General features: G+C 62.4%; 44 protein-coding genes, 3 tRNA genes and 2 rRNA genes (1 of these 49 running past the window's edge). 11 read left to right on the plus strand and 38 right to left on the minus strand.

The window, feature by feature from the left end:
• Positions 1-8: 8 nt before the first annotated feature.
• The 5 genes from V9F06_10205 to V9F06_10225 form a co-directional block, all read right to left on the minus strand.
• Positions 9-80, minus strand: a tRNA-Met gene (locus tag V9F06_10205).
• A 296-nt stretch (positions 81-376) separates the two neighbouring features.
• Positions 377-3386 (minus strand): 23S ribosomal RNA (locus tag V9F06_10210).
• A 161-nt stretch (positions 3387-3547) separates the two neighbouring features.
• Positions 3548-3620, minus strand: a tRNA-Ala gene (locus V9F06_10215).
• Positions 3621-3669: 49 nt separating this feature from the next.
• Positions 3670-3743, minus strand: a tRNA-Ile gene (locus V9F06_10220).
• 281 nt (positions 3744-4024) lie between these two features.
• A 16S ribosomal RNA gene (locus tag V9F06_10225) occupies positions 4025-5533 on the minus strand.
• Together the 16S and 23S rRNA genes with 3 tRNA genes alongside form the textbook arrangement of a ribosomal RNA operon.
• Before the next feature lie 405 nt (positions 5534-5938).
• Between V9F06_10225 and V9F06_10230 the strand changes: the two genes are divergently transcribed.
• Entirely contained in the window at positions 5939-6691 is a 753-nt protein-coding gene (locus V9F06_10230) for a gamma-glutamyl-gamma-aminobutyrate hydrolase family protein (GenBank protein MEI2617982.1), read from the plus strand.
• Between the two features lie 80 nt (positions 6692-6771).
• Here the strand turns inward: V9F06_10230 and lon are convergent, their stop codons facing one another.
• The 4 genes from lon to V9F06_10250 form a co-directional block, all read right to left on the minus strand.
• Positions 6772-9291 (minus strand): endopeptidase La, encoded by a 2520-nt coding sequence (lon, locus tag V9F06_10235; protein MEI2617983.1) that lies wholly within the window; start codon positions 9289-9291, stop codon positions 6772-6774.
• Between the two features lie 52 nt (positions 9292-9343).
• A complete protein-coding gene (locus tag V9F06_10240) occupies positions 9344-9814 on the minus strand; it encodes an Hsp20/alpha crystallin family protein (protein ID MEI2617984.1) in 471 nt (156 codons plus the stop codon).
• Positions 9815-9972: 158 nt separating this feature from the next.
• A complete protein-coding gene (locus V9F06_10245) occupies positions 9973-10935 on the minus strand; it encodes a decaprenyl-phosphate phosphoribosyltransferase (protein MEI2617985.1) in 963 nt (320 codons plus the stop codon).
• Positions 10878-12569 (minus strand): putative glycoside hydrolase, encoded by a 1692-nt coding sequence (locus V9F06_10250; GenBank protein MEI2617986.1) that lies wholly within the window; start codon positions 12567-12569, stop codon positions 10878-10880. The genes V9F06_10245 and V9F06_10250 overlap by 58 nt, the downstream gene beginning before the upstream one ends.
• A gap of 357 nt (positions 12570-12926) precedes the next feature.
• Here V9F06_10250 and V9F06_10255 point away from each other — a divergent pair, with 357 nt between their 5' ends.
• Complete coding sequence (locus tag V9F06_10255) at positions 12927-13952, plus strand: polyprenyl synthetase family protein (GenBank protein MEI2617987.1); 1026 nt, start codon at positions 12927-12929, stop codon at positions 13950-13952.
• A gap of 5 nt (positions 13953-13957) precedes the next feature.
• Here V9F06_10255 and V9F06_10260 read toward each other — a convergent pair whose 3' ends face one another.
• The 6 genes from V9F06_10260 to lspA form a co-directional block, all read right to left on the minus strand.
• Positions 13958-14551 carry a hypothetical protein gene (locus tag V9F06_10260; GenBank protein ID MEI2617988.1) on the minus strand — a complete coding sequence of 198 codons (594 nt, stop codon included), beginning with the start codon at positions 14549-14551 and terminating at the stop codon, positions 13958-13960.
• A gap of 95 nt (positions 14552-14646) precedes the next feature.
• Positions 14647-15576: a nucleoside hydrolase gene (locus V9F06_10265; protein ID MEI2617989.1), complete on the minus strand. Its 930-nt coding sequence runs from the start codon at positions 15574-15576 to the stop codon at positions 14647-14649.
• Positions 15573-17285 carry a thiamine pyrophosphate-binding protein gene (locus tag V9F06_10270; GenBank protein MEI2617990.1) on the minus strand — a complete coding sequence of 571 codons (1713 nt, stop codon included), beginning with the start codon at positions 17283-17285 and terminating at the stop codon, positions 15573-15575. Before V9F06_10270 ends, V9F06_10265 begins: the two co-directional genes overlap by 4 nt.
• Before the next feature lie 54 nt (positions 17286-17339).
• Positions 17340-18617 (minus strand): DUF4147 domain-containing protein, encoded by a 1278-nt coding sequence (locus V9F06_10275; protein MEI2617991.1) that lies wholly within the window; start codon positions 18615-18617, stop codon positions 17340-17342.
• On the minus strand, positions 18617-19546 hold the full coding sequence (locus V9F06_10280) for an RluA family pseudouridine synthase (protein ID MEI2617992.1): 930 nt from the start codon (positions 19544-19546) through the stop codon (positions 18617-18619). Before V9F06_10280 ends, V9F06_10275 begins: the two co-directional genes overlap by 1 nt.
• The gene (lspA, locus tag V9F06_10285; protein ID MEI2617993.1) at positions 19543-20208 is read right to left on the minus strand and encodes a signal peptidase II; all 666 of its coding nucleotides are present in this window, start codon (positions 20206-20208) and stop codon (positions 19543-19545) included. Before lspA ends, V9F06_10280 begins: the two co-directional genes overlap by 4 nt.
• Between lspA and murG the strand changes: the two genes are divergently transcribed.
• The gene (gene murG, locus V9F06_10290; GenBank protein MEI2617994.1) at positions 20189-21346 is read left to right on the plus strand and encodes an undecaprenyldiphospho-muramoylpentapeptide beta-N-acetylglucosaminyltransferase; all 1158 of its coding nucleotides are present in this window, start codon (positions 20189-20191) and stop codon (positions 21344-21346) included. The genes lspA and murG overlap by 20 nt on opposite strands.
• On the opposite strand, the gene radA is transcribed toward murG, so the two are convergent.
• The 12 genes from radA to V9F06_10350 all read right to left on the minus strand — a co-directional run bounded on the left by radA (position 21343) and on the right by V9F06_10350 (position 36171).
• Positions 21343-22719, minus strand: a complete 1377-nt coding sequence (gene radA, locus V9F06_10295) for a DNA repair protein RadA (protein MEI2617995.1) — start codon at positions 22717-22719, stop codon at positions 21343-21345. The genes murG and radA overlap by 4 nt on opposite strands.
• Before the next feature lie 82 nt (positions 22720-22801).
• Entirely contained in the window at positions 22802-25252 is a 2451-nt protein-coding gene (locus V9F06_10300; GenBank protein ID MEI2617996.1) for an ATP-dependent Clp protease ATP-binding subunit, read from the minus strand.
• 242 nt (positions 25253-25494) lie between these two features.
• Positions 25495-26955 (minus strand): 30S ribosomal protein S1, encoded by a 1461-nt coding sequence (gene rpsA / locus V9F06_10305; protein MEI2617997.1) that lies wholly within the window; start codon positions 26953-26955, stop codon positions 25495-25497.
• A gap of 221 nt (positions 26956-27176) precedes the next feature.
• Positions 27177-27704, minus strand: coding sequence for a metallophosphoesterase family protein (locus V9F06_10310; protein ID MEI2617998.1), 528 nt, complete (start codon positions 27702-27704; stop codon positions 27177-27179).
• Complete coding sequence (locus V9F06_10315) at positions 27691-28593, minus strand: dihydrodipicolinate synthase family protein (GenBank protein ID MEI2617999.1); 903 nt, start codon at positions 28591-28593, stop codon at positions 27691-27693. Before V9F06_10315 ends, V9F06_10310 begins: the two co-directional genes overlap by 14 nt.
• 47 nt (positions 28594-28640) lie before the next feature.
• Entirely contained in the window at positions 28641-30089 is a 1449-nt protein-coding gene (locus tag V9F06_10320; protein ID MEI2618000.1) for an O-antigen ligase family protein, read from the minus strand.
• On the minus strand, positions 30080-31102 hold the full coding sequence (locus tag V9F06_10325; GenBank protein ID MEI2618001.1) for a magnesium transporter CorA family protein: 1023 nt from the start codon (positions 31100-31102) through the stop codon (positions 30080-30082). Before V9F06_10325 ends, V9F06_10320 begins: the two co-directional genes overlap by 10 nt.
• A gap of 124 nt (positions 31103-31226) precedes the next feature.
• Complete coding sequence (locus V9F06_10330; GenBank protein ID MEI2618002.1) at positions 31227-32423, minus strand: M24 family metallopeptidase; 1197 nt, start codon at positions 32421-32423, stop codon at positions 31227-31229.
• A gap of 28 nt (positions 32424-32451) precedes the next feature.
• The gene (locus tag V9F06_10335) at positions 32452-33189 is read right to left on the minus strand and encodes a PIG-L deacetylase family protein (GenBank protein MEI2618003.1); all 738 of its coding nucleotides are present in this window, start codon (positions 33187-33189) and stop codon (positions 32452-32454) included.
• A 236-nt stretch (positions 33190-33425) separates the two neighbouring features.
• Entirely contained in the window at positions 33426-34115 is a 690-nt protein-coding gene (locus tag V9F06_10340) for a cytochrome c oxidase assembly protein (GenBank protein ID MEI2618004.1), read from the minus strand.
• On the minus strand, positions 34112-35614 hold the full coding sequence (locus tag V9F06_10345; protein ID MEI2618005.1) for a cbb3-type cytochrome c oxidase subunit I: 1503 nt from the start codon (positions 35612-35614) through the stop codon (positions 34112-34114). Before V9F06_10345 ends, V9F06_10340 begins: the two co-directional genes overlap by 4 nt.
• Positions 35615-35646: 32 nt before the next feature.
• On the minus strand, positions 35647-36171 hold the full coding sequence (locus V9F06_10350) for a hypothetical protein (GenBank protein ID MEI2618006.1): 525 nt from the start codon (positions 36169-36171) through the stop codon (positions 35647-35649).
• A 633-nt stretch (positions 36172-36804) separates the two neighbouring features.
• Here V9F06_10350 and V9F06_10355 point away from each other — a divergent pair.
• Positions 36805-38010 carry a glycosyltransferase family 4 protein gene (locus V9F06_10355; GenBank protein MEI2618007.1) on the plus strand — a complete coding sequence of 402 codons (1206 nt, stop codon included), beginning with the start codon at positions 36805-36807 and terminating at the stop codon, positions 38008-38010.
• Here V9F06_10355 and hisS read toward each other — a convergent pair.
• From hisS to V9F06_10385, 6 genes are all read right to left on the minus strand, one after another.
• The gene (gene hisS / locus V9F06_10360; GenBank protein ID MEI2618008.1) at positions 38007-39374 is read right to left on the minus strand and encodes a histidine--tRNA ligase; all 1368 of its coding nucleotides are present in this window, start codon (positions 39372-39374) and stop codon (positions 38007-38009) included. The two genes, V9F06_10355 and hisS, sit on opposite strands and share 4 nt — an antisense overlap.
• Positions 39375-39460: 86 nt before the next feature.
• A complete protein-coding gene (locus tag V9F06_10365) occupies positions 39461-39970 on the minus strand; it encodes a MogA/MoaB family molybdenum cofactor biosynthesis protein (GenBank protein ID MEI2618009.1) in 510 nt (169 codons plus the stop codon).
• A 43-nt stretch (positions 39971-40013) separates the two neighbouring features.
• Positions 40014-40382 carry a YraN family protein gene (locus V9F06_10370; GenBank protein MEI2618010.1) on the minus strand — a complete coding sequence of 123 codons (369 nt, stop codon included), beginning with the start codon at positions 40380-40382 and terminating at the stop codon, positions 40014-40016.
• Complete coding sequence (locus tag V9F06_10375) at positions 40366-41049, minus strand: ribonuclease HII (protein MEI2618011.1); 684 nt, start codon at positions 41047-41049, stop codon at positions 40366-40368. Before V9F06_10375 ends, V9F06_10370 begins: the two co-directional genes overlap by 17 nt.
• A gap of 337 nt (positions 41050-41386) precedes the next feature.
• Positions 41387-41779: a 50S ribosomal protein L19 gene (gene rplS, locus V9F06_10380; GenBank protein MEI2618012.1), complete on the minus strand. Its 393-nt coding sequence runs from the start codon at positions 41777-41779 to the stop codon at positions 41387-41389.
• A gap of 147 nt (positions 41780-41926) precedes the next feature.
• Positions 41927-43807: a bifunctional homocysteine S-methyltransferase/methylenetetrahydrofolate reductase gene (locus V9F06_10385; GenBank protein ID MEI2618013.1), complete on the minus strand. Its 1881-nt coding sequence runs from the start codon at positions 43805-43807 to the stop codon at positions 41927-41929.
• A 176-nt stretch (positions 43808-43983) separates the two neighbouring features.
• Here V9F06_10385 and V9F06_10390 point away from each other — a divergent pair, with 176 nt between their 5' ends.
• Entirely contained in the window at positions 43984-44553 is a 570-nt protein-coding gene (locus tag V9F06_10390) for an RNA polymerase sigma factor (GenBank protein ID MEI2618014.1), read from the plus strand.
• Entirely contained in the window at positions 44550-46040 is a 1491-nt protein-coding gene (locus tag V9F06_10395; GenBank protein ID MEI2618015.1) for an Ig-like domain-containing protein, read from the plus strand. Before V9F06_10390 ends, V9F06_10395 begins: the two co-directional genes overlap by 4 nt.
• A 39-nt stretch (positions 46041-46079) precedes the next feature.
• Here the strand turns inward: V9F06_10395 and V9F06_10400 are convergent, their stop codons facing one another.
• Complete coding sequence (locus tag V9F06_10400; GenBank protein MEI2618016.1) at positions 46080-47000, minus strand: CPBP family intramembrane glutamic endopeptidase; 921 nt, start codon at positions 46998-47000, stop codon at positions 46080-46082.
• A 170-nt stretch (positions 47001-47170) separates the two neighbouring features.
• Between V9F06_10400 and V9F06_10405 the strand changes: the two genes are divergently transcribed.
• Positions 47171-48046, plus strand: a complete 876-nt coding sequence (locus V9F06_10405; GenBank protein MEI2618017.1) for a ParB/RepB/Spo0J family partition protein — start codon at positions 47171-47173, stop codon at positions 48044-48046.
• A gap of 11 nt (positions 48047-48057) precedes the next feature.
• Here V9F06_10405 and V9F06_10410 read toward each other — a convergent pair whose 3' ends face one another.
• The 3 genes from V9F06_10410 to ald form a co-directional block, all read right to left on the minus strand.
• Positions 48058-49467 carry a glycine--tRNA ligase gene (locus V9F06_10410; GenBank protein MEI2618018.1) on the minus strand — a complete coding sequence of 470 codons (1410 nt, stop codon included), beginning with the start codon at positions 49465-49467 and terminating at the stop codon, positions 48058-48060.
• Positions 49468-49560: 93 nt separating this feature from the next.
• Positions 49561-50490, minus strand: coding sequence for a tyrosine recombinase (locus V9F06_10415; protein ID MEI2618019.1), 930 nt, complete (start codon positions 50488-50490; stop codon positions 49561-49563).
• Positions 50491-50569: 79 nt separating this feature from the next.
• Positions 50570-51682, minus strand: coding sequence for an alanine dehydrogenase (ald, locus tag V9F06_10420; protein MEI2618020.1), 1113 nt, complete (start codon positions 51680-51682; stop codon positions 50570-50572).
• Between the two features lie 264 nt (positions 51683-51946).
• Here ald and rseP point away from each other — a divergent pair, with 264 nt between their 5' ends.
• Positions 51947-53275 (plus strand): RIP metalloprotease RseP, encoded by a 1329-nt coding sequence (gene rseP / locus V9F06_10425; GenBank protein ID MEI2618021.1) that lies wholly within the window; start codon positions 51947-51949, stop codon positions 53273-53275.
• 84 nt (positions 53276-53359) lie between these two features.
• The gene (ispG, locus tag V9F06_10430) at positions 53360-54481 is read left to right on the plus strand and encodes a flavodoxin-dependent (E)-4-hydroxy-3-methylbut-2-enyl-diphosphate synthase (GenBank protein ID MEI2618022.1); all 1122 of its coding nucleotides are present in this window, start codon (positions 53360-53362) and stop codon (positions 54479-54481) included.
• A gap of 15 nt (positions 54482-54496) precedes the next feature.
• Here the strand turns inward: ispG and V9F06_10435 are convergent, their stop codons facing one another.
• Positions 54497-55846 (minus strand): ATP-binding protein, encoded by a 1350-nt coding sequence (locus tag V9F06_10435; GenBank protein ID MEI2618023.1) that lies wholly within the window; start codon positions 55844-55846, stop codon positions 54497-54499.
• Positions 55847-56067: 221 nt separating this feature from the next.
• On the opposite strand from V9F06_10435, the gene V9F06_10440 reads away from it, so the two are divergent.
• On the plus strand, positions 56068-57012 hold the full coding sequence (locus V9F06_10440) for a carbohydrate kinase family protein (protein MEI2618024.1): 945 nt from the start codon (positions 56068-56070) through the stop codon (positions 57010-57012).
• Positions 57009-57671: the 5' portion of a tRNA epoxyqueuosine(34) reductase QueG gene (gene queG / locus V9F06_10445; protein ID MEI2618025.1), read on the plus strand. 474 nt of this gene lie beyond the right edge of the window; the window shows 663 of its 1137 coding nt (coding positions 1-663); its start codon is at positions 57009-57011; the stop codon falls past the right edge of the window. Before V9F06_10440 ends, queG begins: the two co-directional genes overlap by 4 nt.

The following is a 57671-nucleotide window of genomic DNA, read 5'->3' on the forward strand; positions in this document are numbered from 1 at the left end:
GTAGGTAGTAGCGGGGGCAGGATTCGAACCTGCGACCTTTGGGTTATGAGCCCAACGAGCTGCCGCTGCTCCACCCCGCGGTGGTGGTGGTGGATGCGTGTGTGTGAGGGTGGGTGTTGGTGATGACGAGTCGGGGGTGGGCGCGACGGCCTCGCCTCCCACGCAGTTGCCCGCGCAGTACTCTCCGGCGCTGCCCGGGGGCACGACCCGGTGCGGGATGGGACGGGGTGGGGCCCGGGCGCTCTGGGCCACGCCCACCCCCGGCTCGTCAGTTGGTGGTGGTATAGATGGCGTGGGTTTGCCGTGGTGGTCGGGAGACGCGCGTGGGCGGTGGTGGTGGTGGAGAGTGGGGTGGGGTGTGTGTGTGGGAGGGGGAAGAAGAACCGCCCTCGACCATGAGGACGGCTTGGCTCCAGTCGGTTACCCGCTGTCCACCGGCCGCCTCTTAACCCGGTCGTCTTCCGGGGGTCTTACTCTGTAATGATGAGAAGGCTCATCTTGGGGTGGGCTTCCCACTTAGATGCTGTCAGCGGTTATCCCTGCCAGACGTAGCTACCCAGCGCTGCCGGATGTCCGACAACTGGCACACCAGCGGTCTGTCCAGCCCGGTCCTCTCGTACTAGGGCCAGCCCCCCGCAACCTTCTATGCGCCCACGGCGGATAGAGACCGAACTGTCTCACGACGTTCTGAACCCAGCTCGCGTACCTCTTTCATGGGCGAACAGCCCAACCCTTGGGACCGCCTCCAGCCCCAGGATGAGACGAGCCGACATCGAGGTGCCAAACGCTGCCGTCGATATGGACTCTTGGGCAACATCAGCCTGTTATCCCCGGGGTAGCTTTTATCCGTTACGCCACGGCCCTTCCACGCGGGACCGTGGGATCACTCTGCCCGACTTTCGTCCCTGCTCGGGTGGTCACCCTCGCAGTCAAGCCCCCTTGCTGCCAGTGCACGCTCCGGCCGATTTCCATCCGGCCTGAGGGGACCATTGGGCGCCTCCGTTACTGTTTAGGAGGCGACCGCCCCAGTCAAACTCCCCGCCAGCCACTGTCCCCGCGCCGGATAACGGCCGCAGGTGAGAGCGCCGACCTGGCCAGAGTGGTATTTCACCGCCGCCTCCCCCGGGACTGGCGTCCCGGGTTCATTGGCTCCCACCTATCCTACACAAGCCAGATCTACGCCCGATGGCAAGCTGGAGTAAAGCTCCACGGGGTCTTTTTGTCCTGCCGCGGGTTGTCCGCATCTTCACGGACAGTTCAATTTCACCGGGTCCCTCGTTGAGACAGCGCCCAGATCGTTATGCCTTTCGTGCGGGTCGGAACTTACCCGACAAGGAATTTCGCTACCTTAGGACCGTTATAGTTACGGCCGCCGTTTACCGGGGCTTCGGTTCAGAGCGTGAACCCCTCCCCTTAACCTTCCGGCACTGGGCAGGCATCAGCCCCTATACGTCCGGTTTCCCGTTCGCAGAGACCTGTGTTTTTGGTAAACAGTCGCCTGGGCCGCTTCACTGCAACCCCCTCCCGCTCCGGTTCGCGAGGAACCATCACGGTACCGGGGCCCACCTTCTCCCGAAGTTACGGTGGTAATTTGCCGAGTTCCTTAACGAGGGGTCTCCCGTCCACCTTGGTCTATTCGACCTGCCCACCTGTGTCGGTTTGCGGTACGGGCACAGATCACCTGGCTAGAGGCTTTTCCTGGCAGTTCAGGCCCAACCCACTTGGCCGGGGTGTCCCCCGACCTCGCCATCGCCTCTCGGTCATCGTCGCGGGGGATTTGCCTCCCGCGGCTCCCTACCGGCTTGGACGGATTGCTCCGCTGGGCCTGCCGCCCTGCGTCCCCCCATCGCTCGTAACGGGGATCTGTGGTACGGGAATATTCACCCGTTGTCCATCGCCTACGCCTTGCGGCCTCGGCTTAGGCCCGACTCACCCGCAGCTGATCAGCATGGCTGCGGAACCCTTGGGCATTCGGTGGGGCGGATTCTCACCGCCCTTGCGCTACTCATACCGGCATTCGCACTCGTCGCCGCTCCAGCCGTGCTCCCGCTCGACCTTCTCTGCTGACGACGACGCTCCCCTACCATACGATGCATTGCTGCATCCTATCCGCGGCTTCGGTGCTGGCCTTGAGCCCCGGTACATTGTCGGCGCCAGCGCACTCGACCAGTGAGCTATTACGCACTCTTTCAAGGGTGGCTGCTTCTAAGCCAACCTCCTGGTTGTCTGTGCACGCTGACAGCCTTGTCCACTTAGGCCAGACTTGGGGACCTTAGCCGGCGGTCCGGGCTGTTTCCCTCTCGACGACGAAACTTAGCTCCCGCCGTCTCACTCCCGATGGATCGGCGCCGGCATTCGGAGTTTGGTTGGGGTCAGTAAGCGGGAAGCCCCATCGCCCATCCAGTGCTCTACCTCCGGCGTCGCCTGACATCGAGGCTGGCCCTAAAGCCATTTCGGGGAGAACCAGCTATCTCCAGGTTCGCTTGGCATTTCACCCCTACCCACAGCTCATCCGCGCCTTTTGCAACAGACGTCGGTGCGGGCCTCCACGCGCTCTTACACGCGCTTCACCCTGGCCATGGGTAGATCACCTGGTTTCGGGTCGACCGCCCGCGACGTGATAGCCGAAGCTATCGCTCGCCCTGTTCGGACTCGGTTTCCCTCTGGCGCCGGGTATCACTCCCTCAACCGCGCCACAGACGGTCACTCGCCGGTTCGTTCTACAAAAAGCACGCCATCAGCCTGCCCGTCCCGTAGGCCGGGCAACAGCCTCTGACAGTATGTCGGCACACGGTTTCAGGATCTATTTCACTCCCCGCGCCGGGGTGCTTTTCACCATTCCCTCACGGTACTGTTCGCTATCGGTCGCCTGCGGTATTTAGCCTTGGAGGGTGGTCCCCCCTGCTTCCGGCGGGATATCACGTGTCCCGCCGTACTCCCGGATTCCTGACCGAGTCCGTCGCTTTTCCCCTACGGGACGCTCGCCCTCTTCGGTGGCCCGTTCCAGTGGCCTTCGGGTAAGCGGCGGATTGATAACTCGGTGCGGGTGCTGCCGCCCCCGCTCCAGGCCCGTCCAACCCCAGACGACCATCGCCGGCAGGCTGTGCCAGCCGTCTGGTTTCGGCTTCTCCCGTTTCGTTCGCCACTACTCCGGGAATACTCTCTTTTCCTCGGGGTACTCAGATGTTTCACTTCCCCCGGTGCCCTTCACCCGGCCTATGTGTTCAGCCGGGGATGACGGAGGTCCACCTCCGCCGGGTTGCCCCATTCGGACATCCTCGGATCATTGCGTGCCCGCCGCTCCCCGAGGCGTATCGTCGCGTGGCCACGTCCTTCATCGGCCGCAGGCGCCAAGGCATCCACCGTGTGCCTTCGACGCGGTTCTTCTTCGTCTCCCGCGTCCCACGTTCTCTCCACCACCAGCACGCGCCTCGCGCGTCTCCCGGCCACCCGGTCGACCACGCCGGCCACCTGCCAGCAGTCCTCACACGATCGACAGCCCGGCTTGGCTGTCGTCGCGCGCATCCTCCACTTGGTAAGGTGCCGGTGGAGCTGCGGGGATTCGAACCCCGGACCTCCGCCGTGCAAAGGCGGCGCTCTCCCAACTAAGCTACAGCCCCGTCTCGACGACTCCACTCGCCGCCCGCCTTCCCTGTCCGGGAACAGCGGTGGGCGTTCGTGGACTCGAACCACGGGCCTCACCCTTATCAGGGGTGTGCTCTAACCAGCTGAGCTAAACGCCCCCAGGCCGTGGCTCCGGCTGAAGCCACGCGCTGGCGCCGTGCCAACTGAGCCGTGATGCCCCCGTGCGAACCAGAAACTTGAAAAGCGGATTCAGTGTCTGCGGTCAGTGTGTGGTCGCCCCTCCCCGTCCGACCCCATCCGCCCAGGCCCTCCCCCCGGTTTGTGCCGGGGCTCGTCAGGCGTGGGATGGTGGATGACGGCGGCGGGTGACTCGCGGTGCGACCGTTGACCTGGAAGGGATCCGTCCTCGATGACTCGAGACCCGGATCCGGCTCCCTAGAAAGGAGGTGATCCAGCCGCAGCTTCCGCTACGGCTACCTTGTTACGACTTCGTCCCAGTCACCAACCCCACCCTCGGCGGCTGCCTCCTTGCGGTTGGCCCACCGACTTCAGGTGTTGCCGGCTTCCATGACGTGACGGGCGGTGTGTACAAGGCCCGGGAACATATTCACCGCGGCAATGCTGATCCGCGGTTACTAGCAACTCCGCCTTCATGAGGGCGAGTTGCAGCCCTCAATCTGAACTGAGACCGGGTTTGGGGGATTGGCTCCGCGTTACCGCTTGGCAGCCCACTGTCCCGGCCATTGTAGCGTGTGTGTCGCCCAGGGCGTAAGGGCCATGCTGACTTGACGTCATCCCCACCTTCCTCCGGTTTGGTCCGGCAGTCTCGCTAGACACACCATGGTAACTAGCGACGAGGGTTGCGCTCGTTGCGGGACTTAACCCAACATCTCACGACACGAGCTGACGACAGCCATGCAGCACCTGTCTCACCGCTCCCGAAGGCACTCCTCCCTTTCAGGAGGATTCGGTGGACGTCAAGCCCTGGTAAGGTGTTGCGCGTTGCGTCGAATTAAACCACACGCTCCGCTGCTTGTGCGGGCCCCCGTCAATTCCTTTGAGTTTTAGCCTTGCGGCCGTACTCCCCAGGCGGGGCACTTACTGCGTTAGCGCCGGCACGGCAGGGGTCAACTCCCGCCACACCTAGTGCCCATCGTTTACTGCGTGGACTACCGGGGTATCTAATCCCGTTCGCTCCCCACGCCTTCGCGCCTCAGCGTCAGGTCAGGTCCAGGCGGCCGCCTTCGCCACTGGTGTTCCTCCGGATCTCTACGCATTTCACCACTACACCCGGAATTCCACCGCCCTCTCCCTGCCTCCAGCCAGTCCATCTCGACGAACCCTCCCCCGTTGAGCGGGGGGCTTTCACCGCCGATGCGACCGGCCGCCTGCGCGCCCTTTACGCCCAGTAATTCCGGACAACGCTCGGCCCCTACGTCTTACCGCGGCTGCTGGCACGTAGTTAGCCGGGCCTTCTTCCGGGGGTACCGTCACTTCCTTCGTCCCCCCGAAAAGCGGTTTACACCCCGAAGGGCGTCCTCCCGCACGCGGCGTTGCTCCGTCAGGCTTTCGCCCATTGCGGAAAATTCCTTGCTGCTGCCTCCCGTAGGAGTCGGGGCCGTGTCTCAGTCCCCGTGTGGCTGGTCGTCCTCTCAGACCAGCGACCGATCACCGCCTTGGTAAGCCATTACCCCACCAACTAGCTAATCGGACGCAGCCCCCTCCAGGCGCGACCCCCGAAAGGGCCTTTCCTCACCTCCGTCCCCAGAGATGAGCGTATGCGGTCTTACACCCCGTTTCCGAGGCCTATCCCCCACACCTGGGCAGGTTAGCTACGCGCTCCTCACCCGTCCGCCACGGTCGACGCCCGAAGGCGCTCCCGTTCGACTTGCATGCATTAGGCACGCCGCCAGCGTTTATCCTGAGCCAGGATCAAACTCTCCATCATGACTCGTCCCGGCTACGCATCACTGCGCCCCGGTGACTCGTGTCCTGCTTCGTGATTCTGTGCCTGACTTCAGCACACAGACCCCACTCCACATTAGTCACTCGCCCGCACGTTGGCATCACGGCTCAGTTGGCAAGGTGCTCTGCCCCGAAAGATCGGGGCCACGCAAGACCTCGTCAAGCGCACCGAGCAGTCTATCTCGCACTCACGAGAGTGTCAAGGGGACTTTCGGCACCCGTACGAAACGCGACCAGCGGCCACGGCGCTCGGGCAGCGCCCACACCGGCCTTGCGACACGCAGTATATCGCGAACGACCGCCCACGTCTACTATTCCTCCCAACTCCACGGTACGATGGATCCTCATGGATCATCGCCCGTTTTGACACGAGGAGGAATCGGACAGTATGCCTCAACGAAAGCCAGTGATTGGCATCACACCATCCCCTATGGAGGATTCCCAGCCGCACGGTTCCTTCGATCGATACGCGATCTCGACGACCTACACGGAGGCGGTGGAAGCGGCCGGCGGGGTGCCGCTCGTTATCCCGCCACAGGCCGGCAACATCGATGAGATTCTCTCGATCGTCGACGGGTTGCTCCTGAGTGGTGGTGGCGATATCGACCCGATACTCTACGGCGACGACACCCTGCATGAGGCCACCTACGGCATCCACCCGGGGCGCGATGCGCTCGAGTTGGCACTCGCCCGAGAGGCGGTCGCCCGCGATATTCCCACGCTCTGTATCTGTCGCGGCGTCCAGGTGTTGAACGTTGCGCTCGGCGGCACGCTCATCCAGGACATCCCCGGCCAATATTCGACGGAGATCGAACACCGGCAACAGGAGCAAGGCATCCGTAAGGAGGAACCGGGGCACACGGTGGCGGTTACTCCCGGGTCGGTCCTTGCACGCACGTATGAGGCAGACACGATCGAGGTCAACTCGTTCCACCACCAGGCGTTGAAGGACATCGCCCCCGGCTTATCGATCGACGCGGTTGCCCCCGACGAGATCGTGGAGTCTGTCTCTGCGTCAGCCGGCCGGTGGATCCTCGGCGTTCAGTGGCATCCGGAGATGATGTTCCGCGAACGCCCCGAACACCTCAAGCCATTTGTGGCGCTTGTTCAACAGGCTCGACTGTCACGCGACAACTCCTGATTTCCTCTGTCAAACAACAACACGAGGGGCGGCTCTGTCGCCGCCCCTCGTGCCCCGGAGTTGATAACTGTGGGGTGTTCCTACGCACTCACGTGCGCCACCATACGCTCGTCGTCGGGAATGCCGATCGGCGGCGCCGTGGCAGCCCGCTGCTGCTGGAATGACTGAGGCATCGCGACATCGAGCGCGTCATCGATCGTGTCAACGAGCACAAACCGCAACTCGTCCCGTAGACCGGCCGGCAGGTCGTCGAGGTCACCCTCGTTGCGACGCGGCAGGATGAACGTCGTGACGCCAGCTCGGTGCGCCGCGAGCGCCTTCTCCTTGATTCCACCAACCGGAAGAATCTGACCACGTAGTGAGACTTCGCCGGTCATAGCGACGTTCTCGTTAGTGGGAATACCGGTCAGGAGCGAGACGAGCGCCACCGTCAGCGCAACACCAGCCGATGGTCCATCCTTCGGTGTCGCGCCGGCCGGAACGTGGATATGGATATCCAGATCCTTGAACCGCCCAGAGTCGATGCCAAGGTCTCGTGCTCGCGACCGGACGAACGACATGGCTGCCTGCGCGGACTCCCGCATTACATCCCCAAGTTGGCCAGTAATCGTCATGTTGCCGCGGCCATCCATCGAGGTCGTCTCGATGAACATGATGTCCCCGCCAACCGCCGACACGCCAACACCGATGGCAACTCCGGGCTGCGCCGTGCGCGTCTCGAGCTCTTCGTAGAAAAATCGAGGGCGGCCCAGGTATTCCCGCACAAGCTCGGGAGTTATCGCCGCCGGAACAGACTCGTCTGCGGCCAGGCGCGTCGCGACCTTCCGGTAGACTGTCCCGATCTCACGCTCCAGATTTCGAACTCCGCTCTCACGAGTGTAGCCCTGGATCACACTGAGAACCGCGGCATCGTCCCAGGCCGGCGCTGACTCACCGAGCGCGTTCGCGGTGCGCTGACGCGGCACCAGGAAGCGCTGGCCGATGTTCAGCTTCTCCTCGTCCGTGTACCCGGTGAGGTGAATGATCTCCATCCGATCGCGCAGAGGCCCGGGGATCGGGTCGAGCAGATTCGCAGTCGTGATGAACATCACGTTGCTGAGATCGAATGGGACGTCGAGATAGTGATCTCTGAATGTGTCGTTCTGCTCGGGGTCCAGAACTTCCAGCAAGGCAGACGACGGATCGCCACGCCAGTCAGCGCCGAGCTTGTCCACCTCGTCAAGGACAAAGACGGGATCGTTCGTGCCGGCCCGTCGGATCGCCTGGACAATTCGTCCCGGCATGGCGCCGATATACGTCCGTCGATGTCCTCGAATTTCGGCTTCGTCGCGCACGCCGCCCAGCGACATTCGCGTGAACTTTCGCCCGAGCGCATCGGCAATCGATTGCGCAAGTGAGGTCTTGCCAACACCCGGAGGACCAACGAAGCACAGAATCGGCTCTCTCGCGTCGATTGGCTCGCCGCCAGCGGCGTGATCGCGTCGCAGCTTGCGAACGGCCAGATACTCCAGGATACGGTCTTTGACCTTTTCCATGTCGTAGTGATCGCGATTCAGAATCTCGCGCGTCTTCTGGATATCGATGTCAGTCTCAGTCGAGATATTCCAGGGTAGCGAGACCAGCCAGTCCAGATAGGTCTTGATCACGCCATACTCGGCTGAGGCTGGCTGAAGCTTCGATAGCCGATCCAGCTCGCGATCAGCCTCGCGGCGCGCCTCTTCGGGCATGCCGGCCTTCTCGATCTGCTCGCGCAACTGCTGAACTTCGGCCTCCTGGCCGTCGCCCTCGCCCAGCTCGCGCTGAATCGCCTTGAGCTGTTCGCGAAGGTAGTAATCCCGCTGCGACTTCTGGACCTCTTCCTGAACGTCCCCCTGGATCTTCTTGCCGAGCTCGAGAAGTTCAAGCTCCTTTGCCATGTATCGACTCAGATGTGTCAGCTTGTCGCGAACCGAGTCGTACTCCAGAAGGATCTGGCGCTCGTCCGGATCCATGCGCAGATTGGTCGCGATGAGATACACCAGCTGGAGTGGCTCATCGACATTGAGGGCGGTCGTAACGAGCTCGTCCGGCAGGTTCGACACGAGGCTGACGAGGCGCTGGAACAGCTCAACTGTCGAGCGCATCAGTGCCTGTGTCTCGATGTCGTCCGTGTCGTGCTCGGGCAGGTCTTCGATAATCGCCGTCAGATACGGCTCTTCATCGACCCAGTTCACAATCCGTACGCGCTTGACCCCCTGAACGGCCAGACGCACTGTGCCGTCCGGCACTCGCATCATCTGGTGGATCGTCGCCAGGGTGCCGATCATCCGCGTCTCGCCAGGGCCTGCTGCATCCTGTTCGGCGTTATTTTGCAGAACAAGGACAACCGTCCGGTCACCCGATGCGACGGCATCGATCAACCGTAGCGAGCGGGGTTGTGCGGCAGCCAACGGGACGACCGTCATCGGAAACACAACGGTCCCGCGCAGCGGCAGTACCGGCAGCGCCGATTGTTCGCCGATCGGGTCGGAAGGCTGGGAATTCGGCTCATCCGAAGAGGCGGGCTGCGGCTCGGCGTCCGCAGCAACAGCCTCATCGTAGCGCTTCTGCTCGTCAGTCACGCTAGTCTCCTTTGTATCCAATGGGTTGGTTCCATTCACCTCGTCGCGCCGCCTACTCGTTCGTTTCCAGATCGAGAGTGGTGGCCTTCACGGGGATTTTCGTCGCTGCTGCGCGGGGTAATCGAATCGTCAGGATGCCAGCATCGTAATCCGCGCGAATGGCGTCGTGATCGACCGCGAAGGGAACGAAGATATCGGCCGCAAACGGTCCATAGGCAATGCCCATCGCATGGATTCTCCGCCGCTCCTCACAATGGAGTGGCGCGCGTTCACCGCGAATCGCCAGAACCTGGTCGTCAATCGATACCTCTACCTGCACATTCGCGATGCCGCCGATCTCCGCCAGAACGACGAGCTCGACGTCAGTTTCGTATACCTCGACCGGAGGCCGCCATGCTGCCAGCATGCCAGGCGTCAACCTGACACCAACCGGCCGGCTCCCCAGCATCGTCTGGAAGGTATCTTCCATCTCATACTGAATGCGCTGGATATTTCGGCCGCCACGATTGCGCATCACATACATCACCAGGATCCTTCGGCTCGCTCGGTAGCACACAAATCAACCTGACCTGAGAGTCGCAATACGCAGACCTCGAGCGTCACGATGACAGGGTTAGTCTAGCACGTACGTGGAAAGTTGACAAGGTTCGACTCAAGTATCGAGAGCCGGCGAGGATCGTTTCAGCGATACAGGATAACGATTGTCACGACTCCCCAGGCAACGATGCAGCCTAGAAGCGGGAAGTCGCTCAGGAGCGTCTGCTCTGGTGATCCCCCTGCGTCGCGTCGATGGACGAGGAACAGGTAGCGAAAGAGAGCGTAGAGAACGAACGGAATCGTCAGCATCATCGAGTGATCGTCCGGAAGCGACTCTGCAACGAACGTGTAGAGCGAGTACGCCATCACGGTTGCCGCCGCGGAAATGAGGATGAAGTGATCGAGCAGCTCAGCTGAGTACTCATCGAGGTTGCGCCGGTGGGATCCGGCCGCCATATCGAGCAAGAGCAGCTCGTGCCGTCGTTTGCCGAACCCGACGAAGAGCGCGAGCAGGATTGTGCAGACGTAAAGCCAGGGACTGATCGGCACACCAATCACGACTGCTCCCCCGGCGGCGCGCAGGACGAATCCCGCCGCGATCGAGAAGACGTCGAGGATCACGACGTGCTTGAGGAACAGACTATAGGCGACCATTAGCGCCACGTAGGCGAACACGACAAGGCCGAATGCAGGATGCAGAGCGATCGCCAACGGCAGCGCGACCGCCAACAACAGCGTCGCGGTTCCCAACGCGAGCTGTGGTGAAACCGCGCCTGACGCTATCGGCCGATTACGCTTTGCTGGGTGGAGCCGATCGGACTCGGCATCCTTGAGATCGTTGATCACGTAGATCGCGCTGCTTGCCATGCAGAACGCCACGAAAGCGCCGATCACAACGAGAAACTGCCCAGGTTGTGCCAACTTGTGATCGAAAACGATCGCAGCGAACACAACCACGTTCTTCGTCCACTGCCGCGGGCGAAGCAATTGCGCGAGCGCCAGCAGCGGCAGCCGAGCCGGCGTCAGCACGGGTTGGTGGTCGTGATGATCTACTTCGGCGCGAGCGCTCCCACGTGATACTCGTTGCTGGGGCTCCAGAGCATCCATCCGTTCCCACCGAAGTCGTTGGCTGCCTTGATCTGCGCGGCCACCTCGGCATCACCATAGTCGATACCTTCACCATACGAGAAGTCCTGAAGCCACGGGCGCAGCTTGTAGGCCGCATCAGGCACTTTCGCGGCGCCGTTGGTGAGACTACTGTAAATCACCTCGTACGGATGGTTGTTCGGAATATCAAGACCGAGATCACCGGGATAGAAATGCGAGGGATAGATCATCGGGCAGACGATATCGACGAGAGGCGCGATCGCCGCGAAGTTCTGGCCAATCCCGCCATCTCCATCGTCCCACATCGTCAGGCCGAAAATATCGACTGCCAGCAGCGAGCCCGTTGGCTTCATCGCGGACTGCATCTGGCCAAGGAAACCAGTAATCGCTTCCAGCCGCGTTTCGTTCGCGTACTGGTCCCCGTAGTCCGCATTCTCCAGCAGGCCATCGGACGGGAACCGGATATAGTCAAGCTGAACTTCGTCGAAGCCAAGCTTCGCCGCCTCAACCGCCAGGTCAATGTTGTATTGCCAGACCTCGCGCTGATGTGCGTTGACCCAGGCGAGGCCATTCCACGTCGTCCACAGCCCGCCGGTTGTCGAATCGTGGATTGCCAGGTCGGAGCGGGCGTTGGCGAGCAGGGGATCCTCGAAGCAGACAATCCGGGCGATCGAGTATATCCCGCGATCCTTCATCTCCTTGAGCCGCTTCTGGACATCCAGCTTGGGATCCTTCGCTCCGATTGTTGCGGCCATCGGAACGTTCGTGTTGTAGAAGACATGTCCCGTCGAATCCTTGAGGTCGAGGACGATCGCGTTGATCTCGGTCGTCTCCGCAATCTGCAGCTTCTCGGCCCAGAGCTCGTCACTTGCGCCAATCTGCGCGCTAACGTAAATCGCCTTGATACGGTTATCAACGAGCTTGGCGTCGAACCTCAGGGACTTATCGAGCTCGCCCGTGGCGTCCTTGAATCCCGTCCGCCGGACTATGATCGTCCCCTTCTCGGGCACCCCCGGCAGCCGATAGGCTCCGTCTGCGGCGGTCGTCGCTGTTGCTTCACCCACACTGACCACTGCCCCGGCAACCGGTGTTCCATTCTCGTCCGTGATGACTCCTGTCAGGACATCCGGGCGAATCTGAAAGTTCAGCCTCGCATCTTTGCCAATTCGCTCCGTCGCAACCGTTACCCCCTCCATCTGGACAGAGAGCGTGTCTCCATCATCAACATCGGCAAGCAGGTAACGTCCGTCCTTGTCCGTGTTCACTGAGACGGTCTGCCCGTTTTTGCGAGTGAGAAGAACGACTGCCCCCTCGATCGGGTCTCCTGATTGCGAATTGGTTACCGTGCCGGCGATTGTCGTAGGGCGAAGCAGCACCTCGACGCTGCCCTGGCCCGGCAGGATCGCGACCTCGGTGCCTGCGTAGTTCTGGTGCGTTACAGTAACCGTGCCGCTGATCCCGTTGCCCATCGCGAACTTGCCGTTCGCGTCGGTCACTACGGTGCCATTCGCCGTTGAAATGGATGCGCCAGCAACTGGCTTCCCGGTGTAGGCGTCTTTCACAACGCCCGACAGTCCGCTCGGGTCGCCGGCACGGAACATGAAGGTAATCAGAAATCCCAGCAGCGGCAGCACCAACAGCAGACTATATCGCCAACTGATACTGGGCCAGGGCCGCTGACGCTGCCTGTTCGGTGGTCGTTCGGGTGTCAACCAGATCCTCCCATTGAAGGTTTGTCGCGAGCGCGCCCGCCATTGCGCCGGGGTGCGGCCGCTCTGATTCTGTTGCCACGACGAGCGCAGCAGGCGAATCGAGCGCCAGCAAACAGAGTCTGTCGCGGCGCGCATCATTCGGGGAAGTGTACATCCCGCCCACATTAGAATGAGAACGCGCGTATCCGCGCATGGTTATGCGGTTGCTCAGACGGGTGGGCTTCGTATAATCCTCATCGTGTGGGGGACGCCGCGTAATTCGACGGGACGTGGGGGGGAATGACAGGGCTGGTCGATCGACGAGACGTGGATACCGCGAAACCTCAATTCGAGTTTGAAGACGTAGTGCAGTCGTTGCGCGACGATATGGCACTTGTCGAAGCTCGCGTGCGCCTCGCGGCACAGGTCGAATACCCTGGCCTGGGCCGGCTATTGCAGGCTATTGTCGAATCGGGTGGTAAGCGGCTTCGCCCGTTGCTTCTACTGCTCGCGGCCAGGCCGTTCGACTATCGCATTGAACCTCTCATACCCGCCGCGGCCGGCATCGAGCTGCTGCACACTGCCTCGTTGGTCCATGACGACACGATCGACACATCGCAACTGCGACGTGGACAGCCAACGTTGAACTCCGTCTTCGACACCGGAACGGTCATTCTGATCGGCGACTACCTGTTCGCCCAGTCCGCCATTCTCGCTGCCGAAACGATGAATCCCCGGGTAGTTGCGGTGTTTGCGTCATCACTGGCCGACATTTGCGACGGGCAACTGCGCGAGGCATTCACCGCCCACCGACTCGACCAGTCACCCGAGGAGTACTCACACCGCATCTACGGTAAGACCGCGTCGCTGTTTGCCGGCGCTGCCGAGATGGGCGCCATCCTCGGCGGCGCCAACGCAGAGGAGACCGGCGCGCTACGCGGTTTCGGCGGGGACATCGGCATGGCATTCCAGATCATCGACGATGTGCTGGATTTGCGCTCGACGGAAGCCGTCACCGGTAAGCCCGCAAACCTCGATCTCCGGCAAGGCACGGTGACTCTCCCGACGATGCTCTATCTTGCCCAGATTGACGGAACCGAGGAGGCAGATACTCTCCGTCGCGTCGTCGGCGGTGACGGTGTCGCGGACGAGGAATACTCCCGGCTGGCAATCCGGATCGAGGAATCTGGATCGATCGATGCTGCGATCAACACCGCCCGCGATCACGTTGCAAACGGGTTGGCCCGTCTCGCATTCATCGAGGATCCGTCGCTGTTCGGGCAGTTCCAGGCCTTCGCCAACCTGGCGCTCGAACGAACTCAGTAGCCCCCCTACATCGCGACGAGACTTGTTTCGAAGAGCCGGCCCGAAAGGCGCGTCCAGGCGTCGACCTCACCACTAGCATGTGCCACCTCGATCGCCAGCTCGTGCGGCTGATCGGGAGTGATCAGAATCGTCGCCAGCCGGAAGCGATGTCGTCGCTCGATCGTGTCCTCCAGATACCGGATCTCGTGACCGTGACGCGGCGTCAGGCCACTCAGGACGAGGAGATCGGACGTTGCCATACGCGCGAGCGTCTGACGAGACACGCTGGCGGCGATCCGGTACTCGTCGCCGGGAATGGCTGACGATCCATCGACGCTGTCACTGAGGTTACCGTGGAGCTCGTTCTGGATGAGATACGCCGTCAGAGCGAAGTCACGCCACGGCAGGAAGTAATGGCTGAATGGGGTACTCGCGGTCTGAACATGGTCGAGCAAGAATCGATTGATCCGTCCCGCGCGCGAGCCGGACGCGTTGAAGATCACCCAGCCCTGGCCCTGGCGTAACCGGAGGTCGAGCTCGTCAAAATACCGCGTGAGACGCTGCAACAGGTCGATGTCCTGCAGCGGAGGTTGTTCTGGTACGACGGTCGAGTGATCCATAGTCCACACACCCGTCCTGGGCAGACGTATCGTCCCGATTGATTCGCTACCACAACGTACGCTTCGCTCGATACTGTACGTTCTCGAGCTCTACGTCAAGCAGGCGGTGGGAATTCGCCGGAGATCCGTGCGAACAGGCTTCTGAAGGCGACGTTGTCGACTGTTCGGCAGACTGACGCGCGCGAATCGCCCGGAGAGCACTCCGCCAGACGCGTCCGGCCACGGCCCGGCTCGGTCGTCTCCACCACAACAAGACCGTCTGACATGCCAACGAGCGACGGATCCTCCGCGACCGCAACTGCCAGCGGGTCATGAAGATTCGCCGCCGGCCGGCCAAGGTCGACCAGCATACGGCGAGTCATCTCGCGAACAAGCACCGCGCCGGGCGCCGTGGCGCCGTCGAGGGAATCCCAGTCATGACGCGTCATTGTTGTTTGTTGTGTCACATCAAGGCCCACCCAGGTAGCTCGGAACCCGGCGTCCGCCACACGCTGCGCGGCATCTGGATCGACGTAAATGTTGAACTCGGCGTAGCGGGTCATGTTTCCCGGCTTGAAGAACGCGCCGCCCATGATCACAAGGCGATCCACCCAGTCGACCAACCGGGGCTCGAGCGACAATGCCACCGCGAGGTTCGTGAGCGGTCCGACGAAGACAAACGTAATGTCGCCTCGATGCTCACGAGCAAGCCTCACGATCGCTTCGGGCGCCGTGACATCCGACAACGGGGCCAGCGCCACGTCGGGCTGCCAGTCTCCGAGACCCGCCTCGCCATGGTGTTCGCGGGCGTCGTGGAGTTCGCGGAAGAGCGGCCGATCCATACCGGCGTGGATCGGGACGTCCAGACCGAGCCAGCCGGCGACAGCTCGTGTGTTTCTGGTGGTGGCATCGACTGGCACATTGCCAGCCACGGTCGTGATTGCGACCAGCTCATGGCGGTCAAGGCGCGATGCCAACCCGATCGCCATCGCATCGTCAACACCCGTATCAACATCCAGCAGCATGGGCTTGCGCGATGTCGTCACGATTGCTCCTCCATCTTCGCTGCTGCGTCGAGCCACGCATGCACAGGCGGAGTCTCAGTGAGTTGCGACTCCGTGACGATATCGACAAAGGCTGGACCTCCAGAGTCCAGCGCCTCCCGGAATGTTCTTTCGACGTCAGCAGGGTCGGTAACCTGCCAGGCGCGAAGGCCGAAACCGCGTGCGATCGCAGTGTAGTCGACGGGGTTGAAGTCGACCGAGAAGTAGCGGCGATCGTGGTAGAGGTGCTGCAATTCCTTGATCCAGCCGAACGCCCCGTTGTTGAAGTGAACCAGAGTGATGGGCAGGTTCAGCCGGGAAATCGTCTCCAGTTCCCCGACGGACATGCCGAACGAGCCATCCCCCATCAGCCCGATCGTCCTTGCGCTCGGCCGAGCATAGTGCGCGCCGACAACTCCGGGAAGCGAATATCCGAGCCCCCCATGTGCGCGCGGGATCACTGTCCAGCGCCCCGGGTTCGGCAATACGTACTGCGCGCCGATGTACGGTGTCGGGGTGCCAGGATCGGCGACGATGACGGTCTCCGCCGGCAGGAGTCGCTTTAATGTTGCGATCACGCGTTGCGGCTTGATCGGCTGAGATTCCGAACGAGCCTCCTCGGCGACACGATCGAAATAGTCGCGTCGTGCGGCATCGATGCCGTCCAACCAGAGCACACGCTCCGCGTCGGCGGGAGTGACACCGAGCGCATCGACAAGATCCTCGAGCGCCGCGCGCGCATCGCCGATAACCGGCGCAACGGTGCGATAATTGTTGCCAAGCTGCCACGGATCGACATCGATGTGAACAACCTTCAGCGCGGCATCTCGTCGGGGCAGGGTCCAGTTCAGCGTCGTGGTCGAGTCGGTTCGAGTGCCGACGAGGATGACGACATCCGCTTCAGCGAGAATCGAGTTTGCGTACGGACGAGCGCCGTTTCCCCCCACGATTCCAAGCGACAGCCGATTCGTCTCGGCGATGCTGCCCTTCCCGTTGATCGATGTCCCAACAGGAATCGACCCTGCTTCGGCCAGCGCGGTCAGCGCATCCCACGCCTGCGAGATGAGGACGCCTCCACCAGCCACGATAACAGGTCGTGTTGCGTTTCGAATCACGTCGGCCGCCCGCTCGATCTCGGATGAATCCGGTCGCGGTCGGCTTGCCGGCGCTGCGCCGAACTGTGGCACCCCGTAAACGTGTGCTTCGTCGACCGGCGCCTTGAGAACGTCTGCGGGCATGGAAATCGACACTGCGCCTGGCCGGCCGGTCGTCGCAAGCCGCAACGCGCGACGAACGACATCCGGCGCGGTGTTTGCGGTAGTCATTCGCGCAGCCCACTTGGTGATCGGTTGAAACAGCGCGCGCTGGTCGAGCTCGGTAAGAACTCCTCGCCCTTCCTCTCGAATCGGAGTATCAGAGGTCAGCACCAGAAGCGGCAAGAACGAGCCATGTGCCTCGGCCACGCCCGGCACGATATACGTCGCCCCACCGCCACTTGGCCCTTCGCAGACGCCGACCTTGCCCGAAACCCGCGCGTAGGCATCCGCCATGAACGAGGCCGACCGCTCGTCTCTCGTCAGAATGTGCTGGATGCGACCTTCGTTGCGATACAGGGCGTCGTAGAAGTCCATTCCGGTGTCGCCAGGAAGGCCAAAGATGTGCTCAATGCCACTCTGGACGAGGATCTCAACGATGGCGTCGCTGACATTCACCAGCAATATGTCCTTTCGCTCAGGGTAGCGCTGCGGCGATACTATACGAGCGCCTCAGTCCGGCGTCCAGTCAGCAGGCGCCACGATGCCAATGAAGAGATCATTGACGTTCGTCCCACTCGGACCAGTTTCGAACGCGGCGCCACGTCCCCGCAACCATGGATATGTGTCGTTGCCGGCCAGTGCCGCCTCTGCCGCCCGACGATCGTGCAACGTCGTCCCATCGACGATGCCACCAGCGCCCCCGCTCGTTCCGTCGTCACCATCGGTCGCCAGGCAACCGACGACGCAATCCTCGATACCAGCGATCGCGATTGCGGCGGCAACAGCGGCTTCACAATTCCGCCCGCCAATCCCGCCGCCACGCAGGGTCACGACCGTCTCTCCGCCTGCCAGGATGCAACAGGGCGTCGTCAGAGTCCCCCAGCCCCTCGCCACGTCGGCAACAATTCCGCCGAACAGTCGCCCCGCCTGCCGGGCCTCAATGTCCACGCTGGAAGTCAGCACATGCGCGGCAAGACCCATCTGACGCGCCGCGTCGGCCGACGCGGCGAGAGCCGCGTTGATGTCCGCAATGATCAGCGTCATCAGCGGCGGCGCCAGATCCGTCCTGGCTTCTGTCGGCAGCGTGATGTCCAGCGAGTATCGACGGATAACTTCGCCGGCAACCTCGTGTCCGTCCGGCATCACGGTCGGTCCGCTGGCGATGACCTGAAGCGGATTGCCAAGCACGTCCGAGATGATCAGATTGACCACCCGTCGGCCGTTCAGCAGGGCAAGCAGCCCTCCGCCCTTGATACGACTGAGACGCGCCCGAACCGCGTTCATCTCGCCGATCGATGCTCCGCTCCGAAGCAGTGTCGCGGTGATGTCGCGCAGTTGCTCGAGTGTCACTCCGGGTCTCAGCGCATCGACGAGCGCCGATCCGCCTCCCGAGATCAGACAAAGCACCAACGCGCCATCGGGAATCATCCGGACGAAATCGATCAGGCGTTCGCCCGCCTCAAGTGACCGCGCATCTGGCACCGGATGTGAGCCGACCAGGATCTCCGAGCGCAGCTGGATGTCCACCGGGACAGACTTCGTCACGACCAGACCGCCCGCGAAACGATCCCCCGCTATCGTCTCGACCGACGCCATCATCTGGCAGCCGGCCTTACCGATCGCGATCGCCCAGACGCCGTAGTCACCGATGTCGAGTGTCTGATCTCCGGCCGTCAACGCGTGACCTGTTTCTCGCGACAAGACACGGCTCACCGCCACGCCGGCCTCGACCTGGTCGATTGCTGCCCGATAGATTGCCTCGATGGTCTCGCGGCGTGACGCGGCCATCACGCGCGCTCTCGCTCCAGATCGTCCAGAACTGCCCGCAGATCCGCCGGAAGCGGCGCTTCAACGTCGATTGGCTGTCCGCCCGGCAGTGCGAAGCGCAAGCGCCGGGCATGGAGGAATTGACGCTTCAGCCTCAGATCTGGCGCGCGACCGCCATACAGGATGTCGCCGGCGACCGGATGCTTGATAAACGCACAATGGACGCGGATCTGATGTGTGCGTCCTGTCTCGATGTTGACATCGAGCAACGTGTAGCCGGGATATCGGGAGATGACGCCGAAGTGAGAAACGGAAGGTCGACCCTCGCGAACGACCGCCATCCGCTTCCGGTTGTTGGGGTCGCGCCCGATCGGCGCGTCGATCGTCGCCTCCTCCTCAGCGATGGTCCCAACCACCAGGGCCGTGTACTCCTTCACGACGTCTCGCTGCTGCCACTGACGGAGCAACGACAACCGTGCCCGCTCCGTCTTGGCGACAACGATAAGCCCGGATGTGTCCTTGTCGAGACGGTGGACGATCCCGGGGCGTTCGGCGCCGGGAGTGATGCTCTCGGGCCGTAGCCACTTCAGGACATTCACCAACGTGCCATGCTCATGCCCAGGCGCTGGATGAACCACGAGTCCGGCTGGCTTGTCGAACACCATCACGTCAATATCCTCGAACACGATCGGGATAGGAATCACTGCCGGCGTGATTTCTGTCGGTTCCTCCGGCCCAGGGGCGCGCACCTCGACACGGTCGCCCACCGCGACCTTGTAGCTCGCCCGGACGGGTTCTCCGTTGACCAGAACGTTCCCAGCCTCAATGAGCCGCTGGACAAATGACCGGCTGGTGTCCGGCATTCGATCGGTCACGAATCGATCGATTCGCTCCGAGGCGGACTCTGGCGGCACGTCAATTCGCACGACAAACACAGACGCATCGTTCATCGTTTGTCGGGCAATTCGTTCAGATCGGCGACAGACCGGACAACATCAGCTACACCCCCGTCGGGCACATGACGGCCCGGGTCGCGAAACAGCAAACAATAGACCAACAGCACAACACCGATCGTGATCCCTGTGTCGGCCAGATTGAACGTCGGGAATCGGGGGAAGTCGATCCAGTCGATCACATAGCCAAAGCGGAATCGATCGGATATGTTCCCGATCGCGCCGCCTACCTGGAGTCCCAACGCCACCGCCAGGAGGGCATCCTTTGCTGCCGCGCGGGCGTAGTAGACGCCGAGGATGGCCACGGCCACGACCGCTAGCACCTTGAGAACGTCGGAGCTGCCCTGAAACAAACCAAACGCCGAGCCGGTATTGCGGACATAGACGAACCGCAGAACACCGGGAATCACCGTAACGACATCGAGATCACCGCCAGGGCCAAGCCGATCCAGAACGATCCTCTTGGAAAGCAGGTCCGCGATAAGCACGATCGCTGCCGCTGCTCCCGCAAACGCGGCAGTGCGGGCGATGCTCGGTGACGCGACTTGAGACGCGGGCTGCTTGATGGAACACTCCTTGGCGCGAGCCCGGCCACGGGCCGGCGGACGATCGATCGAGAAAACCACCCGGAGGATACTGTTGCGCTCGGAGTCTACCACCCACCGTTCACAGGCCCCTGTCCGGCTGATCGTTGCCGGGGGCGGATCCGGAGGCCACATCTCGCCAGCGATTGCCGTCATTCGCGAGCTTCAACGCCGCCGGCCAGTCGACATCCTCTGGGTTGGGTCCGGCAATGAATTCGAGCGCACAGCCGCCTCGTCGGCGCACGCGTCGTATGCCGCGATCAAGACCGGCAAGTTGCGCCGATATGTCTCCCTGGAGACGCCGATCGATGCGGTTCGCATTCCCATCGGGGCCGTTCAGGCGTGGCGTATCCTCGGTCGATGGAAGCCGGACATCGTGCTATCCACGGGTGGTTTCGTCAGTGTGCCGACTGTCGTCGCCGCCCGCGCCCGCCGAGTCCCGATATTGACCCACGAGCAGACAGCGCATATCGGGCTGGCTACCCGGATCAACGCGCGCTTTGCCGACGTCGTCGCCCTGTCCTTCGAGCGGTCTCGCTCGCTTGTCAGCGCGCCACGAGGTCGTGTTGTCGTGACTGGCAACCCGATCCGGCCGGCCGTGCTGGGAGGAAGTCGTGACGCTGCGCTGCGACGTTTCGAATTGCCCGGCGCGTTGCCGCTTGTTTACATTACCGGCGGCGCGCAGGGGGCTAGCGCCATTAATCAGATTGTTGCGGACGCGCTGGATGCGCTGCTGGGATATGTCGAATCGATTCATCAGTGTGGCCCTGCGACGGTTCACGATGACATCGACCTTCTTCGCGACCGTGCCTCCCGCCTCCCGTCGCAGTTGCGCGAGCGCTACCGTGTCGTTGAGACCGTGGGTGACGAGATCGGCGATGTCTACGCGGCAGCGAGTCTTGTCGTCGGTCGAGCGGGAGCGGGAACGGTGAACGAGCTCAGCGCGCTTGGCATCCCCGCCATACTCGTTCCACTCCCCGGCGCCGAAGAGCAGCGGCAGAACGCGCTCCAGCTTGCCGACATCGGCGCGGCAGTCGTCATCGACCAGGACGACCTCACACCGACACGGCTGACCAACGAGATCCGCCTGCTCGTCGAGAACCCCGCGCGTCTGCGCGAGATGGCTGACGCGGCACGCGGGCAGCCGCAGGGTAATGCCGCAACGCGAATCGCCGACGAGCTGGAGCGGCTCATTGGTGACCGTTCTGGCTAGCGGACGACTGCTCTGTCGATCGCCTCGTCGAGCGTCGCGGCGCGGATAAGATCCAGGCCGGCAGGTGGCCGCACGAGGCCGCGGCCCACGGTCGCTGGAATGAGCGCCTTGCTGAACCCCAGCTTTGACGCCTCCTGCAACCGCCGCTCGAGTTGGCCGACAGACCGGAGCTCACCTGCCAGCCCCACCTCTCCGATTGTCACCAGGCGTGGATCGACGCGCGTCTCGCGATAGCTCGATGCGATCGCGAGGGCTACTCCCAGGTCTGCCGCCGGCTCGCCCAGCCTCATGCCCCCAACGACGTTGACAAACACATCCTGGTCGGCCAGAGCCAGCCCGACGCGTCGGGACAGAACGGCAACAAGCATCTGCATTCGACTCAGATCGATCCCGTTGGCCGTGCGACGGGCGTTGCCGAACGAGCTTGCGCTCGTCAGACCCTGCACTTCGACCAGAATCGGCCGCGTGCCTTCCATCGTCACGACCACGGTCGATCCCGCCGCGTTTCCCGGTCGCTCTTCGAGAAACGCCTCACTGGGGTTGCGGACCTCACGCATCCCCTGCTCGACCATCTCGAACACCCCGACCTCATCAGTCGGGCCAAAGCGATTCTTAACCGCCCGCAGGATGCGGTACTGGTGAAAACGGTCGCCTTCGAGGTAGAGCACTGCGTCGACCATGTGCTCGAGCACGCGCGGCCCGGCAATCGACCCTTCCTTGGTCACATGGCCAACGAGAAAGACCGCTACGTCGCGCGGCTTGGCGTAGCTCACCAGACGGGAGGCGCACTCTCGAACCTGACTGACGCTGCCGGCCGCAGAGCTGATCTCTGGTGTGAAGACGGTCTGGATTGAGTCGATGATGACAACAACCGGGCCGAGCTGCTCCGCCGCGCCGATGATGTCGTCGATGTTCGTCTCGGAGAGGACATAGAGATGATCGATGCCAATGCCGACGCGCTCGGCGCGAAGCTTCACCTGTTGCGCCGACTCCTCGGCGGTCACGTAGAGTACCGATTCTCCGCTGGCCGACAGTTCAGCCGCTGCTTGCAGGAGTAATGTCGACTTCCCGATCCCGGGGTCCCCACCAACCAACACGAGTGAGCCGGGCACAACCCCGCCTCCGAGGACGCGGGAAAACTCTTCGGTCGGCAATGGCCGGCGTTTCAGATTCGCGCTCGGCACGGAAGACAACGGCTGCGGCTGTGCGGCTGACGGCGGTCGCGCTGCGCTGCCTGGCCCTGTCGTTGCTGGTCGGGCCTCCATCGTCTCGACCAGCGAACCCCATGCCCCACAGTCGGGACAACGACCGTAGTAGCTCGCGCTCTCCCGTCCACACTGCTGGCAGATGTACTTCGTTCGTGGCCTGGCCAATGCTCACAGCCCTCGCACGAGCAAGCACGGAGGTTCATTCACCCCCGTGCTGCGCGATCCACGATATTCTTCGGCCCTTGCGTCAGACAGCCGCTAACGCGGGAGCAGGCTCGATCTTCAGCAGCTCATCTTCGACGTCCACCACGATCGTAATTCCGGGCTTGTATCGACCGTCAAGAAGACCTTCCGCGAGAGGATCTTCGATCAGATTCTGAATGATGCGCCGGAGCGGGCGTGCGCCATACTGTCGATCGTAGCCACGATCGCCAAGGAAGTCCTGTGCGCCGGTGGTGACATCCAGCGTGATCGACTGCTCGGCCAGCTGAGTCTTGATCCGTTTCAGCTCCAGCTCAACGATCTCGCGGATCTGCTCGGTCGAGAGCGCATGGAAGACGATGACGCCGTCGATGCGGTTCAAGAATTCAGGGCGGAACGTGCGCTTCAGTTGATCTGTAACACGCTCTCGCATGCGGTCGTAGTCCTGCTGCGCCTTCTTGGCCCCGTCGGCCGACGTCGCGAACCCGAACTGCTTGTCGGTCGTGATCTGCTCGGCGCCGATGTTGGATGTCATGATGATAATCGTGTTGCGAAAGTCCACTCGACGGCCCTTGGCATCCGCCAGGTTACCGTCCTCGAGGATCTGCAAGAGCATATTGAAGGCATCGGGGTGCGCCTTCTCGATCTCGTCAAGCAGGATCACCGAGTAGCTCTTCCGCCGGACCGACTCGGTCAGCTGTCCGCCTTCTTCATAGCCGACATAGCCCGGAGGCGCTCCGACGAGCCGCGAGACAGTGTGCCGCTCCATGAACTCACTCATATCGATCTTGATGAGCGCGTCGTCAGAGCCGAACATGAACTCGGCAAGTGCGCGAGCCAACAGTGACTTGCCGACGCCCGTGGGGCCGAGGAAGATGAACGACCCGATCGGGCGACGAGGATCCTTCAGGCCGGCCCGCGCTCTCCGCACGGCCTTCGCCATCATGGAAATTGCCTCGTCCTGGCCGATAATTCGCTCATGCAGGGCGGCTTCCATGTGCAGGAGCCGCTCGGACTCCTCAGCCGCCAACCGCGTCAGCGGTATGCCGGTCCACATCGAAACGACTTGTGCGATGTCCTCCTCGGTCACCTCGGGACTATCGCTGCCCTGCTCCTCTTTCCAGTCCTTCTCCAGCTCGGCGATACGCATCCGCAACTTGCGTTCACGGTCGCGCAATTCTGCCGCGAGCTCGAACTCCTGCCCTGAGACCGCGGCGTCAAGCTCACGCTGGAGGCTTTCCATGCCGCGCATCGCTTCCTTCAGGCTCGGTGGAGAGGCAGAACGATACATCCGCACTCGTGACGAGGCTTCGTCGATCAGATCGATCGCCTTGTCGGGCATGAACCGGTCTGTGACGTAGCGAGCGGCCAGCTGGGCGGCCGACTCCAGCGCGGCGTCTGTGATCTTGAGCTTGTGGTGTTCTTCGTATCGTTCGCGGATCCCGTGCAGGATCGCAACGGTCTCCTCGGTCGTCGGTTCTGGCACCTGGATCGGCTGAAACCGGCGTTCGAGTGCCGCGTCACGCTCGATGTACTTGCGATATTCGTCGAGTGTCGTCGCGCCGATCGTTTGTACCTCGCCCCGAGACAGCGCGGGCTTGAGGATGTTCGCGGCATCAACCGCGCCCTCGGCAGCGCCAGCGCCAACGAGCGTGTGCAGCTCATCGATGAAGAGAATCGCGCCGGTCTCCTTGACTTCGCCGACGATCTTCTTCAGGCGCTCCTCGAACTCGCCACGATATTTCGTTCCAGCGACGAGCGCGCCGATATCGAGCGCGACCACACGCTTGTTCTGAAGCGGTTCGGGGACGTCGCCGCTAATGATCCGCTGGGCCAGGCCCTCAACAATTGCGGTCTTGCCAACGCCCGGCTCACCAATGAGCGCGGGATTGTTCTTCGTCCGGCGCGAGAGGATCTGCATCACGCGCTCGATCTCATTCTGGCGCCCGATGATCGGATCCAGCTTCGATTGGCGCGCGGCCTCGGTCAGGTCGAAGCCCAGGGCGTCAAGATAGGGCGTCTTCGTCGTCTGCTTGGTCTGCTGATACCCGGCATTCTGGCTGACGACTTGCATCACCTGGGCACGCACCTTCTCCAGGTTGACGCCGAGACTTTCGAGCACGCCGGCGGCGATGCCCTCGCCTTCGCGGACGAGACCGAGGAGCAGATGCTCGGTGCCGATGTAGTGATGGTTCAGTCTGCGGGCCTCATCGACGGCAAGCTCAATGACCTTCTTCGCGCGAGGCGTGAGGCCGATCTCGCCCATAATGACGGTCTCGCCACGGCCGATGATGAACTCGACCGCCGACCGTACCTTTGGCAACTGGACACCCATGTTGCTTAGGACACGCGCGGCGACACCGTCACCCTCGCGGACCAGGCCAAGCAGGAGATGCTCAGTGCCGATGTAATTGTGGTTAAAGCGCTGGGCCTCCTCCTGTGCCAACGTCAGGACCTTGCGCGCGCGCTCTGTGAACTTCTCGAATTTGTCTGCCATGTGATTGTCTCCGACGATCGGGCGCGATCGGCGCGCCGAATTCCGACGCTCGTCGCGGCAACGCTCGCACTAGCGTAGTTACCTGCAACGAGCCTACTGCTGGACACCGGACGATGCAAGTCCCCGGCCAGCGAGCCGGGGTAGGGTAGCCCGGCAGTAAGTCAGATGCGACCGGCCCAGATTGGGCCGGCCGCGTCTTGAAGTGAGGTACATGTTCTGGCGAATCGGGAGCTGAGGGACGCCTAGCTCGACGAATCTCCGGGCTCGCCATCGGTGGCGGTGGAATCGCCGCCTTCATCGTTCGATGCGGATTCATCCGCCGCGGCCGCCTCGGCAAATGCCTGCGACAGCGCCAACCCTGCCGCGGTCTGCGGCTCTTCGTCATCCTCCAGCACAACCGCTGCAGCCAGCGGAGCCGAGGATTCCTCAGTTTCCTCAACTTCGGGAGACGGCTCCCGTTCGATACGCTGTGCGGGCACGCCATCCTCATCTGGCTCGACCTCGAGTGCCAGAAGCTGATGCTTGAGCTCGACAGCCTCAGCGCCGAGCGCCTCTTCGACTTCTTCGTCGGTGGCCTCAAGCGCGCGTCGGAGACTCAGGCCCATCCTGCGTCGCTGCGGATCGATTCGGATGATCCGCACGAGGAGGTCCTGACCCTCATGAACGAGCTGACGTGGGTGGCTGATCCGGAGATCGGAGAGTTCCGACACGTGGACCAGGCCCTCAATGCCGTCTTCGATCCGCGCGAACGCTCCGAAGTTGGCAAGCTGCGTGACCGTGCCGATCACAAGCTGGTTGACTTCATACTTGGCCGCGACCCGGCTCCATGGCTCAGCCTGGGTTCGCTTGATCGACAGAGCGATCTTCTTCTCGTCGGCGTTGATGCCGAGCACGAAGACGTCGATCTCCTGCCCGATGTGCAACACCTCGCTCGGGTGGCGCACGCGGCTCCAGGACAGTTCCGACAGGTGAACGAGTCCGTCCGCGCCCCCGACATCGACGAAAGCGCCGAAGTCGCAAATGCTGGACACTCGTCCGCGCCGGACTTCGCCCTCGCGGAGATCCTGGATCAGCTTCTCCTTCATCACATCACGCCGCTCCTGGAGCGCTTGCCGCTCTGACAGGATCAGCCGGTTGCGATGTCGGTTGATCTCGATGATCTTAAGCTGCAGCTTCGAGCCGATGAGGCGAGCCATATCGGCCTGCTTCTGCGCATCGTCGCCACCGCGAATCTCGGTGACCTGCGAGGCAGGCACGAAGCCGCGCACGCCGTCGAGGTTCACCAGCAGACCGCCCTTGTTGTAGTTCACGACCTCGGCGTCGATAACGTCGCCGGCCTCGAACTGCTCCTGGAGAATCCGCCAGCTCTTCTCCTGGCGAGCGCGATCGATCGATACGACCGCGTGACCCTCCTGGTTTTCGGGCTGCACTACGAACACGAGGACGCTGCCGCCTACTACGAGTGCGCTGCGCTCGTCATCGCCCAACGTCGAAGACTCGCGAGACGGGATCACTCCCTCGGACTTCGATCCGATATCGACGAGGATTTCCTCGCGATCGAGGTGCATGATGGTGCCTTCGAGCACGTCGCCATACTTCAACGTATGGTAATCATGCGTCGGATCCGCCAGGAGCTGTTCCATCAACGCGCGTCCGGCGTCGTCGATGCTGCTTTCCGGGTCAAGATCCACGGTCCCCTGCATGATGGGGGTGGATCCTTCGTTTTCGGTACGTTCCATATACCATCCCTGCGCGTAAGATTTGCCAACAGTCGGCAGGCCGAAAGACGGCCCGACGCCGTCAGCGAAGCGCACCCTAGTATAGTGCCTGAGACGCCATGCATGCAACGGGAAAGCGGAAAAATCAGGGGACAATCCACTTAGAAAGATGCGCAGGCGCGAGCCGCTCGCTCCTTGCCGCTCGCTCAGACCTGAATCAGCCGAGCCTGCACCTCATCCCGCACATCGAGCGTGCCCCAGGTCGCCGCCGGCGCCCACCGTGGCTGCGTTGGCGAGCCCGGATTGATCATCCAGAGTCCATCAACGAGCTCGATGACCGGTCGGTGGCTATGGCCATACACGACCCAATCGACGATCCCGCGCATCCGATCGACCGCGCGTACTCGGGCGGTCATCCGCGTTATGCCACTTGGGTCGTGGCCGTGGACCAGACCGATCGTGTGGGGCCCACACCGAAACAGCCGCTCCAACGGCAGCGTCGCCATCAGGCCGGAACCGTCATCGTCGCTGTTCCCTTGAACCGCGTATACCGGCGCCAACGTCGTCAGATACTCAAGCACCCACGGCCGGCTGATATCTCCCGCATGGAAGATCAGGTCACACCGAGCGAGTCCATCAATGAGCGAATCCGGCAACGATCGCGAGCGAAGCAGATGTGTATCCGCGATCAACCCGATTTGAGCTGGAAACGGGAGCATTTCAAACGCGGGCAAGCAGCCCGGCCTGCTCGAAGATCCGCTGAATCTCAAAACGCTCTGCGTCTGTCGCCGGTAGCAGCGGTGGACGCGGATCGCCGGTCTCCAACCCCACGAGAGCCATGGCAGCCTTCAGGCCTGCAATGCCAAAACGGGTCGTCACGGCGGCGTTCGGCGCAAGCAGGTTGAACTGCGCCCGGCGCGCGGCCTCGTGGTTCCCGGCCTCGAATAGCTCACGCAACTCAACGCAAGCTGCCGGCACGACGTCGGCCAACGCGAGGATGCCGCCCTTCGCGCCCAGGCAGAGCGCCGGGTACAGAAAGTTCGCGGACCCGGCCAGCACGGCAAACTCATCGTCGGCGCCAGCAACCATCTCAGCAAACTTCACCGCATTGCCAGCGCTATCCTTGACGCCGACGATGTTTGGATGCGCAGAGAGCATCGACACCGTCGACGCGGGAAGATCCACGCCGGTGTAGGCGGTCATGATGTAGACGACAATCGGGATTGGCGAGGCATCGGCGACTGCGTAATAGTGTCGCTTGTAGGCCTCCGCGTCGTACCGCGGCCGGTAGTAGTGCGGTGTGACGACAAGCGCAAAGTCCGCGCCGAGCTCAGCCGCAGAACGAGTCAGACGGATCGTCGCTCTTGTCGATTCGACGCCAGTGCCGGCCAGCACGAGCTTCCGACCACCGATCGTCCTCGTCGCTGTGTCGATCAGGCGTAGCTTCTCGTCCTCGTCCAGCAGCGCAGACTCGCCATTCGACCCCATGACAACAATGCCATCGAGCGGGCTGTTTGCGTACCACTCGACATTCTTCGCGTAGTTGTCGAGATCAAGCTCGCCATCTGCGCCATAGAGCGCCGCGATTGGCGCGAGAACACCACCGAGTGGCCGAGTTGCCATGTTCCTGTCCCTCCAGATAGCGGCACGTCGCTCCGCGATCAGCCCATTTAACCTGACTCCGAGGATACCCCGTCATCTGCCGGACGAGTAGCCGCAAGTGATTCGAGCGCGATGATCCCGCCGGCAACGATCCAGAACAGCGCGACCGTGTGAGAGAACTGGGGATTGAAAAAGTAGTGATCGACGAATGCCACCGCCAGCAGGGCCAGAAACGCGGCTTCCAGGCCCAGCAGAACATCTACGTCCGGCCCTCTGCGTCCGACAACGCCCCGCAACCCGCGCCATGCAACGACCGCCACAATGATGAGAAACACACTGAGCCCAATCACCCCGATTCGTTCGCCGATCAAGAGATAGACGCTGGAAACGCCCGTCTGCTGGTTGACCGATGGCGCGTCGCCGAACCCGACTCCAATCCATGGATGCCTGCGAATGATGTCCCAGGCGTTCTGATACTCCCGCAGGCGCAACTTGGTCGCGGGATCCTGGACGGTGAATCCCTGCCACAGTCGATTGACAAAGCCGCCCCCGAACCCAAGTGTAATCACCGCCGCAGCCATGAGCCCGAGTGGCGCGATCAACCAGCGGCGTCGAAACAACAGGACAAACCCGACACCAAACGCCGCTCCGACCCAGGCGCCCCGCGAGTAAGTCAGCAGAAGCGCCGCGCCGGTCAGCGCCGTCACGCTGCCGGCCAACCAGCCCGGAATCGCGCGACTTGGCGTGAGCGTCTGAGTCATCGCCAGCAAAAAGCCAACCATCATCATCCCGCCGAACGCATTCGGATCGACGCTCGTGCCGGTCGCCCGCATCGCGCGAGCCGGATTGTCCTCGATGTAACGGACGATATCCGCCGCCGGATACCCATACGGCACGAGGCGGCCGAGGATGCGGAGCGTCACGAATGGCCCACCTGCGTAGAGAATCAGGGCGATCCCTGCTGCAATGCCCGACCCAACGATCAGCAGCACGACGAGCAGCCGACCGTCGCTCGGCGAGCGGATCAACTGGCGGACCAGATAGAACGTGGCAATCGCGAGGACAAAACGGCCGAAGTCGTGGACGGTCTGGGTCGTGTAGTTTCGACCAAGCCCAAGCAAGAACGCGAGCACAGTAATCCCGACCAGAAGCGCCACCAGCGCCTCGGGCCATCCAATTGCGAGGCTCACCCGGCGATCCAACGCTGCGATAGCGACGCTGGCAACAAGGAAATACGCCAGCGCAAGCTCAAGGAGCGTCGGCGTGATCGGACCGCCGATCGGGACGACGGCAAACGGCACGACGTAGATGACGACAAGCACGCCGGCCAGCCCGACCCAGATACTGCGGAGCATAACCAGCGCAACTGCCGGCAGGATTGCGAAGATCGCGGCGAACGGCAGGCCGGCAACCACAACCATTCCGCCGGCCAGCGCCCCGACGGCAACCGCGAGCATCGCCAACGCTGTCGTGGGCAGTGGCTCGCGCCGGCCAATCGGCTCCCGGCTCAGATCCATCGGCGCATCCGGAACACCAGGATCATTCCCACGATGATCGCCAACATCAGCGCGGAGATGATGACAAGCGCGTATGGGGAATGCTCGTATGGCAACGGCACATTCATCCCGAAGATGCTTGTGATCAGCGTCAGGGGGAGGATGATCACTGAGATGACCGTGAGCGCCTTGATGACTTCGTTCAGGCGATGCGAAGCGAGCGAATCGAACGTGTCACTCAGCCCGTCCAGCACTTCTTTCAGGTCATCGAGCGAGTCCCAGATCTTCGCCAGATGGTCGGCGACATCGCCGAAGTAGACATCGGCCTCAATATCGCTGCGAACCACGGGCAGGCCCCGATGCTCGAGCTGCGAGATTATGGCCAGTTGCGGCTTCATGATCCGTCGGAGCGCGATCAGATCGCGTCGAACTACGGAGATCTCCTGCACCGTCCGCAGACCGGAGCTATTGAAGATTGCGTCTTCGATGGTTTCGATCCGCTCGGACAAGCGATTCACGATCGGGAAGCAGTAGTCCACCAGCCGATCGATGACGTAGTAGAGCAGATGCAATGGCGACTGGCTCATCATCGCCTCGCGGGCATCTTCAGACTTGGCTGCCTGATCGAACATTCCGCCCAGCGGGCGAAGCACGCCATCGTGCGCAGTGATCACATAGTCGCGCCCGACGAAGAAATCCACCTCCGATGCTGTGGTCACCCGCGTCTCTTTGTTATGCACGGGAAAATGCATCACCAGAAAGGCGTAGTCATCGTCGATATCGATCTTCGGGCGCTGGGTGCGACTTATCACATCATCGAGAAGTAGCTCGTGAAACCCGAACTCGTTCCGCAGGTACTCGATCTCCTGCGGTCCCGGCTTTCGAATATCGATCCAGCGAAGTCCATCGTGAACGACGACCTGAAGGCGCGAGGCGCCCCCTGTGGCATCGGCCTTCCGGGCGCGACTGTTTCCCGGCCGAACAAGACGGCCGGCGCTGGCGATCGGCAATGGTTTACGCTTGTGCGTCGGCAACTCGAGTTCCCGTCACCGCAGGCTCATCCAGCGCGGGCGATCCACCCTCGCGGCGTAAGGATACGAAGAACGACGCCAGCCCGAGCAATCCGGGCGCGGCGCCGTTCTCAATCGCTTCCAGGCGTTACGATGGGATAAGGATGACCTTACGTTGGGGCGCCGCGAGGAACTCGCAGCCATCGGCTGTCACGATGATGTCCTCCTCCTGGCTGACCACCCCATAGCCAGGCACAAGACAGCCGATCTCGAGGGTGTAGACCTCGTCCACTTCGAGCTTCCCGTATGGACGCTGGCCGTACCGCTCCCAGCGCGGCCCGAGCACCGTGCCGCCATCGTGGCAGGCACGTCCCATCTGGTGGCCAAGCGCGTATTGCCACTCTTCCAGGCCCGCTTCCGCGAAGATTCTCCGGGCGACATCATCGACTTCCCAGCCCATGACGCCAGGTCGAACAAATGCGGCGGCATCCTGAATGCAACGGTCAACGATCGCGAAGTAGCGCTTCACATCGTCTGGCGCCTCGGTTTCGCCCGGCTTCAGGAAGTAGAAGGTCCGCTGCAGGTCCGAGCAGTACTCATCCTCTCGGACACCGAAGTCGATACTGAGAAGTTGGCCCGCGCGTGTCTCGACATCCGTCGGCCCGACGTGGCCGCGTGGCGAGTCCGGGCCGGCCGTAACGCCTGGGCAGTAGTTCCAGTCCCACGACGAGCCGATTCGACGTTCGTCGAGTTGCCCGTGCATGTACTCGCTGATCTGACGCTCGGTCAGCCCGGGTCGTAGCCAGGCCTCCAACGCCTCCCAGATCCGCTCCGTGGTCCGGACGGCGGTCCGAATCCGCTCTAGTTCCGCCGGTGACTTGCGAGCTCGCACCTTCGTCGGGATTTCACCCGACGACTGAACCTTCGCCCAGTGGGGAGTGTCACGAAGCATCTCCTCGAGCAGGAGATACATCCCATGCGTGACCCCGTCGGACATATAGTTATCGATCGAGTAATTCAGAGCGATCATGTTCGGCTGGAGCTCATCAAACGCCCTGATCAGCTCGCCCGAGATCCCTTCGACATATCCGACGACGTTGTCCCAAGCGCCGGTCTGACGAATGTTCTCCACATCCCCGACCGCGACGATCGCGCGGTGGTCGCCAGTTCGCGAGATGAGAAACGCCGACTCCCAGGTAACGCTGGTGCCGACAACCAGCGGCATGCTCGGATCACCGAGAACATCGCTTTCGCGAGCGACGATCATCCACAGATCGACGCCCTCCTCTTCGAGCACCTCGACCGCTTGTGCCAGCTTCTCCCGAACGATCGAATTATCTGTCATTGCCCTCCCCGCCCCGCTTCACGCCCCGCTATCGGCGCATCTTCACGACCTTGAACGCCTCCGCCATGGGAAGCTCAGCCTGCCGGCCAACGTCCTCTGCCCGTTCGCGCATCCGTTGCGCGAGTGTCTCTCCGGCGCCCACCTGACTCACGTGCGCCCGCAGCGCATGAATCTTCGCATCGAAGGTCTGGCTGATGTCGATGAACCGGTCCGGCGCCTCAGACCCATACAGCCACAACTCGACAACCTTATGCGGTTCGAGCCCATCCTGCAGGTGCTGCGGGAAATACAGCGGATCCCGGGCGGTGGGGTAAACAGAGTCCACCGCAGTGATCCCGACCGCTCGATGATCCGGGTGCAGCGCATACGGGCGAAACGGATCGTGAGTAATCAACACATCCGGACGGTGTGTTCGAATCTGCCGGACGATCTTTTCGCGGAAGCTGATGTCCGGCGTCAGCTCTCCATCTCCGAGGCGGAGAAACACCGTCTCCGCCACGCCGAGCCGCCTGCTGGCTTCGAGCTGTTCGCCCTCTCGGAGCGCAGCGAGCTCTGGTGACGAGATGTCTCGCCGCGCGGTGCCCTTGTCACCAGAGGTACACAGGACAACGACGACGTGTTTGCCCTCGCCGGTGAACTTCGCGACTGATCCTGCGCACGAGAATTCGGCGTCATCAGGATGAGCGACGACAACCATGACACGTTGGAAGTCCTCCGCGACGGGTTCTGTGTCACCCTGAGAAGCCGCAGTTACGCTACTGGACATGGACCGTTCCCACCCTCCCGTGGTTGAGCCGATTGACCGGGTGCCGAGCTAGACACAAGCAACCACTATCCGATAGACCGTTGGGGTCGTCAAGAGCCGTGAGACAGTCGGCATCGATACGCGAACCAGACAGCGCAACGGCCGGCGCGCCGCAGCAGCAGCGTACTGATCGCCGACTGCATGTCAGTTGAGATACCTGCCCGGAAGGCTCGTTATGCTGTGGTCTTCCGCTCGCGTCACGGTTCCTCGCGCATCGTAATGATGGCGGCCAGGACCCCGGCAATCGTCCCACCCAGCCACATGATGGCGCCGCCAAGCTGCTGGTCCGCCAGCGGCGAGCGGCCACCGAACGACGCGGCAGCGTAATGCGGATAGAAGGCGTGGCCAGAAAAGGTTAGCACCGCGGCCAGCAACCCGGACGCGAGCATGCTGATCGTCAGATACAGCACGCGCTGCCCGTTCGCTTTCAGATACCCGAGGCTCATGTTGTCATCGACGAGTGGTCGCCAGAAGAGAACGAACGCCCCGATGAAGAGCATGTGCTCGACCGCGTGAATCCTTCCATTGGACAATTGAGCGTTGTAGATCGCAGGCACATGCCAGAACCAGAGCGCGCCCGACGACAGTATGAGGGCCGGCGCTGGCCGGGCCAGCGCGTTCAGCCCACTGACAATTCGAGACGATGACCAGGCTCGAAACAGAAGCGGCCATGCGATCGCGATCAGCGGCGCCGCAACGTTCATCAAGATCATATGCTGCAGCATGTGGGACGAGAACGAACGATCGACAGCTGTATCGACGGGCGGCGAATTCATGACCAGAACGACGGCGATTCCGCCGATCAGAGCAATCCACTCGCGTGGCCGCGTGTCGCGGCGCGCGATACGCGCCGCGACCTGCACCTCCGGATCGGTCCTCGTCATCATGGCGCTTGTCGGGTCTCCGCCGAGCTGATCGCCTGCCAGGCCCGCCCGATCCCACGAGACATGTCGGCCATCAGCCAGAGGAGGCTGATTCCGATCAGCACGACAAATGGGACCGCTATCTCCGCGTAGATCTTCCACCCGGAGAGATAGACCGCGTAGCGACGGGGCACGCTATCCGCGCCCGCGAAGAAGAACATGAGCACGAACCCGACGCCGCCGACACCGTAGAGCCAGGCAGCGATCTTCGAGCTCGCCCATTCGTGGACGTCGCCCAGGTCGCCGATCAGATAATAGAGATACGCCCAGACGAAGCTGGTGACTCCGAGCAGATAGTACGTATGGAAGTGCCCCGGCACCCAGAGTGTGTTGTGCATGACGTTATTCGCCGGAATCGCAGCATCGATCACCGCCGCTATTCCGCCGAGTACCCACCCCCAGAAGCCTGTCACGATCAAGATCGACGGCACAGACCAACGCATCCCGCTGCGATAGATATGCGACAGGCTACCGATGATCGTGATCAGGAGCACCTCAGGCACGATCGACCAGGAGGCGACCTGTCCGAGAATCTGCAGACCGATCGGCTGCGAAAAGTCCTGGTAGAGATGGTGGGAGATCGGAGTCATCACAAGCACAATCGTCAGGTTCCAGGCAAGCACGATGAGCTTCGACGTGTGCCCACCACGTCCGGTGAAGATCGGGATAAGCGCATACACCACCCCGACTGCGAGATAGATCGTCAAGTTGGCAACCGCATGGCCGAAGAACATCAGGAAGTTCTTTGAGTAGAGCTTATTGATAGGCGCGATCCAGCCTGCCGCATCTGCAAGCAGAGGCAACACAACAGCAGCCCCGACGAGCCCGGTGATCATCCCGACGATCGAGACCGCCATCGCAGCCAGCTCGACCGGTTGCGGCACGCGCAGGTCAGCGGCGGCAGGGCCGCGCGAAAACAGGTATCGCCAGCCGAGTGCCGTTCCGATGCCACCGTACTTGCGCCGGAGCGTGAGGAACACATGGAGACAGTAGATAGCGAATCCGAGCCCGATGCACAACGCGCCGATGTACATCATCGCGCCCGCCCACACGTCCCAGGTTCTCCCGCTGAACGGGAGTGGGTCGAGCACCGTCCATGCGCCGGCGAAACGGCCGATCAGCACCGCATAGAGCAGGAAGGCAACGCTCAGTGAATAGACGAAGTAGGCTGCCCACAACCAGCGAACACTCAGCTTCACCGATCGGCTCAGAGCGGCGGCCATCGCGCCCATCGCGGCCTGCAACATCCCGGCAACCATCCCAGTGCCGTGAATGGTCATGATCCGATAGAACCAGTCGGGTGAGAGGACATACCATCCTGCATGGTGCAGACGCATCAGCAACCCAAGCAGACCCATGAAGAGGAATATGACGAAACCGCTCAGCATATATATCAGGGCAACCCGGAGTACTGCTCGGTCCGTCTGGCTGTACGCCGGGGATTCAAGCGGACGTGCATTCACAGCGCCTGGCTCCTTCGTGTCTTCGATCGCGGCTAGACGATGGTGAGCACGGCGACCATGATCTGGTGCCATATGCCACAGTACTCCAGGCAGCGAACCGTGTACGTGCCGGGCTTGTCGAACTCGAAGATGAGCTTGTTCGTGTAACCCGGCATCACTTGCGCCTGCGTCAGCAACACGCCGTCCGGACTGTAGATCGCGAAGTTGTGATTGACATCAACCGTCGTGAGCTCAAACTCGATCCGGGTGTTGGCAGGGAGCTGTTTCTCACCGATATCCCAGGCCCACTGGACGGCAGAGACCTTGACGGTCATCTCGGGCTGGCCGAGGGTTCGCCCGCGGACACTAGGGTATGGCATCCAGTACATGGAAACCGCCAGACCGACCAGCAACACCACGCCGATCGGGAAGACGAGACGTTTCCGCAGCATTGCGGTCTTCGCATTGATCGCTGGCTCCGGCGCGACCCGCCCAACGCTGAAGACGATCGCTAACCAGATGGCGGTCCAGATCGCGCCGAGAATAAGGAACAAGTACAGAAGATTCTGTTGAAGCATCTCACGCTCTTCTCGTCGAAGATGGCAATCGGTGAATCCAGCAGGCATTCACACGGTCGTCAGGGAGGCGGTCCCGATCGCGACGGGTCCGGGCGGGCTATGGCAGTCGGAAGACGGGCGGCCGGCCGACGCACGACAGTGATCTCCGCATGCAACAGGGCCGCGTGGCCGCGGAAATCCATCTGGCCAATAGCCCCGGGAACAACCGACCCTGGCCCGGCCGGGTTACCGCACCCCATAACGCGCGGGCGCACCCAAATTCGCTCGACTGATTCGTCGCGCACTTGCGAAGCCCCCCTGCCGATCTCGTATCGCCAGAACCCCCAGAGGCTCTATATCGTGTCGCGAGACTCATTGTCAGTGACTTTTGTCTCCCTGTCTAGCGGACGCAAGACAAGCGTGACCGGGTCACCACCACCGGTATCGCGCGCAACTTGGTATCCGACCGATCGTGTTGCCGGCTGTGAACCGCTCAAGGCGCATTGGACCAGCCGTGACGAGCGGTCCTCCCTCGCGTCAGGCAGCCTCCTGGATCGGGTGACGCTACGGCAGGATTCCCACGATTCGTCCGTTACAATTGGGCCGATGAAAACACGAAGCTGCACGCCGCCGCCACGATCGTTACGCATCCTGATGATCGCGCCCACGTCGTTCTTCGCTGACTACGGTTGTCACGTCCGCATCCTGGAGGAAATCACCGCCCTGCAGCGCATGGGCCATCGCGTCCGACTGTGCACGTACCACAACGGTCGCAACCTTCCCGGGATTGATATCCGTCGATCAGTGGACGTGCCCTGGCTCAAGCGGGCCGAGGTGGGTAGCTCACGACACAAGGCCTATCTTGATCTTGCCCTGTTCGCCGAGACACTGCGTCAACTGGTGGCATTCCGCCCCGATGTTATTCATAGTCACCTCCACGAAGGAGCGCTGATCGGTGGCGTCCTTGGCCGGCTCGCGCGCCGGCCAGTGGTGTTCGACTATCAAGGGTCGCTAACTGAAGAGATGCTCGATCACGGATTCATTCGCAAGCATGGCCTGCGCGAACGCTTCTTTCGACGGATCGAACGGCGGATCGATCGGATCGCGGACTCGGTTGTCCCGAGCGGTGTCGCGGCGAGGCGCTATCTCGAATGCAGCGGACTCGATCCGTCTCGAATTCGTGACATACCCGATGCCGTTGACCTTGCTCGATTCGATCCGATGGCAGCCAGCGCTGGCGGGCGCGCGATCCGTGAGCGACTCGGAATCCCTCCCGGCGCGCGCGTTGTTGTCTACCTCGGGTTGCTCGCAGAGTACCAGGGTACCTCGTTGCTGATCGACGCCGCCGCCAGCTATCTTCCACGCCATCCCGATGTCTACTTCATCGTCGCCGGGTATCCGGGGGCGGAGATCTACGCACATCGTGCGAAGGAGCGGGGCATCGCCGATCGCGTCATCTTCCCCGGGAAGATTCTCTATGAGGACGCTCCAGCACTCCTTGCCGCGGGAGATATCGCCATTGCGCCGAAGCTCTCAACGACCGAAAGCAACGGCAAGATCTTCAACTACATGGCGATGGAATTGCCGACCGTCGCGACGGACACGCCAACCAACCGCGCGATCCTGGGCGGGCTTGGTCACTTGTTCCAGCCGGGCGACATAGACGGGCTCATCGCGGCACTCGATGCGGCGTTTGCCGACGGCAGCGAGGCCCGCGCCGAACTCCGCGAGCGGATCCGCGCGGAGTTCGACTGGAGCCAACGTGTCGATGACCTTCTAGCGGTGTATCAGTCGCTCATTTCCGGCCAGCGGGCGCCGGAAGCCTGTGAGGCCGCGCCGTCGTCACCGTCTGCCCGCTAGCCCCGGCCGGCCAGCCGATCCAGCAGGTAGTCTTCCAGTGCGCCGTCAGCAACCTCGGCCTGTTCACCACTGAACATATCGCGAACAACGACAACACCCCGCCCGATCTCGTCGGGCCCGATGACGATCGCAAACGGAACCTTGCGGCGGCTGGCATAGCGAAGCTGCCGGCCAAGATCGTGACTTTCCTCCATCGAAACCTCGGTCGGAATGCCCGCCGCCCGCAACCGTGACGCAATCGACAGCGACTCGGCAGTGCTTCCCTCGTCAAACAGCGTCACGAAGACACTCGATATCGTCGGCGGAATGGCCAGAAGCCCAAGCTCTACGACAACATCAACGATACGGTCAAGCCCGAGCGACATGCCGGTTGCCGGGATGTCGCGTCCCGAGAACATCCCGACGAGTCCGTCGTAACGGCCGGCTCCTCCGAGCGACCCGATCTTCGGCTCCTCAACGGTCGTCTCGAACACCGGCCCGGTGTAGTACTCCAGGCCCCGCGCCAACGCGAGATCGAGCACGTAGTTCTCTGGTGGCGCGCCAAGAGCAGCCAGAAACTCGAAAAGATCCTCCAGGTCGGAGATCGCCTCCCTGGCCAGCTCGATCCCTGAGAGCCGCTCAGAGACCATTGAGAGCACCGCATCGGGTGAGCCTGATGTTGAGACCAGGTCCACGATCCGACGCGCGATGCCGCGATCTACGCCGGTCGCCTCCAGCTCCCCGATCACTCCGTCGTCACCGATCTTGGCTAGCTTGTCAATTGCCCGATAGACGCCGGGCGCCTGCGACGCCGACACCCCGGCGTAGAGCGCGAAGCTCTCGAGAAGCTTGCGGTGGTTGATGTGAACCACGAAATTCGGCATCTGGACGCCACGTAGCGCCTCGATCACGATCGAGACGACATCGGCATCTGCCATCATCGAGCTCGTGCCGACGATATCGGCGTCGCACTGCCAGAACTCGCGGTAACGGCCCTTCTGCGGTCGATCCGCCCGCCAGACCGGGCCGATGTGATATCGCTTGAACGGAAACACGAGCTCGTTTCGATGCACCGCGACAAACCGCGCAAGCGGGACGGTCAGATCGTAACGTAGGCCGATTTCGCGCCCACCGTGATCCTCAAAGTGATAAATGAGCCGCTCGTCTTCGCCATACTTGCCAGCGAGACTCTCGTAATACTCCAGTGCCGGCGTATCGATCGGCTCGAATCCATGCAGCTCGAAGACGCCACGAAGCACACCGATGATGTGCTGGCGCAGCAGCATCCGCTCGGGCAGAAAATCGCGCATGCCCTTCAGGACTTGTGCCGACCGCTGCGGACGGCGACGTTCGCCGCCTTCCTGCGACAGGACTGGATCGTTCATCAGTCACTCCAGGATCATTCGCCGCCAACCCCAGCTGCTGGCATCGCACGATGATAGCAAAGCATCCGCGTCGGGTCGGCCGGCCGCTACTTACCGATCTCGAAAACGATATGAGCCAACTCTGGCACGATCAGCCGATCCATTGCCAGCGCGACTGCATTCGACGAGCCGGGCGTCGAGACGACCAGCGTGCCGTGCATTACGCCGGCCGTTGCTCGCGAGAGCATCGCGGCAGCGCCAATTTCGTCGAACGACAGCATCCGGAAGATCTCTCCGAACCCCGGAAGTGTCTTCTCAAGACGACGAGAGATCACGTCGAAGGTCGTGTCGCGACTGGCAATCCCGGTTCCCCCGTTGAACAACACCGCCTGGCACTCCGGATCCATTGAGTAGCGATCCAGCAACGCCTCGATTTCCGCAGGCTCATCGCGGACGATGTGGTAGCCGACGATCCGATGCCCTCCAGATTCGAGATGAACGCGCATGATCTGGCCACTCCGGTCGGTCTCAGCGGTTCGCGTGTCGCTCACCGTGACAACGACGCAGCGGACGCTCCCCGGTGCATTCCTTCGATGCTCGGTCACCGACTCACTCACCGAAACCCTCCTTCGAAGCGTCGCCACCAGACGGCAACGATCGTTAGTCCAACGTGAGATTCTGATGATGATCGAGCGACGCAACCGAGCCGTTCGGTCGCAGGGTGATCGCCACGAGGTCGACGCGCCAGATCATCTCGGCCACGTCCGGTTGTCGTTCGCGATACTGCTCGGCTGTGCGCATCAGCGTCGCCAGCTTCCGGGCGTCGACTGACTCGGCGGCGCTCCCGTATCGCAGACCGGTGCGGACACGAACCTCGACGAATACCAGCTCGTCGCCATCGACCGCAACGATATCGAGCTCGCCCCCTCGGTAGCGCACGTTGCGCCCGATCACTCGATAACCCTGGCGACTCAGCCAACCCGCGACGTACTCCTCGCCCGCCGCGCCGGACTCAGTTCGCGACGACATCGGCCAGGGATTCCGCAACCGGAGCGAAGGAGGTGCGATGATGCGGGGTCGGGCCGTAGGTAGCGAGCGCCAGCCGGTGCGCCGCGGTTCCATACCCTTTATGTCGCTGGAACTGGTACACGGGCCACTCTTCGGCCATCTCCGTCATGATCTGATCCCGATGCGTCTTAGCGATGATCGAAGCCAGCGCGATCGACAGCGACACACTATCGCCGTGGACGATCGCGTCGTGCGTACAGTTCAGACCCGGCACCTCGAATGCGTCGACGAGGACATGGTCGACGCCGGGGCGAACCGTGCTCGCCGCCTCCCGCAAAGCGAGCTTGTTCGCCCGCCCGACGCCGACCTGGTCAATGATCTCGACCGACACTTCCGAAATTGCCATCGGGATGCCCAACCCCTGCACCACTTCGACGACTCGCGAGCGTTGAGCGGCGCTTAGCTGCTTCGAGTCGCGGACGACCGCGCCGGCGCGGTTGAGCGCGCGCGTCAGTTGAGCGCGCGCCGACGGTTCCGCCGGGACGACGACCGCTGCCGCGACGAGTGGGCCGGCCCACGCGCCACGCCCGACCTCATCGACACCGGCGACGACCAGTTTGCCGGCCCGCCAGGCGCGACGCTCCCACACCAATGCTGGAATGGGACGGCGGCTAGGCGGCATTGTCATCCTCGCATCGCCGGCTAGGTCGATAGCGACGGATTTCGCGATGTCGACAACATCGGGGGTCACCTACTCTGGCACTCGACGCACGTCCGTAGATCCCGGCGTCGATGACTGGCGCCGTCACTCCCCTCGGGTTCCGTGGCGCAGACCACCACGTCGAGAGAATCCTGTCGCTCGATAGGATCTCCCGTCCCTGATCGGCCACCGCAGTCCTCCACGTGAAGCGTCGGCGTGTTCACGACAGTTGCCATCATCTTCGCATGTGTTGGTGCGGACGCACAAAAAGAAGACGGCGACCCAGTTCGTGGGTCGCCGTTCAGTCGCTGGGTTATATCGGGGATCAGGCGTCGCGCTTCACCGGATTGCGCAGCGACGATCCTACCGGGCGGCGTCGCTCGCGAATACGCGCGGCCTTGCCGCTTCGATCGCGGAGATAGTAGAGCTTGGCCCGCCGAACGCGACCACGACGCAAGACCTCGACACGCTCTACGCGAGGAGAATGAATCAGGAACGTTCGCTCAACTCCGATGCCATGTGACGCGATGCGACGAATAGTGAAGTTTTCGTTGATACCACCACTACGTCGCCGGATCACAACACCCTCGAACGCCTGCAGGCGCTCGCGCGTGCCTTCGACCACCTTGACGTGCGCCCTGACCGTGTCACCTGGGCCGAAATCCGGCACGTCGGCGCGCATGAAACCTTCTTCAATCTTTCGAATCGTGTCGACCATATCGTCCCACCCTGTCCGTCGTTCACTGTGCCGCCGGCAGGCCCCGGCAGTGCCAGGGAGCCACGGGCTGTCCGGTGTTATCCGCAAGGATCGATGGCGGCATGCGAAAATCCCGCGCGCCGCGGCAACCTGCGCAGTATAGCAGCGTTACGTGTTGCTGGGCAACTGCGCTGTCAAACGTCGATCGCCGATTGCCTCCAGCACTTCGGACGCGACTTCGTAGCGATGGAACGACGGCATGATGTACACGCCATGAACCTCGTCGCGTGCCTCCAGTATGAGCTCCTGGCTTATCCGGACCCCTTCTCGCCGGCCGTCGCTGCCGGCCAGACGCATCCGTTCACGGATCGCCTCGGTCGGCCGAATTCCCGGCACTTCGTTATAGAGAAACTCGGTGTGCCGATGGCTCTGGAGCGGCATGACACCCAGCATCACCGGCGTCGCCAATGCTCCGTGGCGCTCCTCATAGAGCCGGACGAATGCTCGCCACGTCTCCAGCTCATAGACCGGCTGCGTCATGATCATGTCGGCGCCCGCTGCCACCTTACGAGCCACTCGGTCAGTCTCATGTGCCAGGTCGTCGCGAGTTGGATCGGCGGCGACAAGCACAGTAAAGCTCGCCTGCTTCCCAATCGATGCCCCTGCCGCGTCTGTTCCGGCGTTCATCGACTGCAGGACTCGCGCAAGGCCGACTGAGTCGAGGTCATACACTGCCGTCGCGTTCGGGTAATCCCCAAGGCTGGGTGGGTCGCCAGTCAGCGCCAGGATATTGCGCACGCCGAGCGCGTGTGCGCCGAGGAGGTCGGACTGGAGCCCCATCAGGTTCCGATCGCGGGTCGTAAAGTGCAGGATCGTCTCGACACCGATCTCCGTCTGGATCAGAAAGCACAACGCGAGCGCGCTCATGCGAATCCGCGCCATCGGCGAATCAGCCACATTCACGGCGTCGACTCCGGCTGCCTTCAGCATTCGGGCGCCGTCAATCATCTTCTGCGGATTCAGCCCACGCGGCGGATCGAGCTCAACCGAGACGAGGAACTGCTTACCGATCTTCCTCGCGAACTCCGTCGGCGCCTCTGGTGGCAACAGCTCAATCGATCGCGCCGGTGTCGGGCGTCGGAGTGTCTGGATGCCTTCTCCGCGCAAGCGCTGATCGATCGCCTCGCGCATCGCCTTCGTATGCTCCGGCGTCGTCCCGCAGCAGCCGCCCAGTACCGCCAGCCCGAGATCGAGCGACTCGACCGCGAACGCGGCAAAGTAGTCGGGCGAAGACGGGTAGACAAAGCGGTCGTCGATCTGCATCGGCCACCCCGCGTTCGGCATCCCCGACAGACGCACCTCCCGGTCGAGCGATCGAAGCTCGCCGAGGACGTCCAGCACCCGTCGCGGACCGACGCTGCAATTCGCGCCGACCACATCGACTGCCAGCTCATGCAGATACTGGAGCACCTCGGCGGGCGTACTCCCACCGAGCGTTCTCCCGTCATCAGAATATGTCATAGAGGCAATGATTGGCAGGTCTGACACGTCACGCGCCGCCAGGACCGCTTCCGTCATTTCGGCCAACGAACCCATCGTCTCGATGACCAGCAGATCAACACCGCCCTCGAGCAGGGCGCCAATCTGCTCGCGAAACGCCGCGCGAACCTGCTCGGGGCGATAGAGCCCGAACGGAACCTGCGCCATGCCTGTCGGACCGACCGAGCCACCGATTAAAACCGGCACGCCAGAAACCTCACGCGCCTCGATCGCCAGTCGGGCTCCTCGATAGTTAATATCGCGCACCCGGTCGTCGAGCCGATGTTCCCCGAGCCGGAACGCATTCGCGCCGAACGTGTTCGTCTCGATCATGTCAGCGCCCGCGGCGATGTAGTCGCGGTGAATCTGGACGATCGCGTCGCGGGAGGACAGGTTCAGCTCGTCGAAACAGGTGTCGAAAGACACGCCACCGGCGTGGATCTGCGTCCCCATCGCTCCATCGCACAAAATGGGGCCAGCGTGCAGTCGTTCAATGAACGGATTCGCCATTCGGAGTATCCTTCCGGGACGCTGGTCATGCGCAGGGACGAGCCAGGTCGCGATTGTAGCATCGAGAACCGACCACAGCCGGCCAGGTTCCGTGTCCTTCTGATTGCGTGGCCGCACAACCTCCGCCGTGCACATTCGTTATACGGTGCGGAGGGTATACGGTGGAGAGGGTCCTGATGGCATCCGAAGAGGATGTATGGGTAAGCCAGGCTAAAGCCGGGGATCAGGCGGCGTTCGAGGCAATCGTCCAGCGGTACGAGCGCCCGATCTATAGTTTCGTCTATCGCATGATGGGCGACGCCGACGATGCCCGCGACCTCACCCAGGACTGCTTCATCCGCGCCTATCGGAGCCTGGATAAGACAAGCCACGATCTGAACATCTCTGCCTGGCTCCATCGCATTGCTTCCAACGCCTGCCTCGATGTTCTTCGCCGCCGCCAGCGTATCCGCTGGTTGCCCTGGGACACCACCAGACACGAACCGTTACTTGGCGACTCGGAGAGCGACAGCCCCGAGCGCCACGCAGTCGCAAAAGAAACGTCTAGTCTGGTTCAGGAGACACTCTCGCGGATGTCGCCTCGCAACCGGGCAGCGTTGATCATGCGTGAGTACGAGGGCATGTCGTGCGACGAGATCGGCGATGTCCTCGGGCTCAGTCGATCGGCGGTCAAGTCGGTTCTCTTCCGCGGGCGTGAAGAGTTTCGCAAGCTCTATCCCGACACCGAGGGCGAGGCGCGGTCATGACCGACTGTGCTAGCTTCCGCGAGTCGCTCTCGCACTTCATCGACGGCTCTCTGGATCGCGATGATGCGGTGCGCGTTCGCGCACACCTGTCGCATTGCCAGCAGTGCCGCGCAACACTGGAGGAGTACCGCCGCAACGGGGCATTGGTCCGTGCGCTTCCACCAGTGATGCCACCAGTCGAGCTACGGGATTCGATCTACGCGCAGACGATCGACGTGCGGCAACGCCGTCTCTATCTGATCACGAACCGCGTCGGTTACTCGCTAGCCGCCATCGCAGCCGTCGTCGCGGTCTTCCTCGTCGCTGGATACCTGCTCCTCGGGGGTTACCAGCGCGGCCTCGCCCCGTCAGTGACAGCCTCGCGACCGCATAACAACGAGCCGTGGCCAATCACCAGCCCCATCGAAATTACATTCAACAAAGACATGGATCGTTCATCGGTCGGCGCTGCGCTCGGGATTCAGCCCGGTGGAGAAAGCGAGCGTCTGACGCAATCCTGGGATGGCAATACGCTCACGATCGGCCTCAATCAGCCACTCAAGCCAGGATCAACATACATCGTGAAGATCACTGACGCCGCGCGTGACAAATGGGGCAATCATCTGAGCCAGACGTTCACCCTCACGTTCGAGACGACGTCGAATCTTGAGGCGTACCGGACGCCGACTGCGGTCACAGGGTCCACGCCATCAGCGACCGCAGCAGTCACGGCAACGCCGGTTCCTCCAACCGCCACGAACCTGGCGGTCGCGCCGACGACGCCGACGTCCGCTCCGGCTGCGCCGACCAGCGCTGCGCCGGGTCTGCCAGCTCAGCCCGCACAACCAACGCGGGTTGCGCCGACTGCCACGTCTGGCGCCTTCGAGCCCGAGCAGCCCACGCCCATCTCGCCGACACATACACCAGTGCCGCCGCAGCCAACCGCGACGGCCACAACCGTGTCGCCGACAGCGACGCCAACAACGCCCCCTACTGCCACCCCGCCCGCGACGCCGACCAGCGTGGCCCCTTCCGTGACGCCAACTGTCGCGACGATTCCGGTCACCGGCGCGATTGGCAACGTCTACTGGGGCAACGACTCGGTCCAGCAGCAGCTCGGGCAGCCGATTGCGGTGTCCTATTCGACGGATGGCCGTCAGCAGGATTTCCAGCGTGGGACGATGCTGTACAGGGCAGACAGTGGCGTCGTGTACATCTTGATCAACAATCAGCTCATCTGGAGCTCACGGTCGGCAACCGCTACCTCTGGCGCGCCGATCCCCGGCCCCGCCGACGGACTGTGGGAACCAGGCGGCATCTTCGGCTCGGTCTGGCGCAACGACGCCACGGTCAGTGGTGATCTGGGATTCGCCCTGTCGGAGCAACCAGTGACGTTCTCGGCGACAGTGCAGTCGTTCGAGCACGGGTTGATGTTCGTCAGCCAATCGTCCGTCTACATCTTCTACGACAACGGCGGGTGGGAATTCTGGCCCGCGGGCTCTGGCTGATCGTCGGCTGAACCGCTGAGTCCCCCAGGGCGCCTCAGGCTACAGAAGCAGCAGCACCGCGATGATGTTGTACAGAGCGTGGGTGATGATTGCCGGGACCGTTCCAAGGTGCTTGCGCGCCAGTCCGAAGATGATCCCTGACGCAAACGCTCCGACGGTAATGAGGCTCGGGCCATATTGCTGGTGCAGCAACGCGAAGATCAGCGCGGTGAACACGATGCCGTAGCGCGGCTGGATCGCGCCGCGGAACAGCGTTTCCTCGCCGATTCCGGCCGCCAGCCCGAGCGCAAGCGCGCCAGGAACTGACTGGATTCTGGACGTCATCTGCTCCATGTTCCGGGTGATCTGCTCGTGCAAGCCAGGCTGGAGCACCTGCACGAGATACGACGACAGCGCCGAGACCGCGAAGGTCACCACCACCAGGCCGAGAGCGATCATCACCTGCCGGCCCGTCGGGCGCGAGAATCCAAGCCGCGCGATTGCCTCTTCACGACTGCGATAGAAACCGACGCCGACTACGACGAAGGCCAGCGCAACCTCTGTCGCCGCCGTAACGGCCAGGGCGAAATAGCTGATTGCGCCGGCGGAATTCGATCCGAAGAGCGAGAACGCGGAAACAACGCCAAGCGCGCCCAGCGTATACAGGCCGATCGTTGCGGGCCAGGACTCAGGATCGAACGGGATTACCCGAGCAGTAAGTCTTCGAAGAGATGGCACGAGCGTCAGCGCGGCGATGACACCGATGATGATCGCCATGTATGAGCTTGACTCGGGGGAGTTCCCCTCGCGCCAATCCCGGAAGATCGACCCGAGCCCGAATAGAAACAAGAAGAAGCCGAACGCGCCGAACACGATGTACAGACCCATCGTCAACGCCCGGTTGCCGGCCGCTCGGTGAACCCACAGGCTGTAAAACGCGCCGACGCCAACCAGCAATAGCGCGGACGCTATCGCCGACACCGCATCAGTAACTCCCACATTCACGTAAACGCACTCCGATCTACACCACCTAAAGCCGCAGAAGTATAGCCATCGCTTTGTCGCCTGTGATTTGGTCGCGGGGGCAAGCGGGAGCAAGCGCAGTCGCGGCATGCGTATACTCGACGAAACGCTGGAAGGAGCTTCACAAGGTGGCGGCACGACGGGGCGGACTCGGACGCGGGCTGGAATCGTTGATTCCCGGAATCGGGGCCGACGATGCTGCTGGCGGCTCGCTATTGATCGACGTTGGCGCTCTGGAGCCCAACCCCCACCAACCTCGAGTCAGGTGGGATGCGGAGCAGCTCGAAGCGCTTGCTGGCTCGATACGCGAGCATGGCATCATCCAGCCAATCGTCGTCACTCGCGCGACCGGAGATGTCCCATACCAGATCATTGCAGGAGAGCGGCGTTGGCGCGCAGCGCAGCTGGCCGGCCTGCGCTCGGTCCCGGTGCTCGTCCGCGAGGCTACACCGGCCCAACTCCTTGAGCTTGCGCTGGTCGAGAATGTTCAACGAGCGGACCTGAACCCGATCGAGGAAGCGCTCGCGTATCGCCAGCTATCGACCGAGTTCGGACTGACGCAGACGGTGATCGCCGATCGCGTCGGCAAGAGCCGGCCCGCAATTGCGAACGCAATCCGGCTGCTGTCGGCCCCCGAGTCGATCCGGGAAGCGGTTGCAAACAACACCATCACCGCCGGACACGCCAAGGCAATGCTGGCGATTGACGACGTCGCCACACAGGAGCACCTTCTCCGGCAGGTTATCAACGCCGGCCTGAACGTGCGGGAAACCGAGCGGCTGGTCCAACGCGCAACCGAAGCGTCACGCCGGACCCGTGTCCACGTCGATCGGCCGGCCGACCCCGCCGTCAGGGCCGTCGAGTTACGCCTACAACACGCACTCGGGACGCGGGTCGAGCTCGTCCGCCGGGGCGAGGCCGGCAAGATAACGATCGACTTCCACTCCGACGAAGAGCTCAACGCGATTCTGGAACGTATCGCCGGGATCGAAGACGAGATCTAGCGGCGTCGTTCTCAGCCTGCCGCGCGCACCTGCGCACTGATGTACTCAACCACCTCAGCGATCGGAAGCCGAATCTGCTCCATGCTGTCACGCTCGCGGATGGTCACTGCCTTGTCATCCAGTGTGTCGAAGTCGACCGTGACGCAGAATGGCGTTCCGATTTCGTCTTGCCGGCGATACCGCCGCCCGATGCTCTGCGTCTCGTCATATTCGGTCGAGAATCGCTGGCGAAGCTCGTGATACAACGGCTCAGCAACCGCCGCCAGCTCCGGCTTCTTGGACAGCGGCAGCACGGCTACCGTATATGGGGCAAGCGACGGATGAAACCGCATGACAACTCGCGTCGCCGCCTCTCCCTTGGCGTCCGGAGTCTCCTCGACGGTGTATGCGTCGCACATCACCATCAGCATCGTCCGGTCGACACCAAACGTCGGCTCGATAACGTGTGGCAGATACCGTTCATTGCGGGCCTGGTCGAAATACGTCAGGTCCTCGCCCGAGTGTTCCTGATGCCGACCGAGGTCGAAATCCGTCCGATAAGCGAGACCGGATAGCTCCTTCCAGCCAATCGGGAACAGATACTCATAGTCCATCGTCCGCCTGGAGTAGTGCGAGAGCTCCTCGGCATGATGCTCGCGGCGTCGCAGCCGGGCCGAATCAATTCCGAGCGAAAGGAACCATGCGCCCTGAGCAGTAGCCCATTCCTCGAAAGAACCCTGCCAGTCGTCCGGCCGGATGAAATACTCGATCTCCATCTGTTCGAACTCGAGCAGCCGGAAGATGAAATTTCCTGGTGTGATCTCGTTCCGAAACGCCTTGCCGATCTGCGCCATGCCGAATGGCACCTTCATGCGGCTGGACTGCAGCACATTCTTGTATTGAATGAAGATATTCTGCGCCGTCTCAGGTCGTAGATAGGTAGTCGTCGCAGTCTCATCGACTGGGCCGATCAATGTCCGGAACATCATGTTGAATGCGCGAACTGGCGTCCAGTTCTGATTCCCGCAGGTAGGGCATCGAATCCCCAGCTCCTGGATCATGCGGCTCAGGTCATCGAACGTCTTGCCCTCGACCGGTGAGCCCGTCGCGTCTTCCACCAGTGCGTCCGCACGAAATCGACTGCGACAAACGCGGCAGTCGGTCAGTGGATCGTTGAATTCGGCAACATGTCCGCTTGCTTCCCAGACTCGGGGGTTCAGCAGGATACCACCGTCAATGCCGACCATATCCGACCGCGCACGGACGAACGTCTGCCACCACGAGCGCTTGATGTTGTTTCGCAGCTCGACGCCGAGCGGCCCATAATCAAATGTGTTGGCAAGGCCACCGTAGATGTCGCTCCCGGGAAACACAAACCCGCGCCGCTTCGCGAGCGATGCTAATTCCTCGAGCGTCACGTTCGGTCTGGTCGGTTCGTTCACGGACTGACTGACCCCTTCATCATTCAACAGAAACGGGCGAGACCGATGTCTCACCCGCTGATCGGCGATCGGCTCCTCGCGTTCGGTCTGACGCTAAGCAGTCTCCGCCAGATTGCCATCGCCCACGCCCGCGACACGACCGGGCGCGCCGTTACCGTTCGACCCGGCAGCAAGATCAGAGGCAACCTGATGGTAGACCTGTGTCGTCGAGATGCTGACATGCCCGAGCACACGCTGAATGTCACCGAGCTCCCGACCCTTCGTGAGCTCGTGAGCGGCGAAGGAATGTCGGAGAGTATGTGGCGTTATGTCATTAATCCCGGCTCGGTGCGCGTATTGCTTGAGAATCAGCCAGAAGCCCTGGCGGGTCAGGCGAGTGCCACGGTGGTTCAGAAAAAGCGCCATCTCCTCCGGATTACGACAGATGGCCGGCCGGCCGGTATCGAGATATTCGGCGACTGCTCTGGCTGCGGTAGCCGGCACTTCAATGACCCGCTGGCGATTCTGCTTTCCGGTGCAACGCACCGTGCGACCATCGAGGTTCAGGTCTTCGACATCCAGACTCACAAGCTCCGACACGCGCATGCCGCTCGAATACAACAGCTGGAGCATGGCGCGGTCGCGGATCGATTCCGGAGTGCAGACCTTCGCCGGCTCGTCGAGCAGCACCTGGACCTCGTGTTCGGGAAGCGCTCGGGGAGCGTACTTCTCGACGCGCGGCGCGCTTAGCTGTTCGGACGGATCGGCGCGCAGGTCACCATTACGCGTCATGAACCCGAAGAACGACTTGACAGCAGCCGTCTTCCGGGCGACGGTCGAGGTTGCGTACTCACGTTCACGAAGATCGAGGACGTAGGATGTAAGATGCGACGGTTCCACCTCGGGCCACGATTCGAGCGCGTGGCGATCCTGCAGGTAGCGGACGAACTGGCCGAGATCGTTCCGATATGCCGAGACGGTGTTGGCCGAAAACTCGTTCTCAATTTCCAGTGCGCCGAGGAAGTTCTCGATGTTATCGCGCATGCCTGATTCCTCTCGGGTATTCACCCAACGTGCGAAGTCGCAACAGGAGAGCGTCGCTCCTTCGCCATCGGCGGGTGGTCTAGGCGAGAAGGCTTTCGATCGGTTCTGCGTTCATGCCGAATGCCTCTGCGACCGCCGGATACGTGACGTGACCCCGATAGACGTTGACTCCCTTGGCCAGAGCCGCGTCCTGGCGAATCGCATCGAGCCCGTGATCGGCGAGCCGAAGACCGTATGGCAACGTTGCGTTCGACAACGCCAGGGTACTGGTGCGCGGCACGGCGCCCGGCATGTTCGTCACGCAGTAGTGAACCACACCGTCAACGACGAAGGTCGGGTCGCTATGGCTGGTGGGGCTGGCTGTCGCAATGCACCCACCCTGATCGATCGCAACATCGACGACGACTGCCCCATCGCTCATCGAGCTGATCATCTGACTCGTCACGAGCTTGGGCGCCTTCGCGCCCGGGATCAGGACAGCGCCGATCACCAGGTCGGCTCGGGAGATCGCCTCCGCAAGCGTCGCACTACTGGACGCGAGCAGATTGATCCGGCCATGAAGGACATCATCGAGGTAGCGAAGGCGGTCGAGGGAAATATCAAGGATCGTCACATTCGCGCCCATCCCGAGCGCGACCTGCGCGGCATTGGTGCCAACGACGCCACCGCCGACGATGACGACCTCAGCCGGCCGGACACCCGGCACCCCGCCCATCAGAACGCCACGTCCGCCGTTGACCTTCTCAAGGTAATACGCGCCAATGTGGACGGCCATCCGGCCGGCAACTTCGCTCATCGGCGTCAGCAACGGCAACGATCGATTTGGAAGCTCGACTGTCTCGTATGCGATCCCGACGACTCCGCGATCGATCAGAACGCGAGTGAGCTCGGGCTCGGCGGCGAGATGCAAGTAGGTGTAGAGCACCTGATCTTCACGCATGAGGTCATACTCGGGGTGAATCGGCTCTTTCACTTTGACGATCATGTCGGCGCGGGCGAAGACATCGGCATGAGTGTCAGCGAGATCGGCGCCAGCGGCCACATACTCCGCGTCGCTGAAGCCACTTCCTACGCCGGCCGTCGATTCAACAAGCACCTGATGTCCGTGAGCAACATACTCACGAACGCCCGCCGGGGTAGTGGAGACGCGGTTTTCGTTGTCCTTAATCTCCTTGGGGATTCCAACAATCATGCAGATCGACCCCTTCCCCTACCGATTGCGAATCGGTCTCTCGCCGCTCGGTGACTCCCGTCAACCGACCTCGGCCCGCCTCAAATCGCCGTGGTCCACAACCGCGTGATTCTAACATAACGCTTCGCCGATTCTGGCGCTCCGATTGCACCCTCCGTAACCCGGCGTATTGCGTTGGGTTGTCCAGAACGGTACGATTTTTGCGAAACCGTCACCGATCGGTTGTCGGCGGCGTCGGTTCCTCGACCTCGTAGAGAGTTAGCTGTGACCTTTCTGAACGCCCTTTGGATCGTTCCGATTCTCGGTATTCTGATCTTCATCCACGAGCTCGGGCATTTTGTGATGGCGCGACGCGCGGGTGTGCGCGTCGAGGAATTCGGGTTTGGCCTGCCTCCCCGAATCTGGGGCGTCAAGCGGGGCGACACGATTTACTCCATCAACCTGCTGCCGGTCGGTGGATTCGTCCGCGTGCTGGGCGAAGACGGCAAGTCGAACGCGCACGACAGCATGCAATCAAAGACCGCTGGGCAGCGCGCCCGCTTTCTGGCGGCAGGCTCTGCAATGAATCTGGTCGCAGCTGTCGTTCTGATCGCGGTGCTCATCGGCGTCCAGGGACGAAGCAGCGACAACGTCTATGTTGTGAACGTCAACCCGGGCTCGCCAGCGGCTGACGCCGGCTGGCAGAGCGGTGACCGGTTCCTGCAGATCAATGGCGCAACCATCACCAGTAGCGACGAAGTGTCGCGGTTGACGACGAGAAACGCCGGCCGTGCGACAACAGTCACGCTCGACCGAGCGGGTGAGGTCATCACCACGACCATCACGCCTCGGGAGAACCCGCCGGCCGGCCAGGGCCGTACCGGCATCACGCTCAGCTCCGCGCCCAATGCGACGATCCATGTCAATACGGTTCCGAGCGATAGTCTCGCCGCGCAGGCAGGCTTTCACGCGGGCGATATTATCCAGAGCGTCGATGGCCAGCCCGTGCCCGATTATCTCGCCTACGCGCTTGCTCTTCGCAACCGTGCCGGCGGGGATGCCCAGATCCAGGTACAGCGCGATGGCGCACCGGTCACGCTGACCGCCGCTATTCCCACGGACCTGCCGGTGGATCGCGAGCCCCTTGGCGCAGACCTCACCCAGCAGTTGCACTTCGAGCGCGTCTCTCCAATCAACATCCCGCTCGAAACCGTCCGCACGTTTGGCTCGACAATGCGGCAGATGGGTTCCGGTCTCATGAGCCTCGTCCGTGGCTCCACATCGCTCGGCGATGTGGCCGGGCCAATCGGCATGGGTCAGCTCACGTCTGAGATCATCAGTCGGAGCGCGATGCCGCTCTGGGTTACGCTGACCAACTTGACGATCATCCTGTCACTCAATCTTGCCTTGCTGAATCTCCTCCCGTTGCCGGCGCTAGACGGTGGGCGGCTCCTCTTCGTCCTGATTGAGGTGCTGCGCGGCGGAAAGCGTGTCCCGCCAGAGAAGGAGGGTGTCGTGCACTTCGTCGGGCTGATGCTCCTTCTGACGGCGATGTTTCTGATCGCGTTCGTCGATATCAACCGCATCATCAGTGGCAGCTCGTTTCTTGAGTAGAATCGCGTTACCGGAGCGTCCGTCGTCACGGTCCGTGCGGCGGCTCGCGACAGCTCCGAACGCAAACCGTCCAGGAGGTAGTCCGTGACAGTCCTCGCTCCCCGTCGTCTCACTCGCCCGGTTCAGGTCGGCAACGTCCGGATTGGCGGTGGCGCGCCTGTCGTTGTCCAATCGATGGCGACTGCTGATACCCGTGACCCGCAAGCGACACTACGCCAGATCAACGAGCTTGCGGAGGCGGGATGTGAGATCGTTCGCCTCGCGGTCCCGGACCGTAAGGCCGCGGCGGCCCTGCCTGACATCGTGCCGTATTCTCCGGTGCCGCTGATCGCCGACATTCACTTCGAGCACACCCTTGCGCTCAAGGCGCTGGACGCCGGAATCCACGGCCTCCGCCTGAATCCCGGCAATATCCGCAAGCACGATGATGTTGTCGAGGTTGTCGAGAAGGCCAAGGAACGCCGGGTTCCCATTCGGATTGGCGTGAACTTCGGGTCGGTGCCGCCGATGACCGAGGAGTTCGTCGACGAGATGGCGGCGCAAAACGCCACTCAGGCCGAACTCCGCGCCGAGCACATGGTCCGCACGGCGTTGGGTCACATCCGCATCCTCGAGGAGCTCGACTACCACGAAATCAAGATATCGCTGAAAGCATTCGAAGTGCCGGTCATGCTCGAAGCCTACCGGCGAATGGCCCCTCGTGTCCCATATCCATTCCATCTCGGCGTCACCGAAGCTGGCACGCCGCGCGCCGGTAGCGTTCGATCCGCGGTAGGCATCGGTACATTGCTCGCGATGGGGATTGGCGACACGATCCGTGTCTCGCTGACGACCGACCCGACCGAGGAAGTCTTCGTCGCGTACGAGATCCTCAAAAGCCTTGAGCTGCGTCAGCACGGCGCGACGATGATCGCCTGCCCGACCTGCGGGCGGGTCGAGGTCGATCTCTTCAAGCTTGCCAATGAGGTAGACGAGTACATCGCGCAGATCAAGGAGCCGATCCGCGTAGCCGTCATGGGCTGCGTCGTCAACGGACCCGGTGAGGCGCGTGACGCCGACGTCGGAGTTGCCGCCGGCCGCGGCAAGGGAGTCATCTTCCGCAAGGGCAAGATCGTCAAGACGGTCAAGGAAGACGAGATCGTCGATGCGTTGAAGGGCGAGATTCAGGCGATTCTTGCCGAACGCGAGGCGGCAGTGACTTCCTGACCCTCCGATGTCGAACTACTGACGCACACGAGGGGCCGCGTCTCTTGTGCCGTCTGGAACCGAGATTCGGAACGTAGCGCCGGAACCGGGCTTGCTCTCAACGGCAATCTTGCCGCCATGAGCCAGGGCGACGTGCTTGACGATCGCAAGGCCAAGCCCAGTGCCCGGCTCCGATCGCGACCGATCGGACTTGAAGAATCGTTCCCAGATTCGGTCGATATCCGCTTCCGCTATTCCCTCGCCATCGTCCGCGACAGTAAACGTCGTCTCAGCGGCCGCCTGCGTGACTCCCACCTCAATCCGGCCTCCCTCGGGCGTGTGGTCGATGGCGTTTGTCACCAGGTTGATCAACGCATGCTGGAGGCGTTTGCCGTCGGCGCGGATCGGCGCGAGAGCGTCCGCCGGCGCGACAGTCAGGTTGATCCCGGCCTGTCCAGCGCGAGGACGCAGCCGGCTGATTGCGACGTCGACCAGCTCGGCAGGATCAACCGTCTCGTAACGCAGGCTCTCCGAACCCCTCTCAAGTTGGCTGATATCCAGAAGATCGTCGACCATCGCGGTCATCGAATCGATCTCTTCATCGATCGCCGCGATAACTTGTCGAACTTCCGCATTGTCTGGCTGCAGATCGAGAATTGTGCCGGCCATGACTTTGATCGCACCGAGTGGCGGCTGCAGCTCGTGCGAGACGCTCGCAACGAACTCCCGTCGAATATCCTGCAGCCGATGAAGCTCCGTGATATCTCTCAGCACAACGAGCGCCTCGCGGGGGAACTGGTTGATCCGGACAACGATCGCATTCATCACCCGCGAATCCCCGAGTAACGCGATCGTGCGCTGTCCGTCCTCGCCTGTCTCCAGCGCGTGTCTGACCAGATCGTCGAGCTGGTGATCCCGAACCACCCGGATGAACGAGCGGCCGGCCGGATTTCGGCCGCCGAAGATCTTCGCAGCAGCGAGATTCCCGTATGTCACAACCCCGTGCGCATCGACCTGGATTACTGCGTCGCGCATTCGATCGAGCACGTTACTCAGATGACGAACTCGCTCGGATTCCTCAGCCCAGCGCGCGCTTGCGGATGAGACGAACGCCTCCGCGTGATGCAACGCCTCGTCGATCTCGTCGCCATTGTCACGTGGCCAGGAGACAACCTGTCCAGCGCGACCGGGAGCAAACTGCCGCGAAGCGATCAGCTGGAGTTGGGCAAGCCGCGCCAGCGCTCGCTGCGCAAACACCGCCGCGAGCACCACACCCGCCACAAATCCGAGAAGCGTAAAGGCCCAGTAACCGGTGAGCGCTTCGAGCGCGCCGCCAATCGCGACGATTGCCACCGGGGCAAAGAACTGATAGATCAACGATCGCACTAGAGATCCCCTCGATCCGGCACACAGAGCCCGCACGGGCATCAACGTCACCAGCTGATTGTGGTGAATCGACGCTGGCCGCCATTCGCTGCCGCCCAGGCCGTCCCGCGACTCGCTCGCCGCTGCATTGTATCCGCGCGCCTGTCGCGGCGGATCGGGCTATCCTATACGTCAGGCCGAAAGCCACGGTCCGTGCCGCCATACTGAGGGTCGGAATGATCATGCGACAAGGGATTGCAGCGCTTGGGCTGTGCTCGTGGGATCAGTTTATCGTCACCGAAACGTACCCGGGTCCCGGTGAGTATGCAATCGTGCGCCAGCAATTCGAGCAATCAGGCGGCACAACTGGCAACGCCTGTGCTGCGATGGCGCGGCTGGGCGTTCCGGTCATGTTCGTCACCGCTGTCGGAGACGACCCACACGGCGCTGCGCTTCTCGGCGATCTGCGCCACGAGGGCTGCGATGTGTCGCGTGCGATCATCCGCACCGACGAGTCGTCCGATACCGGTATCATCGTCGTCTCGGGATCTCCCGCCCATCGGGATCGCACAATCTTCTGGATTCAGGGCGCCAAACCGCAGCACGGCGACCACCTGCCGGTCGATGAGATGCTCGACCATCCGTGGGTACTACTGGATATCAACGACGCTCGCCTGCGGAGCTTCTTCCTCGATCTACCCGCCCACCAGAGCCCGCGTACGAAGCTGTTCGGCACGATGACGTATCTCGTCGAGATGAATCCTGCCGACGGTTGGCATCATGCGCTGCGTCACGATGTCATCGCTGGCAACGTCCGTGAGCTGCTGACTCTGACCGGTGAGCCAACGCTTGACGCCGCCTTTGCGCGCGCTCGACGCGATCTCGTCGCTAATGCATGCAACAGGATGTTCGTCTCACACGGCGCCAATGGTGCATACCTGATTCAACCAGCCGGTATCGAGCACCTCGGGGCCTTTCCGGTTGATGTCGTCGATACGACGGGGGCCGGCGACGCGTTCGCGGCGGGCTGCCTCTGGGGCCTGCTCGACCGTGCGCCCAACGCCGAGATCATGCGCAGAGCCAACGCGCTCGGCGCGCTTGCCTGTCGCGGCCTCGGGGCTCGCTCGGCACTCCCGACACGCGACGAGGCGTTGGCATTCATTGCTGCCAACGGCCAGTCCCAATGACGGAGGCCCTATCTCGGGCCGAGCTTCGCGAGATGGCGCGTGAGAGCGGGCTCGACATTCTCGGCGTTACCGGCCCGGAGCCGTTTTCCGATGCCGAACACTACATCGTCGACCATATCGAACGCGGACACACACGCGGCATGGATTGGTTCACCGTCGCGCGCGCGAGAGAATCGTGCGATCCCCACACCCTGCACGATACAGTCCAGTCGATTGTCTCCGTCGGTATCCCCTTCTGGACAGGTCTATCGAAGCCGCCCGACGACGGGATCCTGCGCGGCCGGATCGCTCGCTACGCCTGGGGGCGTGACTACCACAAGACTCTCAAGCGCCGGATGACGGCGCTGGTAGCAACGATTGAGAAGATCGTTGGCCGGCCGGTGGAAGCCCGAACGCTGAGCGACACAGCTCGGATTGTCGATCGCGCTGTCGCCGCGCGAGCTGGAACGGGATGGGTCGGCAAGAATTCGATGATCATCGTGCCTCGTCATGGCTCCTGGGTCATGCTCGGTGAGATCATGCTCGACATCCACATCACTCCCGACCTCCCGCTTGCCCAGGACTGTGGGCGCTGTCGGATCTGTCTCGATCGCTGCCCGACCGGCGCGATCGTCGAGCCATATCGCATCGACGCTCCACGCTGCGTCTCCTACCTGACC

This window comes from Thermomicrobiales bacterium (assembly GCA_037045155.1).
In the GTDB taxonomy this organism is placed as follows: domain Bacteria; phylum Chloroflexota; class Chloroflexia; order Thermomicrobiales; family CFX8; genus JAMLIA01.

Excerpts from the sequence above, each read along its gene's own strand:
- V9F06_10275 (MEI2617991.1), bottom strand. The coding sequence starts at position 18,617 with ATGGCCGCGTCACGCCGCGAGACCATCGAGGCAATCTATCGGGCAGCA.
- V9F06_10370 (MEI2618010.1), bottom strand. The coding sequence starts at position 40,382 with ATGTCGTCGCGAACTGAGTCCGGCGCGGCGGGCGAGGAGTACGTCGCG.
- V9F06_10300 (MEI2617996.1), bottom strand. The coding sequence starts at position 25,252 with ATGGCAGACAAATTCGAGAAGTTCACAGAGCGCGCGCGCAAGGTCCTG.
- V9F06_10440 (MEI2618024.1), top strand. The coding sequence starts at position 56,068 with ATGCGACAAGGGATTGCAGCGCTTGGGCTGTGCTCGTGGGATCAGTTT.
- V9F06_10260 (MEI2617988.1), bottom strand. The coding sequence starts at position 14,551 with ATGGATCACTCGACCGTCGTACCAGAACAACCTCCGCTGCAGGACATC.
- V9F06_10375 (MEI2618011.1), bottom strand. The coding sequence starts at position 41,049 with ATGACAATGCCGCCTAGCCGCCGTCCCATTCCAGCATTGGTGTGGGAG.
- V9F06_10315 (MEI2617999.1), bottom strand. The coding sequence starts at position 28,593 with ATGGCAACTCGGCCACTCGGTGGTGTTCTCGCGCCAATCGCGGCGCTC.
- V9F06_10415 (MEI2618019.1), bottom strand. The coding sequence starts at position 50,490 with ATGCGCGATAACATCGAGAACTTCCTCGGCGCACTGGAAATTGAGAAC.
- V9F06_10395 (MEI2618015.1), top strand. The coding sequence starts at position 44,550 with ATGACCGACTGTGCTAGCTTCCGCGAGTCGCTCTCGCACTTCATCGAC.
- V9F06_10330 (MEI2618002.1), bottom strand. The coding sequence starts at position 32,423 with ATGACAGATAATTCGATCGTTCGGGAGAAGCTGGCACAAGCGGTCGAG.
- V9F06_10335 (MEI2618003.1), bottom strand. The coding sequence starts at position 33,189 with ATGTCCAGTAGCGTAACTGCGGCTTCTCAGGGTGACACAGAACCCGTC.
- V9F06_10255 (MEI2617987.1), top strand. The coding sequence starts at position 12,927 with ATGACAGGGCTGGTCGATCGACGAGACGTGGATACCGCGAAACCTCAA.
- rplS (MEI2618012.1), bottom strand. The coding sequence starts at position 41,779 with ATGGTCGACACGATTCGAAAGATTGAAGAAGGTTTCATGCGCGCCGAC.
- V9F06_10230 (MEI2617982.1), top strand. The coding sequence starts at position 5,939 with ATGCCTCAACGAAAGCCAGTGATTGGCATCACACCATCCCCTATGGAG.
- V9F06_10355 (MEI2618007.1), top strand. The coding sequence starts at position 36,805 with ATGATCGCGCCCACGTCGTTCTTCGCTGACTACGGTTGTCACGTCCGC.
- hisS (MEI2618008.1), bottom strand. The coding sequence starts at position 39,374 with ATGAACGATCCAGTCCTGTCGCAGGAAGGCGGCGAACGTCGCCGTCCG.
- ald (MEI2618020.1), bottom strand. The coding sequence starts at position 51,682 with ATGATTGTTGGAATCCCCAAGGAGATTAAGGACAACGAAAACCGCGTC.
- V9F06_10320 (MEI2618000.1), bottom strand. The coding sequence starts at position 30,089 with ATGGATCTGAGCCGGGAGCCGATTGGCCGGCGCGAGCCACTGCCCACG.
- V9F06_10280 (MEI2617992.1), bottom strand. The coding sequence starts at position 19,546 with ATGAACGATGCGTCTGTGTTTGTCGTGCGAATTGACGTGCCGCCAGAG.
- V9F06_10245 (MEI2617985.1), bottom strand. The coding sequence starts at position 10,935 with ATGGATGCTCTGGAGCCCCAGCAACGAGTATCACGTGGGAGCGCTCGC.
- V9F06_10240 (MEI2617984.1), bottom strand. The coding sequence starts at position 9,814 with ATGTATGTGATGCGCAATCGTGGCGGCCGAAATATCCAGCGCATTCAG.
- V9F06_10390 (MEI2618014.1), top strand. The coding sequence starts at position 43,984 with ATGGCATCCGAAGAGGATGTATGGGTAAGCCAGGCTAAAGCCGGGGAT.
- V9F06_10350 (MEI2618006.1), bottom strand. The coding sequence starts at position 36,171 with ATGCTTCAACAGAATCTTCTGTACTTGTTCCTTATTCTCGGCGCGATC.
- rpsA (MEI2617997.1), bottom strand. The coding sequence starts at position 26,955 with ATGCAGGGGACCGTGGATCTTGACCCGGAAAGCAGCATCGACGACGCC.
- V9F06_10340 (MEI2618004.1), bottom strand. The coding sequence starts at position 34,115 with ATGATGACGAGGACCGATCCGGAGGTGCAGGTCGCGGCGCGTATCGCG.
- V9F06_10385 (MEI2618013.1), bottom strand. The coding sequence starts at position 43,807 with ATGGCGAATCCGTTCATTGAACGACTGCACGCTGGCCCCATTTTGTGC.